Annotated in this window: 54 protein-coding genes and 9 pseudogenes (1 of these 63 only partly in view); 33 read left to right on the forward strand and 30 right to left on the reverse strand. The window is 56.7% G+C overall.

Annotated elements, in window-relative coordinates; all coding sequences use genetic code 11:
- The first annotated feature begins 16 nt into the window (after nucleotides 1–16).
- From AC1RT6_RS10140 to AC1RT6_RS10185, 10 genes are all read left to right on the forward strand, one after another.
- The gene (locus tag AC1RT6_RS10140; protein WP_079445838.1) at nucleotides 17–256 is read left to right on the forward strand and encodes a hypothetical protein; all 240 of its coding nucleotides are present in this window, start codon (nucleotides 17–19) and stop codon (nucleotides 254–256) included.
- A gap of 124 nt (nucleotides 257–380) precedes the next feature.
- Nucleotides 381–575: a hypothetical protein gene (locus AC1RT6_RS10145; protein WP_139372835.1), complete on the forward strand. Its 195-nt coding sequence runs from the start codon at nucleotides 381–383 to the stop codon at nucleotides 573–575.
- A gap of 224 nt (nucleotides 576–799) precedes the next feature.
- Nucleotides 800–1,321: an IS66 family insertion sequence element accessory protein TnpA gene (gene tnpA, locus AC1RT6_RS10150; protein WP_079448504.1), complete on the forward strand. Its 522-nt coding sequence runs from the start codon at nucleotides 800–802 to the stop codon at nucleotides 1,319–1,321.
- Nucleotides 1,318–1,677: an IS66 family insertion sequence element accessory protein TnpB gene (tnpB, locus tag AC1RT6_RS10155; protein ID WP_009800277.1), complete on the forward strand. Its 360-nt coding sequence runs from the start codon at nucleotides 1,318–1,320 to the stop codon at nucleotides 1,675–1,677. The genes tnpA and tnpB overlap by 4 nt, the downstream gene beginning before the upstream one ends.
- Before the next feature lie 71 nt (nucleotides 1,678–1,748).
- A complete protein-coding gene (tnpC, locus tag AC1RT6_RS10160; RefSeq protein ID WP_309775072.1) occupies nucleotides 1,749–3,290 on the forward strand; it encodes an IS66 family transposase in 1,542 nt (513 codons plus the stop codon).
- 242 nt (nucleotides 3,291–3,532) lie between these two features.
- Nucleotides 3,533–3,814 carry a hypothetical protein gene (locus tag AC1RT6_RS10165; RefSeq protein WP_472790357.1) on the forward strand — a complete coding sequence of 94 codons (282 nt, stop codon included), beginning with the start codon at nucleotides 3,533–3,535 and terminating at the stop codon, nucleotides 3,812–3,814.
- On the forward strand, nucleotides 3,757–5,358 hold the full coding sequence (locus AC1RT6_RS10170) for a site-specific DNA-methyltransferase (RefSeq protein WP_472790359.1): 1,602 nt from the start codon (nucleotides 3,757–3,759) through the stop codon (nucleotides 5,356–5,358). The genes AC1RT6_RS10165 and AC1RT6_RS10170 overlap by 58 nt, the downstream gene beginning before the upstream one ends.
- The gene (locus AC1RT6_RS10175; protein ID WP_309775070.1) at nucleotides 5,351–5,788 is read left to right on the forward strand and encodes a DUF5681 domain-containing protein; all 438 of its coding nucleotides are present in this window, start codon (nucleotides 5,351–5,353) and stop codon (nucleotides 5,786–5,788) included. Before AC1RT6_RS10170 ends, AC1RT6_RS10175 begins: the two co-directional genes overlap by 8 nt.
- A gap of 257 nt (nucleotides 5,789–6,045) precedes the next feature.
- Complete coding sequence (gene terL / locus AC1RT6_RS10180) at nucleotides 6,046–7,068, forward strand: phage terminase large subunit (protein ID WP_472790362.1); 1,023 nt, start codon at nucleotides 6,046–6,048, stop codon at nucleotides 7,066–7,068.
- A gap of 743 nt (nucleotides 7,069–7,811) precedes the next feature.
- Nucleotides 7,812–8,552: a TOPRIM nucleotidyl transferase/hydrolase domain-containing protein gene (locus AC1RT6_RS10185; RefSeq protein WP_493029499.1), complete on the forward strand. Its 741-nt coding sequence runs from the start codon at nucleotides 7,812–7,814 to the stop codon at nucleotides 8,550–8,552.
- Between the two features lie 333 nt (nucleotides 8,553–8,885).
- Here AC1RT6_RS10185 and AC1RT6_RS10190 read toward each other — a convergent pair whose 3' ends face one another.
- The 6 genes and pseudogenes from AC1RT6_RS10190 to AC1RT6_RS10215 all read right to left on the reverse strand — a co-directional run bounded on the left by AC1RT6_RS10190 (nucleotide 8,886) and on the right by AC1RT6_RS10215 (nucleotide 14,510).
- On the reverse strand, nucleotides 8,886–9,128 hold the full coding sequence (locus AC1RT6_RS10190) for a CsbD family protein (RefSeq protein ID WP_079445946.1): 243 nt from the start codon (nucleotides 9,126–9,128) through the stop codon (nucleotides 8,886–8,888).
- 733 nt (nucleotides 9,129–9,861) lie between these two features.
- Nucleotides 9,862–10,227: a hypothetical protein gene (locus AC1RT6_RS10195; protein WP_139372838.1), complete on the reverse strand. Its 366-nt coding sequence runs from the start codon at nucleotides 10,225–10,227 to the stop codon at nucleotides 9,862–9,864.
- A gap of 598 nt (nucleotides 10,228–10,825) precedes the next feature.
- Nucleotides 10,826–11,509, reverse strand: a complete 684-nt coding sequence (locus AC1RT6_RS10200) for an integrase core domain-containing protein (protein WP_244553427.1) — start codon at nucleotides 11,507–11,509, stop codon at nucleotides 10,826–10,828.
- 407 nt (nucleotides 11,510–11,916) lie between these two features.
- Nucleotides 11,917–12,362: pseudogene (locus tag AC1RT6_RS10205) on the reverse strand (TolC family protein); the annotation flags it as partial.
- 53 nt (nucleotides 12,363–12,415) lie between these two features.
- The gene (gene groL / locus AC1RT6_RS10210) at nucleotides 12,416–14,056 is read right to left on the reverse strand and encodes a chaperonin GroEL (RefSeq protein ID WP_079445950.1); all 1,641 of its coding nucleotides are present in this window, start codon (nucleotides 14,054–14,056) and stop codon (nucleotides 12,416–12,418) included.
- Between the two features lie 136 nt (nucleotides 14,057–14,192).
- Entirely contained in the window at nucleotides 14,193–14,510 is a 318-nt protein-coding gene (locus AC1RT6_RS10215; protein WP_011509709.1) for a co-chaperone GroES, read from the reverse strand.
- 210 nt (nucleotides 14,511–14,720) lie between these two features.
- Between AC1RT6_RS10215 and AC1RT6_RS10220 the strand changes: the two genes are divergently transcribed.
- A complete protein-coding gene (locus AC1RT6_RS10220; RefSeq protein WP_079445951.1) occupies nucleotides 14,721–15,008 on the forward strand; it encodes a hypothetical protein in 288 nt (95 codons plus the stop codon).
- A gap of 115 nt (nucleotides 15,009–15,123) precedes the next feature.
- The gene (locus AC1RT6_RS10225) at nucleotides 15,124–15,336 is read left to right on the forward strand and encodes a hypothetical protein (RefSeq protein WP_079445952.1); all 213 of its coding nucleotides are present in this window, start codon (nucleotides 15,124–15,126) and stop codon (nucleotides 15,334–15,336) included.
- Between the two features lie 673 nt (nucleotides 15,337–16,009).
- On the opposite strand, the gene AC1RT6_RS10230 is transcribed toward AC1RT6_RS10225, so the two are convergent.
- Complete coding sequence (locus AC1RT6_RS10230) at nucleotides 16,010–16,198, reverse strand: DUF2934 domain-containing protein (RefSeq protein WP_079445953.1); 189 nt, start codon at nucleotides 16,196–16,198, stop codon at nucleotides 16,010–16,012.
- Nucleotides 16,199–16,554: 356 nt separating this feature from the next.
- Nucleotides 16,555–16,806, reverse strand: coding sequence for a hypothetical protein (locus AC1RT6_RS10235; protein WP_079445954.1), 252 nt, complete (start codon nucleotides 16,804–16,806; stop codon nucleotides 16,555–16,557).
- A 931-nt stretch (nucleotides 16,807–17,737) separates the two neighbouring features.
- Between AC1RT6_RS10235 and AC1RT6_RS10240 the strand changes: the two genes are divergently transcribed.
- The 3 genes from AC1RT6_RS10240 to AC1RT6_RS10250 all read left to right on the forward strand — a co-directional run bounded on the left by AC1RT6_RS10240 (nucleotide 17,738) and on the right by AC1RT6_RS10250 (nucleotide 19,787).
- Nucleotides 17,738–18,022 (forward strand): hypothetical protein, encoded by a 285-nt coding sequence (locus AC1RT6_RS10240; protein WP_472790370.1) that lies wholly within the window; start codon nucleotides 17,738–17,740, stop codon nucleotides 18,020–18,022.
- 904 nt (nucleotides 18,023–18,926) lie between these two features.
- Nucleotides 18,927–19,052: a hypothetical protein gene (locus tag AC1RT6_RS10245; RefSeq protein WP_472790372.1), complete on the forward strand. Its 126-nt coding sequence runs from the start codon at nucleotides 18,927–18,929 to the stop codon at nucleotides 19,050–19,052.
- A 420-nt stretch (nucleotides 19,053–19,472) separates the two neighbouring features.
- The gene (locus tag AC1RT6_RS10250) at nucleotides 19,473–19,787 is read left to right on the forward strand and encodes a hypothetical protein (RefSeq protein WP_079445955.1); all 315 of its coding nucleotides are present in this window, start codon (nucleotides 19,473–19,475) and stop codon (nucleotides 19,785–19,787) included.
- 1,693 nt (nucleotides 19,788–21,480) lie between these two features.
- Here the strand turns inward: AC1RT6_RS10250 and AC1RT6_RS10255 are convergent.
- The 5 genes from AC1RT6_RS10255 to AC1RT6_RS10275 all read right to left on the reverse strand — a co-directional run bounded on the left by AC1RT6_RS10255 (nucleotide 21,481) and on the right by AC1RT6_RS10275 (nucleotide 24,025).
- Nucleotides 21,481–21,840 (reverse strand): PRC-barrel domain-containing protein, encoded by a 360-nt coding sequence (locus AC1RT6_RS10255; protein WP_079445959.1) that lies wholly within the window; start codon nucleotides 21,838–21,840, stop codon nucleotides 21,481–21,483.
- A gap of 388 nt (nucleotides 21,841–22,228) precedes the next feature.
- Complete coding sequence (locus AC1RT6_RS10260) at nucleotides 22,229–22,444, reverse strand: GNAT family N-acetyltransferase (protein WP_158081502.1); 216 nt, start codon at nucleotides 22,442–22,444, stop codon at nucleotides 22,229–22,231.
- Between the two features lie 157 nt (nucleotides 22,445–22,601).
- A complete protein-coding gene (locus tag AC1RT6_RS10265; RefSeq protein WP_079445961.1) occupies nucleotides 22,602–23,054 on the reverse strand; it encodes a hypothetical protein in 453 nt (150 codons plus the stop codon).
- A 270-nt stretch (nucleotides 23,055–23,324) separates the two neighbouring features.
- On the reverse strand, nucleotides 23,325–23,528 hold the full coding sequence (locus tag AC1RT6_RS10270) for a hypothetical protein (protein WP_079445962.1): 204 nt from the start codon (nucleotides 23,526–23,528) through the stop codon (nucleotides 23,325–23,327).
- Between the two features lie 203 nt (nucleotides 23,529–23,731).
- Complete coding sequence (locus AC1RT6_RS10275) at nucleotides 23,732–24,025, reverse strand: hypothetical protein (protein WP_079445963.1); 294 nt, start codon at nucleotides 24,023–24,025, stop codon at nucleotides 23,732–23,734.
- A gap of 77 nt (nucleotides 24,026–24,102) precedes the next feature.
- Here AC1RT6_RS10275 and AC1RT6_RS10280 point away from each other — a divergent pair, with 77 nt between their 5' ends.
- From AC1RT6_RS10280 to AC1RT6_RS10290, 3 genes are all read left to right on the forward strand, one after another.
- On the forward strand, nucleotides 24,103–24,561 hold the full coding sequence (locus tag AC1RT6_RS10280; protein ID WP_338013158.1) for a DUF2231 domain-containing protein: 459 nt from the start codon (nucleotides 24,103–24,105) through the stop codon (nucleotides 24,559–24,561).
- A gap of 220 nt (nucleotides 24,562–24,781) precedes the next feature.
- A complete protein-coding gene (locus AC1RT6_RS10285) occupies nucleotides 24,782–25,012 on the forward strand; it encodes a hypothetical protein (protein WP_139372839.1) in 231 nt (76 codons plus the stop codon).
- A gap of 185 nt (nucleotides 25,013–25,197) precedes the next feature.
- A complete protein-coding gene (locus tag AC1RT6_RS10290; RefSeq protein ID WP_244553428.1) occupies nucleotides 25,198–25,422 on the forward strand; it encodes a hypothetical protein in 225 nt (74 codons plus the stop codon).
- 574 nt (nucleotides 25,423–25,996) lie between these two features.
- On the opposite strand, the gene AC1RT6_RS10295 is transcribed toward AC1RT6_RS10290, so the two are convergent.
- The gene (locus tag AC1RT6_RS10295) at nucleotides 25,997–26,230 is read right to left on the reverse strand and encodes a hypothetical protein (protein WP_139372840.1); all 234 of its coding nucleotides are present in this window, start codon (nucleotides 26,228–26,230) and stop codon (nucleotides 25,997–25,999) included.
- Nucleotides 26,231–26,268: 38 nt separating this feature from the next.
- Here AC1RT6_RS10295 and AC1RT6_RS10300 point away from each other — a divergent pair, with 38 nt between their 5' ends.
- Nucleotides 26,269–26,919, forward strand: coding sequence for an isoprenylcysteine carboxylmethyltransferase family protein (locus AC1RT6_RS10300; RefSeq protein WP_493029484.1), 651 nt, complete (start codon nucleotides 26,269–26,271; stop codon nucleotides 26,917–26,919).
- 145 nt (nucleotides 26,920–27,064) lie between these two features.
- Nucleotides 27,065–27,865 carry a bifunctional 2-polyprenyl-6-hydroxyphenol methylase/3-demethylubiquinol 3-O-methyltransferase UbiG gene (gene ubiG / locus AC1RT6_RS10305; protein ID WP_079445970.1) on the forward strand — a complete coding sequence of 267 codons (801 nt, stop codon included), beginning with the start codon at nucleotides 27,065–27,067 and terminating at the stop codon, nucleotides 27,863–27,865.
- A 58-nt stretch (nucleotides 27,866–27,923) separates the two neighbouring features.
- On the opposite strand, the gene AC1RT6_RS10310 is transcribed toward ubiG, so the two are convergent.
- Nucleotides 27,924–28,403: a low affinity iron permease family protein gene (locus tag AC1RT6_RS10310; RefSeq protein WP_079445971.1), complete on the reverse strand. Its 480-nt coding sequence runs from the start codon at nucleotides 28,401–28,403 to the stop codon at nucleotides 27,924–27,926.
- A 103-nt stretch (nucleotides 28,404–28,506) separates the two neighbouring features.
- On the opposite strand from AC1RT6_RS10310, the gene AC1RT6_RS10315 reads away from it, so the two are divergent.
- Entirely contained in the window at nucleotides 28,507–28,740 is a 234-nt protein-coding gene (locus AC1RT6_RS10315; RefSeq protein WP_079445972.1) for a hypothetical protein, read from the forward strand.
- A gap of 174 nt (nucleotides 28,741–28,914) precedes the next feature.
- Here AC1RT6_RS10315 and AC1RT6_RS10320 read toward each other — a convergent pair whose 3' ends face one another.
- The 4 genes and pseudogenes from AC1RT6_RS10320 to AC1RT6_RS10335 form a co-directional block, all read right to left on the reverse strand.
- Nucleotides 28,915–29,103, reverse strand: coding sequence for a hypothetical protein (locus AC1RT6_RS10320; RefSeq protein WP_472790376.1), 189 nt, complete (start codon nucleotides 29,101–29,103; stop codon nucleotides 28,915–28,917).
- A 233-nt stretch (nucleotides 29,104–29,336) separates the two neighbouring features.
- Nucleotides 29,337–29,709, reverse strand: a pseudogene (locus tag AC1RT6_RS10325) (DUF3597 domain-containing protein).
- Between the two features lie 65 nt (nucleotides 29,710–29,774).
- Nucleotides 29,775–29,978, reverse strand: a pseudogene (locus AC1RT6_RS10330) (YciE/YciF ferroxidase family protein); the annotation flags it as partial.
- 815 nt (nucleotides 29,979–30,793) lie between these two features.
- Entirely contained in the window at nucleotides 30,794–31,168 is a 375-nt protein-coding gene (locus AC1RT6_RS10335) for a DUF2934 domain-containing protein (RefSeq protein WP_472790378.1), read from the reverse strand.
- A gap of 529 nt (nucleotides 31,169–31,697) precedes the next feature.
- On the opposite strand from AC1RT6_RS10335, the pseudogene AC1RT6_RS10340 reads away from it, so the two are divergent.
- From AC1RT6_RS10340 to AC1RT6_RS10375, 8 genes and pseudogenes are all read left to right on the forward strand, one after another.
- A pseudogene (locus AC1RT6_RS10340) lies at nucleotides 31,698–32,058 on the forward strand (Ku protein); the annotation flags it as partial.
- 236 nt (nucleotides 32,059–32,294) lie between these two features.
- Nucleotides 32,295–33,083 (forward strand): annotated as a pseudogene (locus AC1RT6_RS10345) (alpha/beta fold hydrolase).
- Between the two features lies 1 nt (nucleotide 33,084).
- Nucleotides 33,085–34,204: pseudogene (locus AC1RT6_RS10350) on the forward strand (PAS domain-containing sensor histidine kinase).
- 105 nt (nucleotides 34,205–34,309) lie between these two features.
- A pseudogene (locus tag AC1RT6_RS10355) lies at nucleotides 34,310–35,309 on the forward strand (IS110 family RNA-guided transposase).
- 589 nt (nucleotides 35,310–35,898) lie between these two features.
- Nucleotides 35,899–36,318 carry a CopG family transcriptional regulator gene (locus AC1RT6_RS10360; RefSeq protein ID WP_079448312.1) on the forward strand — a complete coding sequence of 140 codons (420 nt, stop codon included), beginning with the start codon at nucleotides 35,899–35,901 and terminating at the stop codon, nucleotides 36,316–36,318.
- Between the two features lie 5 nt (nucleotides 36,319–36,323).
- The gene (locus tag AC1RT6_RS10365; protein ID WP_079448315.1) at nucleotides 36,324–37,523 is read left to right on the forward strand and encodes an extracellular catalytic domain type 1 short-chain-length polyhydroxyalkanoate depolymerase; all 1,200 of its coding nucleotides are present in this window, start codon (nucleotides 36,324–36,326) and stop codon (nucleotides 37,521–37,523) included.
- Nucleotides 37,524–38,406: 883 nt separating this feature from the next.
- Nucleotides 38,407–41,970 (forward strand): chemotaxis protein CheB, encoded by a 3,564-nt coding sequence (locus AC1RT6_RS10370; protein WP_472790379.1) that lies wholly within the window; start codon nucleotides 38,407–38,409, stop codon nucleotides 41,968–41,970.
- Between the two features lie 7 nt (nucleotides 41,971–41,977).
- Nucleotides 41,978–42,367: a response regulator gene (locus tag AC1RT6_RS10375; RefSeq protein WP_244553581.1), complete on the forward strand. Its 390-nt coding sequence runs from the start codon at nucleotides 41,978–41,980 to the stop codon at nucleotides 42,365–42,367.
- 388 nt (nucleotides 42,368–42,755) lie between these two features.
- Here the strand turns inward: AC1RT6_RS10375 and AC1RT6_RS10380 are convergent, their stop codons facing one another.
- Together AC1RT6_RS10380 and AC1RT6_RS10385 are read right to left on the reverse strand one after the other, a co-directional pair.
- A complete protein-coding gene (locus AC1RT6_RS10380) occupies nucleotides 42,756–43,703 on the reverse strand; it encodes a PhnA-like protein (RefSeq protein ID WP_079448308.1) in 948 nt (315 codons plus the stop codon).
- A 203-nt stretch (nucleotides 43,704–43,906) separates the two neighbouring features.
- On the reverse strand, nucleotides 43,907–44,254 hold the full coding sequence (locus tag AC1RT6_RS10385) for a hypothetical protein (RefSeq protein ID WP_201789036.1): 348 nt from the start codon (nucleotides 44,252–44,254) through the stop codon (nucleotides 43,907–43,909).
- Nucleotides 44,255–44,367: 113 nt separating this feature from the next.
- Between AC1RT6_RS10385 and gntA the strand changes: the two genes are divergently transcribed.
- Nucleotides 44,368–45,036 (forward strand): guanitoxin biosynthesis heme-dependent pre-guanitoxin N-hydroxylase GntA, encoded by a 669-nt coding sequence (gene gntA, locus AC1RT6_RS10390; RefSeq protein ID WP_079448307.1) that lies wholly within the window; start codon nucleotides 44,368–44,370, stop codon nucleotides 45,034–45,036.
- Nucleotides 45,033–45,635 carry a DUF1989 domain-containing protein gene (locus AC1RT6_RS10395; RefSeq protein WP_079448306.1) on the forward strand — a complete coding sequence of 201 codons (603 nt, stop codon included), beginning with the start codon at nucleotides 45,033–45,035 and terminating at the stop codon, nucleotides 45,633–45,635. The genes gntA and AC1RT6_RS10395 overlap by 4 nt, the downstream gene beginning before the upstream one ends.
- 510 nt (nucleotides 45,636–46,145) lie before the next feature.
- Here AC1RT6_RS10395 and AC1RT6_RS10400 read toward each other — a convergent pair.
- The 8 genes and pseudogenes from AC1RT6_RS10400 to AC1RT6_RS10435 form a co-directional block, all read right to left on the reverse strand.
- The gene (locus AC1RT6_RS10400; protein ID WP_079448305.1) at nucleotides 46,146–46,406 is read right to left on the reverse strand and encodes a GlsB/YeaQ/YmgE family stress response membrane protein; all 261 of its coding nucleotides are present in this window, start codon (nucleotides 46,404–46,406) and stop codon (nucleotides 46,146–46,148) included.
- Between the two features lie 24 nt (nucleotides 46,407–46,430).
- Nucleotides 46,431–46,888: pseudogene (locus AC1RT6_RS10405) on the reverse strand (YidB family protein).
- Between the two features lie 80 nt (nucleotides 46,889–46,968).
- Nucleotides 46,969–47,667, reverse strand: a complete 699-nt coding sequence (locus tag AC1RT6_RS10410; RefSeq protein WP_309775050.1) for a hypothetical protein — start codon at nucleotides 47,665–47,667, stop codon at nucleotides 46,969–46,971.
- Nucleotides 47,664–48,059 (reverse strand): phage holin family protein, encoded by a 396-nt coding sequence (locus AC1RT6_RS10415; RefSeq protein ID WP_079448303.1) that lies wholly within the window; start codon nucleotides 48,057–48,059, stop codon nucleotides 47,664–47,666. Before AC1RT6_RS10415 ends, AC1RT6_RS10410 begins: the two co-directional genes overlap by 4 nt.
- Complete coding sequence (locus tag AC1RT6_RS10420) at nucleotides 48,059–48,592, reverse strand: hypothetical protein (RefSeq protein ID WP_079448302.1); 534 nt, start codon at nucleotides 48,590–48,592, stop codon at nucleotides 48,059–48,061. The genes AC1RT6_RS10415 and AC1RT6_RS10420 overlap by 1 nt, the downstream gene beginning before the upstream one ends.
- Before the next feature lie 5 nt (nucleotides 48,593–48,597).
- On the reverse strand, nucleotides 48,598–49,587 hold the full coding sequence (locus AC1RT6_RS10425) for a DUF3618 domain-containing protein (protein ID WP_472790384.1): 990 nt from the start codon (nucleotides 49,585–49,587) through the stop codon (nucleotides 48,598–48,600).
- A gap of 109 nt (nucleotides 49,588–49,696) precedes the next feature.
- Nucleotides 49,697–49,846, reverse strand: a complete 150-nt coding sequence (locus AC1RT6_RS10430; RefSeq protein ID WP_158081562.1) for a hypothetical protein — start codon at nucleotides 49,844–49,846, stop codon at nucleotides 49,697–49,699.
- Between the two features lie 1,206 nt (nucleotides 49,847–51,052).
- Nucleotides 51,053–52,333, reverse strand: coding sequence for a DUF892 family protein (locus AC1RT6_RS10435; RefSeq protein WP_079448298.1), 1,281 nt, complete (start codon nucleotides 52,331–52,333; stop codon nucleotides 51,053–51,055).
- A gap of 781 nt (nucleotides 52,334–53,114) precedes the next feature.
- Between AC1RT6_RS10435 and AC1RT6_RS10440 the strand changes: the two are divergent.
- Nucleotides 53,115–53,872, forward strand: a pseudogene (locus AC1RT6_RS10440) (alpha/beta fold hydrolase).
- 185 nt (nucleotides 53,873–54,057) lie between these two features.
- Here AC1RT6_RS10440 and AC1RT6_RS10445 read toward each other — a convergent pair.
- Nucleotides 54,058–54,969 (reverse strand): DUF72 domain-containing protein, encoded by a 912-nt coding sequence (locus AC1RT6_RS10445; RefSeq protein ID WP_244553580.1) that lies wholly within the window; start codon nucleotides 54,967–54,969, stop codon nucleotides 54,058–54,060.
- A 93-nt stretch (nucleotides 54,970–55,062) separates the two neighbouring features.
- On the opposite strand from AC1RT6_RS10445, the gene AC1RT6_RS10450 reads away from it, so the two are divergent.
- On the forward strand, nucleotides 55,063–55,417 hold the start of the coding sequence (locus AC1RT6_RS10450) for an NAD(P)/FAD-dependent oxidoreductase (protein ID WP_079448297.1). The gene runs 551 nt beyond the window's last position; the window shows 355 of its 906 coding nt (coding positions 1–355); it begins with the start codon at nucleotides 55,063–55,065; its stop codon lies off the right edge, out of view.

Raw genomic sequence — 55,417 nt, forward strand, 5'->3', positions numbered from 1 at the left:
GCACGACTACCGCGTCATGCAGAAGGACGAGGCGGACTACGAGTGGATATGGGACGCCTGGTTCTTCAGTCGCGGCCTCCAGCTCCTCAACGACAATAGGTTCGTGCACGGCACCGCCTTCGATGACGACGCGGTGCACCTCGAGAAGCACAAGGACGCCGCTCCGACGCCCGCCACGATTCTGGCATTTCCCCAAGGCACATTTCAAGAAGACGGGCAGACCACCACCGTCCAAACTCTTCATAGAGTAGCATGACGCCGGCTATGTCCCGTTGAACCGATCGGTTGCAGGGGCCGAATTGGCTGTCCACCCAGTCAGCGAACCGGTCTCTGCCGCTCGGCCAGGAACGGGAATTTTCGATGCAGAGACGGAGCGCCCTTTGGCGATATTTCTGGGGCCAGAGACGCACGCAGAGACCAGACGGATCGCCAAAACCCCGCAATTTACGGCACAAATCGATGGATGGGACACCGCGTTCGATCCCTACGAACTGGGTGGTGGCGGACCCAGTCGGATGCGAACCGGTCTCGGCAACGAAATTCCCTGCTATCAGGGAAAATTACAGGGAAAATAGTGATTTCCGCCGTTTGAACGCGATTTGCATTGCTAAAAGTGGCTCAGCTGCAGCCATTTTTTATGAAATTCCCTAAATCCCATAACAGGGAATATTTTTTGCGAAACAGGGAAATGATTTCTAGCATCAGCGATATCATGTAAGCGTCCATTTCTCGCACCCTTGTTCGATCGTTAGCGACCCCGATCTGTTCCTGTCTTCAATTTGAAGATGGAGAGAACAGCATGACGAGCGAACATCGAGGGTGGAGGCGTCAAGGCGAGGATTTTTGGCGGGCACATCACGAGGCATGGACGCGTAGCGACTTGAATCAACGTCAGTATTGTGAAGCGCACGGCATTCCGCTCAAGGCGTTTGGCAACTGGCGATCGTTGTTTAAAGTGGAGCCACAGCCGCCCAAGCGGAAGCTGTTGTATCGACGACGCCCCTTAAGTCCTCCCCTTAGTCCGCCGTTAAGTCCCCTCGTAAGTCCGGGGTCTTATCCCTCCTCGACGGCAGCGGAGCCCATTGTTCCAAGACCACGTGAAGGGCATCGGCGACGGTTCAGCGAAGCCGACAAGCGTTGGATTCTTGAAGAGATGATACGGTCCGGCGCGAGCGGCAGCGAGATCTCGCGCCGCTACGGCATCGCTCCGCGCGTTCTGCGCCGATGGAAGCAGGACGTTGCCGCAGCGAAAGAGCTGGGCTTCGTCACTGTGCAGATCGCCGACGGAGCGACACCTGCGGCCGAGAGGGCCATGCCATGACGGCCTTGCTTCCTCCAAACGTAAAGGTGCACCTGGCTCTGGGCTACATCGATATGCGCAAAGGCATCGACGGTCTCGCGATGCTGGCGCAAGGCGTCCTGCACCAGGATCCATTTACCGGACATCTGTTTGTCTTCCGAGGTCGCACCAGGGCCAACCTTATCAAGATCATCTACTGGGATGGCACCGGCTTCTGCCTGTTCACAAAACGGCTCGAGCATGGTGTCTTTCTGTGGCCGCCGAGCATTGCGCCTGGCGAAACGCTGTCGTTGACCTCAGCACAGCTGTCGCTGCTGATCGAAGGTGTCGATTGGCGCGCGCCTGAGCAACGCTGGCGTCCGGCAATTGCCGGATGATCTGCGACCGATTGACTCGATGATGCAAGAAATGCGGCGAGAACGGTGCGAGTCAGTTAGATTCTTCTCGTATGAACGTCGATCTCGCCGCACTGCCCGACGACGTGGAGACGCTGCAAAAGCTGGTGCGTTCGCTTGTAGCCGAGCGCATCAGCCTCAGCAAGGCGAAGGCCGAGATCGAACGGCTCAATCTCATCATCAAGAGGCTGCAGCGCAACCAGTACGGCCGCCGGGCTGAGCGGCTCGATGACGAGCAGTTGCAACTCGGCTTCGAAGACCTCAACGCCGATCTTGCGCGCGTCGAAACTAGCCTTCCGCCTCCGCCAGCCGAGAGCCGTCCCCCGAGGACCCAAAGCGAGCGCCCGAGCCTGCCGGTGCACTTGCCCCGCGAGGATGTCAGGCTCGATGTTGAGCATCAAACCTGCCCTTGTTGCGGCGGCATACTGCACTTGATCGGCGAAACGACGAGCGAGATGCTCGACCATGTGCCGGCGCGACTGCGGGTCATCCGCATCGGCCGGCCGCGCTATGGCTGTCGGGCCTGCGGGACTATCCATCAAGCGCCAGCACCAGAGCGGCCGATCGCCAAGGGGCTGGCCTCCCCGGCTCTGCTCGCCCATGTTCTGGTCTCCAAATACTGCGATCACCTCCCGCTCTACAGGCAGAGCCAGATCTTCGCCCGGCAGGGCGTCACGTTGGACCGCTCGACCTTGGCGAACTGGATCGGCGGCGCCTGCTGGTGGCTGGAGCCCCTTCAATCCAAGCTCGCTGAACACATCTTTGCATCGCAGAAACTGTTCGCCGACGACACGCCGATCCCGGTACTCGATCCCGGCCGCGGCCGCACCAAAACTGGCCGGTTGTGGGTGTACGCCCGCGATGACCGGCCTTGGAACGGACCGGATCCGCCAGCCGCGGTCTATCTCTACACTCCGGATCGCAAGGCTGAGCGTCCCGCTGCTCATCTGGCCAACTTCAGCGGCATCGTTCAGGTCGACGGTTATCCCGGGTTCGATCGGCTTCGCGACGGCGGTACCATCCAGCTCGCAGCTTGTTGGGCTCACGCCAGGCGGAAGTTCTACGAGGTGCAGCAGGCGACCGCCTCGCCTGTCGCGACCGAAGCGCTGCGACGCATCGCCGAGCTTTACGTGATCGAGGCCGCCATCCGCGGCCAGACCGCGGAAGCACGGCAAAGCATGCGTCGATCAAAGTCGTTGCCTCTGGTCACGGCGATGAAAGCATGGCTCGAAATGCAACTCGCCCAAATCCCGCCGCGCGGCGGGCTCGCCAATGCCACTCGCTATGCCCTGAGCCGCTGGGATGCTCTTTGCTGCTTCCTCAATGACGGCCGCATCGAGCTCGACACTAACACCGTCGAACGCGCCATTCGTCCGGTCACGCTCGGACGAAAGAACCACCTGTTCGCCGGATCAGATGGCGGGGCTCAGCGCTGGGCCACAGTCTGCTCCCTCATCACCACGGCAAAGCTAAATGACGTCGAGCCCTTCACCTATCTCAAGGACATCCTTGAACGCATGTCGGCCGGTCATCCCATGAGCCGGCTCGATCAGCTCTTGCCATGGAACTGGCGCCCGGCAACTATCCTCAACTAAGATAACGTGTCAGGAATAGACGCTTACGATATCATTTGGCCGTGAGCGCCCCTCTGGGTCCACAAAACAGGACCGGGTCCGTGCAACAATTAGTGGCGCCGGTCCGGATCGCGGTTGATCAAAAGCTTCGTTCCCGCGCTTCAATACCATTGTTGATCCCCTACCCAATGGGCTTGATTTCAGGTCGAACCATTGGCATATGGACGCTGCGTTCGTGACGGTTGTTGACCATCTGAGCGGAGATGAAAAAGCGCAGGAGTGCTTTTTCTTGGGCGGATTTCCGCCTTTCCGTTTTGATTGAGGTCGCAACAATGTCTGAAAACGTTTTCTTCCGTCTGAACCACGAACTCAACCTCATCACACGCACGTTCAATGTAACGTACGCGCGATTGGATCTGCGCGGGTTTCATAGACGTATCCGCATTACTGCGCGGAAGACGGTTTCGTCGAAGTACGAAATTGAAAAATGGGTGCGCGACGCAGTCGGCTGGGTTCAGCGCAACCGGGCTGGGGGACGAGATTGATGTCCCGGAACCCAAAGACCGTCAGAGCACGGAAAATTACAGACCTCTTAGAAACAGCCTCACCGTCCTATCTCAAGGATGCGACGACGCTTCAGACTCGTGAAGGAATTCCAGAGATCAAGCTGATTCCGATCGCGACCCTTCGTCCCAATCCGAGAAACGCACGGAAGCACTCGAAAAAGCAGATTAGGCTGATCAAGGCGAGCATCGATACGTTTGGCCAGATAAAGCCTGTCATCGTCGACGACAACGATATGATTCTCGCGGGGCACGGCTTTGTCGAAGCAGCACGACTCGCAGGGCTTACGCGAGTGTCCGTTTTACGGTTCAGTCATCTCACCGAGACACAGAAGCGAGCCTATCTCATCGCCGACAACAGGATTGCCGAACAGGCCGGCTGGGATCGGGAAATACTCGCGATCGAATTCGAAGAGTTGTTAGAACTGATGCCAGCTGAGGGCTTTGATGTTTCGCTGACCGGATTTGAAACGGCTGAAATCGATTTGCTGCTGGCCGACATGGCTCAAACAGAACAAGAGCCGGAGGATTCTGTTCCGCCATTCCCGCGCAATCCAGTAACCCAACGAGGAGACCTGTGGTTACTGGGCAAACACCGTCTGCTCTGCGGCGACGCGCGACTCTCTGGGAATTTCCAACGCTTAATGAACGGGATGTCCGCTTCGGCAGTATTTTGCGATCCACCCTATAACCAACGCGTCAGCGCCATTGGGGGCCGCGGTCGCATTCAGCATCCGGAATTCGCCTTCGCCTCTGGTGAAATGTCCCCAACTCTGTTTCGGCAATTTCTCTCAGAAACCCTTGGAAACGGCGTTAGCATCTCAGCAGGAGGCGCCGTGCACTTTGTCTGTATGGACTGGCGTCACATCGAGATCCTGATCGAGGTTGGTCGCAAGCTCTTTGGGACGATGTTGAATCTCGTGGTCTGGAACAAGTCCAACGCAGGCCAGGGTTCGTTCTACAGATCACAGCATGAACTGATCGGCGTGTTTCGGGTTGGCGGCCAGGCGCACCGCAACAATGTTGAATTGGGCCGTTTCGGGCGCAATCGATCCAACGTCTGGACTTATGCAGGAGCAAATGCATTCAGCCGAAACCGGATGAAGGATCTTGCCAGCCACCCTACTGTGAAGCCTGTTGCGCTGGTCGCCGACGCGCTGCTCGATTGTACGCAACGCGGTGATGTTGTCCTGGACCAGTTCGCCGGGTCCGGCACGATATTTCTGGCGGCTGAGAAAATCGGTCGAACAGCCTGTGGCATGGAGTACGAGCCGCGCTATGTCGATGTGGCGATCCAGCGCTGGCAATCTCTGACGAAGCTCGAAGCCACATTAGAAGGCGATGGGCGAACATTTGAGGAGATAGCTGCGCTTCGTCAAGACCAGGAAATCGGCGACTCTCCTCGTGCGGTGGCGGCAGTTCAAAAGACCTGCCCCAAACAGTCCGCAGATCGCAAGAGGGCGATCAATGGCCTGCGTGAGCCGAAGCAGCATCGCTCAAGAAACAAGGAGCGCGGCCATGCGTAGACCCACGCGCTCAAAACCATCGAGTTATTCCGTGGGCTATCGACGCCCACCCAAGGCGACACAATTCCCAAAAGGGACAAGTGGCAATCCCAGGGGACGACCCAAAGGCAGCCGCACGGTCGGTGCGCTGTTGCAGGAGATCCTTCAACAAAAGATCGCCGTCACCGAGAATGGGAGGACCCGCCGACTGCCGGCGTTGGAGGTTATTCTGCGCCGATTAGCCAACGATGCGATGCGGAGCGAACCGAGAGCATTAAAACTCCTGCTCGCTCTCTACGATCGGTACGGGGAGTCGCCAGAAACCGACGTTCGTCTCAATGAAATTCTTGCTGAGGATCGTGAGATCTTGTCGAATTTCCTCGACAAGACCGCAGATCCCAAGGAGGCCAAGAACAAATCCGGCAAGCGGAGAAGCGGCTATGAACACTGACGCTCGGCTCCTGCAGGCATTATTACGTGCTGATTTCAGAGCCTTTCTACAAAAAGTGTTTCAGACCCTGACACCTGGGCAGGCCTATGTCGCCAGCTGGCTTATCGAAGCGATCGCGTTCCAGCTCGAACGCGTCAGACGAGGCGAAATCAAGCGGCTAATCATCAACATGCCTCCGCGCTCTCTGAAGTCAATATCGGCCTCGGTCGCTTTTCCAGCTTTCGTCCTTGGTTTAGATCCTGGACGTCGGATCATATGTGCCAGTTATTCTGGTGATCTGGCCAAAAAGCACTCCAACGATTTTCGGGCCGTCTTGGAATCGTCCTGGTACAAATCAACTTTTCCAACGACAATGGTACAACACCACATTACTATCTCGCCTGGACGACAAGCGTACAGGTGCGATTGTCGTTGTGATGCAGCGCGTACATATGGATGACCTGACCGGATTTCTCACTGAAACCTCCGATGAATGGGAGTTACTCAGCCTACCGGCCATCGCGCTATTCGATGAATGCGTTCCTGTTTGGAATGGCCAGGTACATCAACGCAAAACCGGCGAAGCATTGTCACCTGAACGCGAACCCATTGAGGTTTTGAAGGCTCTACAGCTCCAGCTTGGCAGCGATGCATTCTCTGCCCAGTATCAACAGATGCCGACCCCTCCCGGCGGCGCCATGGTAAAGCGCCATTGGATCCAACGTTACAGTGAATTGCCGCCAACTTCGGAGCGCCTCGTGGTTCTTCAAAGTTGGGACACCGCAAGTAAGGGCGGTCCGGAAAGCGATTGGTCGGTTTGCACGACCTGGATTTTGGCATCCAAAAGGCGATATTTCCTTGTCGATGTTTGGAGAGGTAAGGTCGACTATCCCACGCTCAAAACCAAAATCCGCGAGCTTGCCGACGCCTGGAAGGCCCGCCGCGTTTTGGTTGAAGATGCCGGTGCCGGCATGATGCTCGTTCAGGAACTGACAGGAATGGTCTCCGGCATCGTCGCTGTGAGGCCCGAGGGCGATAAAGCCACGCGCATGGCCGCAGCCTCTGCAAAGTTCGAATCCGGCCAAGCACTCCTACCCGAGCGAGCCGCGTGGCTCCCAGACTTCGAGGCTGAACTTTTCGCGTTTCCCAGCGGTCGGCATGACGATCAGTGTGACTCAATTAGCCAGGCGCTTCTTGATGATAATTTCGGAGCTTTCGCTTGGCTTACGCCGGCGGATTGGCAGAATGTGTTAGCGCAAGCCAGTATTCCGACGAGGTGGGCCCGACGCCGCTGCAGATAAGCCCTCCATGGCGGCGCGGCCGTACCCGCACTTGATGAAGCAGGTGGTGCAGTGGGCGCTGGAGCGGCGGCACGCTGAGTAGGAGCGGAGACACAGATAGGAGGGCCCGTAAGAGCGGTCGTCGTTGTGGGCAGACTGAGGGCTGCGACGGCTGCTGTTGCAAGCGGCAGCGGGGGATCGCTCTGCAGAGTGAGGCGGTACGCTGGGAGCGCGAGGAGGAGTGGCGCTCAACGGTTAAGAAGGACGTTCCCTCCTTTGAGGAGCAATTCTTCCCAAAGGTTTTTTCATAAGTCGTAGATCGATTCCCGCTCGTGGACGAGCGAGCCGACACGCTCGGATCGAGACACTCGAGTCCTGGCAGTCGGTTGTCGAGTGCCTGGCAGTGCGCCCGGACGAATCGTAGTAGGTCGAATCATAGTAGGGCCGCGATTGAGCCAGCGCCTGAGACGCGACAAGAGTGAGGGCGAGAGCGAATAATGTTTGTTTCATTTCATTCCATTCCGTAGACCTGCGAAGGCGAAGGATAGGTCTGCGTGGAACTTCTCTTCCGCCGAATGCTGCCGACGGGTCTGGCGCCGAATGTCCTTCAGCACTTGTTCTGCCGACGCTTTGCCCGGCCCGGATTTCTGCTTCATCTTCGCTCCTTACGGCTACGATGAACCACAAATCCTCCTTTCGTGAAGATCCTCAGTTTGTCTCAGGGGCGCTGACGGGGAACACTCGGACAGGAAAAGACGACCGCGATCGCCAACGATCCCCTAACCCGCTACTCTCGTGTCCTTTCTGGCGTCTTCCATCAAGCTGTTTTCATAGCCGAGTCTGAAAGTGATTGCCTATTTTATCACACCATCCTTCACACGGAGTCTGTATGTGGTTCCAGCGCGCCGGACGTTCTGTTTATTCATGCAGGAGGAAAGAGCCGCATGCGAAAGCTTGCTGGTCTTCTGCGCTCCCTTGATGTTCCGCTATCCGTAATAGCCGATATTGATATACTCAACGATGAGACAACGTTTCGGCAACTGTTCGAAACACTAGGCGGGGACTGGAACGAAATTGAAGGCGACTGGAATTCGCTTAACAACACGGTTGTGAATACAAGGCCGCCGCTGACTGCAGACCAAGTGCGGCACCGGATCCAGACCGAAGTTCAAGACGTAAGCGGAAACAAACCTTTCCCAAAGCAGGTCGAGCGCAACATCAGATCGATATTTCAAAATCTATCGCCGTGGGATCAGATTAAGAAAGTTGGTCGCACTGGATTTGGACGTGGTGCGCCGATCATGATCTTTGACCGGTTGGTTGAATCATGCGGCACGCGAGGTCTCTGGATTGTACCAGTTGGCGAACTTGAAGGGTTTTGTAGGACGATTGAAGCGCGGCACGGGCCAGATTTCACTGAAAAGGTTTTGACACAACGAAACGTCGAAACTGATGCGGCATTGCAAGAGGCACGGGACTTCGTTCGTAAAATATGGCTCGGCTAGCCTGCTGTTATTCCAGCTTGCGGGAAGTCCGTCCGGCCTGACGGATTTGGACCCGCGCTCGCCGCACCCGTCCGGTCGGCCCGGCCATCCCTCGGCCGCCGTTTCCGCCAGTTCGACCTCCCTCGCTCCGCCCAGCAGTTTCAGCAGGACGGCAGGCACCCGCTCTTGGGGGGCCTTGACCGCCATACAGTCCCCCCCTCTGGGCGAGAGGCCCGCGCCTAATCTGAATATCGGATCGCCGCGGAGGAAACCGCGTGGGGTAATAGCAACTCGAATCAGGCCGCCGTCCATCACCAAACGTGTGACACTCGGCGGCCAGAACGTAGCCGGGCCTTAGTATCCCGCCCAGCGCGGCGGTTCTTTCGTGTCAGGCCAAGATTGCGCCTTCGCATACCAGCTGTCGACTTGCTTTTTGACCGTGTCTTCCGAGTACCTGTAGCGCTCCATCAGTTTCTTTTCGAGTCGATCACGATCGCCGGAGATCTCCAAGAGCTCATCGGAACTGAGCTTGCCCCACTGATCTCTGGCCTTATACTTGACCTGATCCCAGTTTTGCTCAATTTGGTTCCAGTCCATATTGTTACCTCCTTCGCGCTAAATTACCGCGAATAGGTCAGAACTAACGAACTCGGACTTCTGTTCCGCCGAGGCGAAGGGCAAATGGTCGCGCATGGACTGCGCAAACAACCGGGCCGACGGGCCTTTATAGAAAACATGTTCCAGACGGAATCTTCCTTTGGTAGTGATCACAATAAAGCCCCTGATGAGGTAACTCACCCGCATTTATCTCAGTTTTCGAGGGCGTTGGGACTTCGCCTCCGCCATCTCACAAGCGGCCACTGGGTCGGGGTTCCATGCGAGACCCCACATCGCAACATCCGCTGACGAAGCAATGCAGCGGCCGTGTAGCCGCGCTGGGGGTCCGGCTCGGCGAGTGCCGTTGCCATGTTGCTCGGCCCGATGTTGCAGGGTGGCGGTTGCCATGGCGGCAGATGCAGGTTCGCGACTTGGCAGTGAACCGCGGCGAACCATCATCGACAACGACGCGGAACGCCTCAAGAGCGCCCAGTGCCTAAGTGGCGATAAGCAGTCAGTAACAGAATATTCCGACTGACATTACATTTCTCGCACATCTCAGCAGCTGAGCAGCAACAAATTTGATTCTCTGCAATTTTGCCGACGCGTCGCCGGGCCTTTGGCGGGCTTTTCGAATCTGGAAGATCAGACGGAAGGCGCTGATGATATCTTTGAATTGCATGGGAGATAACATCAAGACGGCGCCGCTACCTATCAGAAGCGTCGCCCACGACTAGACCCAAATCGGGAAACACATAAAGAGTTCGACGGCTCGCTGATTGATAGTAACTGCCGGGACGCCCTTGGGCCACCACCTAGAAATCGCACCGCAATATAGATTTCCGGGCAAGCCATTGGAGAAGGCGATTGGCGGAACGGGAGTGGCTTTCCACACTCCACCAAAGTATTGATGTTTTGCCGCGTTATCAGGCTCATTGATGTTCTTAAAAAACGCTAACCCTTCTTGTTTTAAGGTGGTGAGGGTATCTTGCGCCAAGCTGAAAGCGAAGGCACCTTGATAACTCGTGAAGCGACTGCAGCTTCCCTCAGCATAAAACCAACCCGTCATTGAGCCGCGAGCAATGGAAATAATTTCCACCGTAATCGTTTCCCGCAATCATTTCCGCACGAAACTAATTTCATTGTTTTCGAGGATGTTTCAGGTCTTGAAAGACATGATGGATGGGCTACAGACAGTGTCTTCGACATTGAGATCGTTGAATAACTCTTGTAGCTGACTTCCCAAAGAAAATAGTCGTGGAAATTGTTATACTCATTTCGGAAGAGAGAGAAGTTGATTTTGAAGTGCTCCCCGAGCTGACCAGCGTGCGCTGGAATTTTTTGGTTTAGGGCTCATGTCTGCAGTGGCGCCGATGAGCCATTCAACAGAGATATCGGCGCCTTGTTACCGATCGCACTGCGTGTGCCGAACCCCGTTGTAATCTCTAAGCCAAGCGGCGATTCTCCAACCGATCCAACTACGGTCGAAGCGGAGACGCCGGCGTCTCATCGAAAACGGATAGCCCACTGCATCGTTTGGCCTGCAGGCCGGCACCGGCGAGTGCTCTTACAACGTCACGCAGATGGACGAGGAAGCCGGCGCCGCCTACGTTTTGCGCGTGAGCATGGCCGCCGGCTTCGACAGTTGGACGGTCATAATGGTTCAGTGACGTGCCCATACTTGTGCCTACTGCAAATTAAATCCGAACATAGTGATGGTGCAGTCCGCCCAGGATCGGATGGCAGATAATGCGTCCAGCTGTCTCGTCGGCGCGTGACATCGGCGCGTCCTTGTTCAATGACAAATGGGTGCGCGTGCTGTTGTAGTAGCTCATGTACGAAAGCAGCACGTGACGCAGATGGCGTTCGCCGAATGCCACGATATGATCAGTGCATTCCCTGCGGATCGATCCGATCAGCCGTTCGGCATATGCATTTTGCCACGGTGAGCGAGGAGACGTCGGGCGGTCGCGAATACCGATGGACCGAACCCGACGCATGAATATTTCGCCGTATGCGCCGTCTCGGTCCCGGATCAGGTAACGAGGGGCCTGCTCCCAGCCACACGCTTGAGTGAGCTGATTGGCGATCCACTCGGCCGTCGGATGCGCGGTGACTCCAAACCACAGGATCTGCCGCCGGCCGTGGCCCATGATCAGCAACCCATAGAGCAGTCGGAACGAGATTGTCGGAACCACGAAAAGGTCCATCGCCGCGATACCGTCAGCATGGTTGCGAAGAAACGTCTTCCAACCCTGCGACGGAGGCGCCCTCCTCCGCGCCATATACTTGGCCACACTGGTCTGGCCGATCTCGATGCCCAGCTTGAGAAGCTCGCCATGGATTCGTGGCGCTCCCCACAACGGGTTGGCGAGGCTCATCTGGAGGATCAACCGGCGAATTTCTAACGGCACAGCCGGTCGACCGCAGCGATGCCTCGATTTCCAGCGCCAATACAAGCTGAAACCGGCACGATGCCAAACGGATCACAGTATCCGGTCGGACGATCGCCAGTGCATCATACATCTTGGGAAACAGCCGGCAGACACCTCCCAATATCAGTCGGTCAATCGAGATGAAGGGAGGTCTGCTGGGACGAGTTCGCCGCAGCACATTGATTTGTTGCCTCAAGACCAGAATTTCTGCCTCAAGCGCAACTCGCGACCGCAGCAGGTCGATCACCGTTCCAAAGATCAGTCTGCACAAATCCAACATCGAGCAGCAGCATCGCGCGATTCCGATCAACCGCCAGCCGGATGGGGTTTGCGACAGGGACAGGTCCATTGTCTTGCATTTGCGAAAAGCGAGGTTGCATCTCTTCGGCGATGATCTTGCGCAGCGGCAACACCTCATGCTGATACTGCGCGGCGATGTCGTAGGTCGAGCGGTACGACCGATACGCATCGCGCGCCTCCGACCGCACGTTGACGGCCTTCTCCGTGAGGCGGTTGAACGCGGCGGCGTATATGGCGTCCGACTTACGCACGCGAGTCTCGCCGCCGTCCTAGACTGGAATGTGAAATTGCACATCGAAGCCGCGCTCGCGGAACAGCGCCCCTCCGGATCACGCGTCCGCCGGTCGATGCCAGCGACGTCGAGCAGCGTGACGAACCGCGTCGCCGTCGTGAGATCAAGCGACTTCGCGAGCACCGCGACTTCCATGCGCGCGATCTGCAGGTCAAGCCGATGAGCGACCGCGCCGACCTCGACGAAGGGCTGCGTCAGCGCAGCAGGCCCGGCGGCGATGCCGGGCCTTTGTCTTTCTTTTACGGTCTGAACGGCTGGACTTAGAAATCCATACCTCCCATGCCGCCGCCCGGGGATATCCCGCCGGCGCCTGCGTTCTTCTTCGGCACTTCGGCCACCATGGCTTCGGTGGTGATCAGTAGGGCCGCGACGGACGCTGCGTTCTGGATTGCCACACGAACCACCTTAGTAGGGTCGATAATGCCCTTGGAGATCAGGTTGCCGTATTCGCCAGTCTGCGAGTCGAAGCCATATGAATATTGCTCCTTCTCGAGGATCTTACCGACGATGATGCTGCCGTCTTCGCCCGCATTAATTGCGATCTGGCGGGCGGGCGCGGAAAGCGCCTTGCGCACAATCTCGACGCCCGTCTTCTGGTCGTCGTTCTGGGTCTTGATGCGCTTGAGCTGCTCGGAAGCACGGAGCAGGGCGACACCGCCGCCCGGCACGATGCCTTCCTCGACTGCCGCGCGGGTGGCGTGCATCGCGTCGTCCACGCGATCCTTGCGCTCCTTCACCTCGACCTCGGTCGCGCCGCCGACGCGGATCACCGCGACGCCGCCCGCGAGCTTAGCGAGACGCTCCTGCAGCTTATCGCGGTCGTAGTCCGAGGTGGTTTCCTCGATCTGCGCCTTGATCTGGTTCACGCGCGCCTCGATGTCGGCCTTCTTGCCGGCCCCGCTGACAATGGTGGTGTTCTCCTTGTCGATCATCACCTTCTTGGCGCGGCCGAGCATCTGCAGCGTGACGTTCTCGAGCTTGATGCCGAGGTCTTCGCTGATCGCCTGACCGCCGGTCAGAATGGCGATGTCCTGCAGCATGGCCTTGCGGCGATCACCGAAGCCCGGCGCCTTGACGGCGGCAACCTTGAGGCCGCCACGAAGCCGGTTGACCACGAGCGTGGCAAGCGCCTCGCCTTCGACGTCTTCGGCAATAATCACAAGCGGTTTGCCGCTCTGCACCACGGCTTCCAACAACGGAAGCAATTCGTTCAACTGAGATAACTTCTTTTCGTTGATGAGGACGTAGGCATCTTCCATTTCAACGCGCATCTTGTCGGCGTTGGTGACGAAGTAGGGCGAGATATAGCCGCGGTCGAACTGCATGCCCTCGACCACCTCGAGTTCGGTCTCGAGCGACTTGGCTTCTTCAACCGTGATGACGCCCTCGTTGCCGACCTTCTTCATGGCGTCGGCAAGGAACTTACCGATTTCCGTGTCGCCATTGGATGAAATGGTACCGACCTGGGCGATTTCGTCGTTCGAGGTGACCTTCTTGGAGTTCTTGACGAGGTCGGCGACCACGGCTTCCACCGCGAGGTCGATCCCGCGCTTCAGGTCCATCGGGTTCATGCCGGCGGCGACCGACTTGGCGCCTTCCTTCACAACCGCAGCCGCCAGAACCGTTGCGGTGGTGGTGCCGTCGCCGGCAGCATCCGCGGACTTGGAAGCGACTTCGCGCACCATCTGCGCGCCCATGTTCTCGAACTTGTCCTCAAGCTCGATTTCCTTGGCGACGGTGACGCCGTCCTTGGTGATGCGCGGCGCACCATAGGGCTTGTCGAGCACGACGTTGCGGCCCTTCGGACCAAGCGTGACCTTCACCGCATTGTTGAGAATCTCGACGCCGCGCAGCATGCGGTCGCGAGCATCGACGCCGAATTTGACTTCTTTGGCTGACATAATGATCTCCGTTTTCGTCAGATCCCAAAGACCGCGCGATTGGACGGTTTCTTGAGAAATGAGATTTGGATTGCGAGCCTTATCCTTCGAGACTCCGGCTGCGCCGACTCCTCAGGATTAGGAAAAATGGCTATGCTTACGCGGCCTTCTTCTTGGCGGCGGGCAGATCGGTGAGAACGCCCATGATGTCGCTTTCCTTCATGATCAGGAGATCCTGACCGTCGAGCTTTACCTCGGTGCCGGACCACTTGCCGAACAGCACGCGATCGCCGACCTTGAGATCGATCGGGATCAGGTTGCCTGCCTCGTCACGGCCACCAGGCCCGACGGCAGTGATTTCGCCCTGAGAGGGCTTTTCCTTGACCGTATCCGGAATGATGATGCCGCCAGCGGTTTTGTCTTCGGCGTCGATACGCTTGACCACGACGCGATCGTGAAGCGGACGGAAGTTCATGCGATCCTACTTTGCTGTTGGGATTCTGGAATTGGCAGTCGTAATGAACGAGTGCCAGCCGCTCCTGACATAAGCCCGGAACGCTAGCGCACAAGATCTGCGACCGCGATATTTCCGGCTTTCGGCGCCGACCGCATGCATGTGCCAGCGGGGACGGAGATCACATCGCCATTGCGAACCGGGCGCCATTGCACCTTATCGGCGATGGAGATGTCTTCGATCGAGGTACGCAACATCGCTGATGACGGCGGATTTCAAACCAACGGCAACCCGCGCGCCGGCTTCGAAAATATCAGGGCTGCCCTCTTACCGTTCGGCAGAAGGGCTGATGGGAGCATGAGGATAAGCGATGATGACGATGCCGAGAAGCAGATACAGGAGATACTCGCGCGCTTCAGCGACGGGCCCGAAAGCACCGACGTGAAGGTGCCGCAGGTCAAGGATACCCTGGAGGCATTCCTGGAAGCGCGTCCGGCAGGCGCGAGGAGCGGCAGCTGATCGTGCTCGACAAGCTCCCCTGATCGACGCTTCGTTCAAGGACTTTCGGAGCAGGCGGAGCTAGCTATGTGGGCGCGCGGTCACCATATCAGATAGGCCTCAGAGGACCATATAGATGGATGACATAGAAGTTCGGGTGACGGAAATCGTCGCGCAGTACGGCGACCTGACGCAGGGCTCGGAGTCGCGGGCAAACGAGTTCAAGAAGACTGTTCAGGACTTCATAGAACACGGCCCCGGCATGCCCGAACAGCGGCGCCAGGCATTGCTCAGGCATATGAAGGGCTGGGACCGCAAGTATAGAGACTTCCTGATTAGCCCGAACTGAACGTTAGGGTGGGAATAGCGAAGCTTGCGCGGCTCGAGGCGTGGTAGACGTCACATATGCCTTTGTTTGAAACAATGACGATTGCGCGTGTGCATTTTACCGATGTGGTAGAATTCATCTGCGCCATTGTTGGCGGAGACATACCGAATACGAGCCGTTCTGCGAATGCGGGGCAGCTTTAATTGTTTATGCGCCAATTCCGCCTTCCCAGGCCATCCGCTCCGTTCAACGGATGTAAACCACACAGCGCGTAAACTGATAGCGGCTCGTTGAAAACTGAATAGGGATAAGAACAATCAACATCAATGGAAGAAAACTACGGATCCGATCTCAGCGGTGCTCTCGAAGCGTTGCGTGACGGCCGCAAAATCCCTCGCAAGAGCTGGACCGCCTACCACTCACTCGGCCTTCAGACGCCGGACGAGCAATCAGCTAACACTATTCGCTACACAAGAAGATCTGCGCTCGCTGCAAGAGCGACAAGACATAAACCTGCATAATAAGCGGCACCCGAAGAACGGCCGCTATCTAAGCATGTCCGATAACGACTTTGCTCGCTTTGCCGACGGTGCCACCACCGCTACCATTGGCTCAATGGCGTGCACCAAAACATGCAGCGGCAATCGGTGAGATTTATCGAGGATAGGTATCAGAGATAACAGTGGGCTCGTGGTCAATCTGAAGATTCGTGCGCATCGGGATTGGATCGTTCTTGCTCGCGCAGCTCCTCTTCGGCCTGAGCATAGAACTCTTCGCCTTCAGGACTGCCGGCCTCTTCCCATAGTTGATTGGCGCGGAAGGTGATCTGGGCGTTGTGTGAGGCGTCTATGGGGCTTCCTGCTTTCTGCGACGGGCGGCGCACGGCCCCGCGGGACTCTTGGGGGCAAAAGGTGCGGGACCGTGCGGGATCCTAGGGGGATAGGGCCCTCGACTTGATATGTAGGTCCGTTCCTTTTTTGTTAGTGCCTTAGACCAAACATTGCACAGCAAGTCTCGCAGAATTGATCGCGCGGCGATACGGCAAGCGCATCAGCAGTTTCACTGTCCGCGGCGGCGGGTTCGAAGAGCACGCGATCGATTTTGAGGAAATTGCTCTGCATCACGCGGGTTACGGCTGACCGCTCGAATGGCGGACGTCACACCACGCGACCACAACGCACCTGCGAGCGCCAGCCGGATTGTATGGTCTCCAGTGGATGAGCGTGACTACTTACTGGATTAACGCATCGCATCGACTTTGGTGCGGACTTTAGTTTCGGCGTTGTATACTTCTACGCGAAGTATTGGAAATCTTACCAGTAGCTCAGCACCAGCCGCCTTAGCGACTTCCTCATCGGCAAAGTTAGCCTTCAGCTTTCCGTCCACGACCATTGCAAAACCTGCGGTCGGGATGATATCCGCGCGTTGAGTGTTCCGAGGCCGAAGTTCCTCAGGCTGAGTTTCTTCCTGCTTATCTTTTAAGGGTTTCACGGCTGCCTATTTTTGTTGGGTCAATTGTATGTGGTGATGACTCCCAGCAAAAACAACCGCGACCGACAGAGGATCAGCCCGTCGAACCTTCAACTTTCCTTACCGGACGCAATCCAATTCGGCGTTTCGTTCATTGGCTCATGTACCAAATGGCGATCCCGACAAAAATGGTGACGATCACGCCGACGCCGTAGCGCACCCACTTTGGTATCGAGTCCCACATCCAGCACCGCCGTTCATTTGCAGCGAATAACCGATATTAATCGATTTCCACCGAAACGCGCCAGTTGCAACACGTGTTGGCAAAGCTGACCGGCGACACCCCCCGTGCTCGCGCCGATTGATTGGGTGGCTCGGCGGCTGGAGCGGCAAGTAACCGGCCTGTCGCGGACAGCGGGAGCGTATGGTGGAGAAAGCGAGGGAGGGCGGCGCAATGGGAACATGGCGCCGCAGCAATTAGGCGAACTTGGCCGGCGTTTTAACCGAGCAAGTTCGCCCACAAACATCATAGTTGCGGCCCCGACGCCAGGCATCGAACGCGGGCGCGGCTATTGCCGTGCAGGACTTTCCTGTGATCGCGCCGCAAGCGGTTTGCAAGAACGAAATTTCCTATTATCGCGCAACTCCCATTGCGATCACGCGCTCATACCCCCACTTTCCTAAAGAGCGTCCAGAATTTTAGTCCTTACAGAAGTCAACCCCCACAGTTCACGACAATGTGGGTATGTGTGGGAGGTTGTTATGTCGCTTCAGACACCATCCCGCGTCCGGGACTGGCTTGTTCCGCCGATTGTTATTCCTCTGTTCCTTGGCCTCGTCATTCTGGGCTCTGTCATTTGGCGTTGGTAATTTTAGATCGAATGTTGTGATCGAGATCTCCGCGGTTATCTCCGTCGGAGCTTCGAGGGACAACGTGACCGGAGAGCGTTTTATGACCGTCAAATCCCGTAGAGACTCCGTCGTTTTCAAACATAGCTTCTGCATCGAAGGCATCGATCGGCCGTTTCCGCCGGGTACCTACGAGGTTGTAACCGACGAGGAGGAAATCCAAGGTTTGTCGTTCCTCGCGTTCCGCCGGATAGCGACGTCCTTCAGAGCGACCGATTCGCGCAGAGCGCGTTTAACGATCGAGTCGTTCGATATTGATCCAGATGATTTGAAAGAAGCGTTGCGAATAGACGCTGTAGTCGAGCTAGGCGATGGCTTGTCCGGCTAACCGGACGGTCTTAAACGGCTGAGAATTTACCGGAGTTGTTTGACCATGAATCGCGATAATGAAGTTAGCCCAGGCGGTGTACCCCCAGTCAGGAACGCACCAGACTGGCACACACCGGATCAGTACAGCTACCCGCCGGACGCGAGGATCGTCCTTCACGACGATAGTTGGCGCGCCGACCCGCATGTCGTCTTCCACGAACATGAGGGGCGAGGTTATTGGAGGGGCGACGAATGGGTGACTTGGTAACAAGTCTGCAACAGCCGTGAGAAATGGCCTTCGCTTGGTGAACGAGCTCCGAGTTGAAAGGGCTGATAGATCGCTAGCCTCGCCGAACGCTTTCAACACCACCGCGTCGGAGAATTCACCGACGGACGGATCTCAGGTGCGACTGCCAACGTCTTTCCAAATGGCCTCCGGGCGTAAGTACGCTCCGCTCCGCCTTATGATCTGAGATCCCACGCCACGTTCTGCGCGTCAGTTGCTTACGCTGATCAGCGCAGCATGGAAATCCGTGCCGGAGCGCCCTCGTGTAAGTCTGTGCTGGCAACATTATTGAACACTATTAGCCGCGCGATGAGGCCTTGCATCGGTAACTGCGTTTTTGAGGCAGCCCTGCCGTTGTTCCACTTTAAACTCTTGAACCGGAGGCAAGCTGGCTGCCCGAACCGTTGCAACGTCCTTGCCTTACCGGCGTAAAGCCTACCTGGATGCCGGTGCTTGGGGGCTGCCGGTCAGCTGTAAAACCTCGTATCAATGCCTTGTAATCGCGGGCCAACGGCAGCGTACGAGTGGAACAAATATTTCTTATTTCGCATGCACCCATTGCGATCAGAGTCACAGGCCCCACTTCCAGCGAGCACCTAGAAAATTAGTTTGAGGTTCGTTTCCGGAAGGAAATACCATGTCCGATACACCGATCGTTCCCACTGAATCCCCGAACACTGCACCTCCGGGCGAGGCCAAACCTACCGCTCAGGACAACACGCGCAATACCAGACCCTTGCCGGAAGCTCCGAAGCAGAAATAGCTGTCCTTGAATGGCGCGAGGGAGCCCGGCGCGTGCCGGGTTTTCTTTTTCGGGGAAAGTTATCATGTCAATTTAGACATCATTTCGCTTTCGAGACTGGCCCTTATCGAAATGGTTCGTTGGTGTCGTGATTGTGGGATCCGTCATTTAGCATTGATGACTGATCATCGCTTGTCCGCTCTCTACGGACATCGGTAAGCAACGCTCACGCTTCTGTTCTGGCGATCACAAAATCCCGCTTCATGAAGGCGATACAAACTTCACTCATCCTTAGCAGATAGTAACGCAATCATGATCCATGATTGCATCAAAGTGCCGCGTTCACGCCACCGCGAAAACAAACGGACGTAAGACACTTCCGGTCGCGCCGCCCCGAGCGCTGAGATTGATCCGTCCATCGACGACGAAAAGAGAGTTTCTATGAGTAAGACATCACTGCACGAACAAGTCGCCAACGCGCTCGTTCACAACGCCGTCAACGACGGCTTTCAAATCTCCATCAACAGTGGGGAGAAGACGATCGTCAACCGATCACGTAATAGCGCAGAGATCATCAAAGCGATGTTTCATGCCGATATGGACACGCTCACGCTTAACGTCGAAGAACAGCGCGTTGGCATCATCACTCTAATGTACGACAACGAAGAGAACGGACTCGATGTGATCGGCGATCACACCGATATCCCCCACATAAATCGTCTCGTCGAGTACACCATGAAGGAGTTCGAGCGGTAAACTTGAGGCTTCTACCAATGAATCTTGAACTGAGGATAGATGAAGTAGCGTCGCCGGCGATCAAGCGCGCCGCGCGGCGTTGTGCGTTATTAGAGAATGCTTCCCGCTTTCACGGGCCTCAAGGAGAGGGAGGCTTCTTCATATTGTAGGAAGCCTAATCGGAAGGTTGGTGATTAGGGCGATCCGGCACCAAAGACGACTGGAGATCATCTTCCGCGATTGTCTGCGCGGACCTACTCTCCATCACATCAAGTTCGCGCCTCTTCTCCCGCATCGTAGCCAATTCCAGAAAAATCTTCTGCTGTTGGGCGGTGATTTGGACAAGTGAACGAGAGAGAAGCGACTTTCTGGCCTGATCAATTGACATGAGAGAACCTCATAAACAGCCGCAAAACCCAAACGGTAATGGCGAACAGCCCCGCTTCGGCGGGATTTCCATCAGAGAGGCCGCCCACTGAGGCGGCCTCTCTGTATTTTGGCTCGTTGGTCATTTTGCTCTTGAATATCGAGAAGGCTTCGATCGTTTGACTTTTCCCAAAGCAGGTTCAGCGCTGCTGTAACTGCCCAATCAGATTTGGCCGTCAGACGTTCACGAAAACGACCTAGGCGTTTCGTGCTTGCCAAAACGTAGGCATGATATTTGCCCATTATCTCGGTGCCTGAAGGGCTGGGGACGACAGCCACTTGTCCATGTCGGACGCCATTTCAGCCTGTCGTGCCTCTCGGATCAGCCGCTCTCTTTCAACGCCTGGATGAGTACCCCTCGCCTCTTTACGCAGACGCTGAGCTTCGTCATTCAGGCGCTGATAGAGCGATTTTGGATTCGGTAGAAAGCGAGATCGAGTCTGCATGGCGTGAGTCCTTTTGTTTGCCGAAGGCGGGATCGCACCGCTATCAATCACCTATAAATGCGGAGGTCCGGGCGGCGAAGCGAGGTCGAGCGCTCAGAACGCCGCAAGCGTCACTCGTTATGCGATTTCGCGGCGAGATGGCCGAATCAGGGGGCGCGATGCGTTAGCCGGAGCTTCCGTCGTCCACCGGGTATCGCACTTAGTGCAGTGCCATTCGTTGGTGACGACATAGGGCGCATATTGCGAGCTCACGGGCGCTGTTACAACATTCCCACAAGCGCAGCTATCAGTCCCTTCGGGGCGCGATCTTCGGATGGGTATCTCACGAGCGATGCGATTTGCCCACCTGCGCTCCGACCTTTTCTGAAGATGAATTGGATAGACCATGGCGTACATAGCTGGCTCCCTTTGTGGGGCGGGAGCACAGAAGCGTCTCTCTGTTGCCAGAGCCGGTTGGAAGCGTACTGGCAATAATAACTATATGGGAAGCCTCACCCATCGTAACTAGAGCCGCACAACCGAAACCTAGAAAGAAAAGAAGCTCCCAGGTTGAGCTTGGCTGGCAGGGCCTACTGGAAAATCCTCGTTGCGAAGATGATTAGACCTTCAACCCGCTCCGGCAGCGTTTTCTATAAGAAAAAGCCGCCCATTGGGCGGCCTTTTACGTAGGGAAAGCGGCGGCGCGGCTCTATCAGGTGCCGCCGCTGTATCCACTGTCTCGCTGGTCGTCAGTAGGTTCCATCTCGTGACGCGCTTCTGGTTCATGAGCGTCGTTTTGTCATCCCGTTATCCGGGTCCGTGGGCCAGCGTTCTCGCGCAAGCCAAGGCCGCGTCTCGCGCCCTCAACCTGGACGGATCACTACCTCGTTATGGTAGCCATCGAGCTTTGCGTATCGGGCGTTCCAGTCAAAGACGGACTCCGTACCGTGCTTCGGGCCACCTTTCAGCCGACTCCCGCTGATGTCGGAACTGTATTCGCCAAGGTCGGAGTTATATCGCAGCGCCCTCCAGGGCACCGGGTAATGCTCTTTGCCCATCCCGAGGAAACCACCGAAACTGAGCACGGCGTAGGCTATTTCCCCACTAGTCTTGTCAATCATAATGCTTTCAACTGAACCAATTCTCTTGTTCCCTGCCCCATAGACAGCTTTGCCAGACTCTCTATCGCTGATCAGGTGATCGATCGTTTCTTTGGTTGTCATGTACTTCTCCTAAGGTTACTGAGAGAAGGGACTGGCGAGGGAAACGTTCCTAGGGCCCGCGATCTACTTTAGACAGTCAACTTGCACCGGTTTGGCTAACTGGCTGCGCTGTCATTTCGGTAGACGGCGTGGATGGCGATGTTAGAGGCGAATACAACGCCAGCGATCACGCGCCGACCTGGATCAAGCTTGGTCGGTAGAGCGCGTCCTAGCGTATGCCCCTGTTCGGAGCGCTTGACGTTTTGGGGGTGTCGCTGCGGCAAAGATGAGTGATATCGTCGCAAAGCTGAAAGCGAACACTGACTGAACCGAAATTCTTCGCGACGTGATCGCTGAGAATCAATGCTGAATAGATTCGCCTTGCGCGCCGTGCTGCATCCCTCGTTTGTTACACCGCGATCTCATGTGGAGCGGTAGGTGATAAGGACGGATTGAAGCCCAAAGCTTCATAGGACATCGCGCCGCCTTTCGTATCTGTGAAAAACCGAACGGAGCGAAAAGAACGGCGCGCATAGTTCAGCAGATAACGCATGAGGGTGGTTGCGACACCCTGACGACCTGCGCGCTTCAGAACGTAGACATGACGAATGCGGCCCGTACACACTTCGGTGATATAGGGATCTCATCCCCCCACGGCTATCAGGCATGATCCTTGAAAAATCCCAAGGAAGATTTCGCCTAGGCAGTCGAAGCGGTTACTTCCCTTCTCACAGCCGTTCCACAGCTTTTACAATTTCTGGTTTCCGCTGATCGGTTTGGTGTCAGGGATGTGCCCAAGGCAATTGAGTCAGGCGTTTGTCCCAATACTCCCATGAAAAGGTTGCATCTTCGAGGGCCGCGAAGAACACATTATCGGCGGGGCTAAAGCTCCTCTGGCATTCTTCAAGGTTATGTCTGCGGACAAAGCTCAGAAAGCGAAAGCTCCATCGGTCGCTAATAATGCCATCGGCTATTAGTTTCGCCCGAATTCGATCATGCCACTGATTCTCTCGTTGTTTCAATTTGCGGATTAGGTTTGATGGGTCAGCGGCCGTCGTTACCTCAACGATTATGACTTCAGGCACTCCAGGCTTCTCGAAACTGAGGGCGACGAAATCAGGACAAGACCACTCCGAATGTTCCTCGTCCCCAGGAACGGAATACTGAGGAGCGATGAACACCTTTCCACCGCGCGTCAGGTATGTCGCAATCAACTGTTCGGCTAGGGCTTCCATCCAGCAATTCTCCGTTCGTCATATCTGCCCATAATCGCCCTACACCTTTGATCGGTATGTTTGGTAGGACGCGGCGTGTAGTGGGCACCAAGACGCCGCCGTTCGATTGGGTCTAGGGCCTGTTCGAGGAGGGTGCCGAAGATAGAGGGGTCTACCTCGCGCCAATTGTGGGAAGCGGCCTACCTTGTCGACTCTCCTTCGTTTGCCTGCCGGGCGAATGCACGGGCAGAGGCAAAGTTCAAAAGGCCATTCGCGGCGCGTCGCCCGAGCTCATCTCTGCGGCTGAGAGTGCGGTGCGATAGGAGCCGGCGGACTCTCGGCGGACTTATCGCGCGTGTTGCGCCCGGGCACGATGAAAAGGATACCGAACAGCACTAGGACGACTGCGCCCGCGATAGCCCAGACGGTGGTGCGGCTGAAGCGCCGTGTATTGCTCATCTTCCTGAAAGGGTCGTTGTTATCCGGGAATGCCATGGCTGCGATCCCTGCATGTTTGGAAACAACAGCCGCCGGGCCGCGGCCGTTCCTATGCGGCCGCGCACGGACGCGTGATAACATCAGGAGGAGCCGGAGGATTCGCCATCCGTCCAACTTTGAGTGCGGGCAACGGATACACGACTTCGATCCCGTGCGCCGTGCAATTCGGCATGACTTGATAGCATGGTCGGCGTGGCGTTCTACTCGATCACCGCGCTCGCGGCGGCAATCACCTCATTCACCACCAAACTGTCCCGCACGCGGGCGATCGGAAGACGACAAATGAGCTTGAGACGCTTCTGGTCCTGCTCGCCATCAGTCTCGCTGCGGCCGGCCTGTACTGCGCGCTGGTCGCCGTCGGCTATTGGGAGACGGTCGCCAACGTGCTCCTCATCGCCGGCGCCTTCTACGCGTTCGTTATCCAGCGGTTTGAAAGCATGTCCTAGAAGCCCGCATTGGCCTCTAAATGGCTCTATAACGAAAGAACCCCCCACTTGCGGGGGTTTCTGCGTTTCATGAGGAACGGGCGCACGCGCGGACTGTTGGCTGCATTAGAAAAGGAGCTTTCCTAATGAGAAATCCACGTTCTACGGCGCAAGTAGCCGGGCACCCCATCCACCCGATGGTCATCGCGTTCCCCATCGCATGCTTCGTTCTGGCCTTCGCTTCCGATATCGCCTTCTACGCAACGTCGAACCAGTTCTGGGCAACGGCCTCGTTCTGGCTCCTCAGCGTCGGCCTCATCACGGCCGCGGTCGCCGCCGCGACGGGCCTTGTCGAGGTGTTCGGCGACAACCGGGTCCGCGACCTGTCGGACACGCGGGTGCACGCGGTGAGCAACGGCATTGCGCTGCTGATCGCGCTTTATAACTGGTACTCGAGATTCGAGCACGGCAGCTCCGCCGTAGTGCCGACCGGCATGGTCCTCTCGGGGATAGTCGTCCTCGTGCTGATGTTTGCCGGCTGGAAGGGCGGCGAAATGGTGTTCCGCCACCGCGTCGGCGTCGCCGATCACCGCGAACGCTATTGATACCCGGTTCATGAATGTTCTTCTGCGCCCCGTCCTCTCGAAGACGGGGCGCAAATTCTGAACCGAAGCCGCACCTGCTCTCACTATCCCGGCACCGCAGCACGAATTGAGTCGCTTATGCCGTGTCGATAGGCGCACAATGATTTTATCACCGCCCTGCCCCTGGCATTTATCGGTGACTGAGAGTGTTGCGCTCCCGCCTGATTCAAGGGAGCGGTACATGCCGGATTATCGACTTTATTTCCTGGGACTGGACGGCCACTTTCGGAAGGCCGAACCTATCCTCGCGGCTAACGATATCGACGCGATGAAGGCGGCCAGAGAGTTTACTGACGGCTCAGAGCTGGAACTTTGGGAAGGCAACCGGAGGATTGTGGCCTTCGGCTCGGATCGGCCTCAGATCGTCAGCTCGCTTTCTCCCTCTTCTTTAAAGCGACCTTCAAGCGAGTAAACCGCGTCGGTGGGTTCTCAATTCGCGATCCCGCACCGACAGTCCCCCTTGCAACCTTTGCTGATCCACTAGGAACCAATAGTGCCGGCCGCTGTTGGCACATACCACCGAGCAAATCGTGGCTTACATCGGTGATGAGAACGCTGACTGCGCTCCCGCCTTCCTCTCACGGAAAGGAGCGCGCCATGCACAAGCGGCGGCGTTTCAAGCAGACAACCTCCTTTGAAAAGCGCCTCTCGGAGTTCACCAGCGGCGAGCGCGCGAAGGCGGACAGCATGCCGGAAAGCATGGATAAATATGAACTCCTCAAGAAACTCAAGCAAGCCGAGACAGCCGCGAACATAGACGTATGGGCAAGCGCCGGATTGCCGCCAGGCCGTCCAAGAAGCGGGCGCGTCCATGAAAGATAGCTGTCCTATCTGCCGAGGCATCGGATGGGTTTGCGAGCGGCATCCCGACAGGCCGTACGACGATGAAGCAGGCTGCGCGTGCGGATACGGGGCGCCCTGCCGATGCAACGACTGCGTGCCGCCGGATACGAGCCGGCTGAGCGCTCTTCTGGAAGCATCACTGCTTTGTTCAGCGAGCACGGGCACCTGTTGACTTGCCGCGTTTCAGCCATGCTACATTTAAGGGGTATATGCTGAGCGAGAAGGTACACAATCGTACTGGCGCGAAGACGCTTGAAATCCTCGAGCTTTTCCGCGCCTTCTCGGCGATCAAATACACACTAGAGCCCGCGTACAGGTAATGCTGTTGCGTGCTGGTCGTCTTATGAGAAGCTCGGCCGCGAGCGGGACGAGGACTTGGTCGTCCTATGCTGGAACTACCATGACGAGATGCATCTTAGCTTTGGAAGCCGACGCTCGGAAGAAGTCCTACGGGTTCATCGACGATAAGCGTCAGTTGCTTGAAATGGCCTCTATCCTGGAAGCCATTAATTAGGGCTCATCAGGAAGTTCCGGTACTGGCGGTCCCTGCCCTTCACATGCCTGAGCAAGGCCTGGCGCCGCTATGAAGGCCTGCAACGTCGAGGCCGTTGTCGGTCGAGACCCCCGTATAGATACCGCATGGCGGCAAGGGCAACAAGTTCGGGTCGATTTGGCAACCGGCACTAGCCCCGTTCCGCACGCGCGCTTCCTTGCCGCCGATGGTGTGCGGTCCCTTGGCGCCTAGCACATCCACGGCAGTAACATATTCGGGTATCAGACTCGTCATGATTGCCGCAGTGTTTCTCTCAAACATCAATGGTTCCGATGCGATTGATCCGTACTGACGCGACAAACTTAGGTCCGGTCCGGGCCCCCTTTGGTATTGCGATAGCCTATGGCGTCGTATGCCACGCGTCGTTCATCGTTGGCGTTGGCGCCATGATTGTCATGATGTTCTTCGGCATGAGCCGGTCACTGGGCCGTCTAGACACGCCTTGGAGCGTCGCCGCAAACCTTGCCCTGCTTCTTCAGTTTCCACTTGCGCACTCTGCTCTGCTGGGACGACGGGGCGCTAAGCTGCTGGCGCGCGCAGCACCCAGGCCGATTGGCCAAGACCTTGCAACGACCACTTACGCCACCATTGCTTCCATGCAGGTAGCTTTGCTCTTTCTGGGCTGGTCTCCTAGCGGAATCATTTGGTGGCAAGCTCAGGGCTTTGCACTGACTCCTCTCTGCACTCTTTATCTCGTGAGTTGGCTCTTTCTTCTCAATGCAATTCGTGACGCGGGCTTCGCTCAGCAAATAGGCCTTCTGGGCTGGTGGGCCGTCTATCGGAAGGTTCCGCCATGTTACGCGCCCATGCCCCAGCGTGGTCTTTTCCGTTTCTGCCGGCAACCGATCTACGTCGCCTTTGCGATGACACTCTGGACGGTCCCAACATGGACCCCAGACAGCTTGAAGTGGCGGTCGTCCTGACACTTTATTGCGTGACCGGGCCACTGTTGAAGGAGCGTCGTTTCTCCCGTCGCTTTGGCGAACAGTTTAGGGCCTATCAGAGGCGGGTGCCCTATTGGTTTCCCTTGCATCGAACACGGACGCCCCCTGCCAAGCCCGGCGACGTATGAAGAACGATCTCTCCATCTACGAGAGGTACGCTGACACATGGTGGAGCGGTGAGACGCGATGGCTGCGCACGCTGCACAAAATGGCGCCTGCGCGCATGATGATGATTGACCCGCTGGTCGGCGATTGGGTCAACAAACGCGTGTTGGACCTGGGCTGTGGCGGCGGCTTCCTCGCGGAAGAATTATCACGGCGAGGAGCCAAAGTTGTCGGCGTCGACCCATCGCATGGTGCAATTGCCGCCGGCGTGAACCATGCCCGTCTGTCCGGGCTCGAGATCGACTACGTTGTGGGCGTCGGCGAGAGCATTCCATTGCCCGATGCGTCCTGTGACGTGGTCGTCTGTGTGGACGTTCTGGAGCATGTTGCGGATCTCCCCAGGGTGATTGCCGAGGTCCGGCGCGTGCTGCGACATGGAGGGCTGTTCGTATTCGATACCATCAATCGCACTTGGCTCGCCAAATTCGTGATCATCACTCTGGGCGAGCGCGTTTTTGGATTGCTGCCGCAGGGCACGCACGACAGTGACTTCTTCATCAAGCCAACCGAGCTGAGTGAAGTCTTACTGCAGGTAGGTTTTCAAGTCGGACCCACGCGTGGCTTCGGCCCGCGTAGAATTGATTGGCACCTCGACTTTAGGTTCGGGCCCCATCCATTCAACAGCATTATGTATCTTGGTCACGCACGAGCCTTAGGCTTCCGACCTCGAACGCCGGCTCCAAGGCGTGGCCAACTGCACGACAAATCCGACCAAACACGCCGTTCGACCACCAACTGCGGGCCGGACATAAGAATTTAGCAACTAGAGTTCAAAAAGTAGGTGCTCAACAGTCTACGTATGGAGGGTCGCCATCGGTTCAATCGGTAACCCGGTCGGCAGCCTGCCCGGCCTTTTGGCTGGTCAGTTGAACGGCCCTTTCGCTAATCTTTTGAGCGTTAGCGAGATGCTCGCACCGCGCTCGGATATCGTCGAGCTCCTCATCGGTCAGATGCTCTATCCCGACGAACGAATTGCGAGCTGTACTTACGCGGATCAACTCGTCCAATTTGGCCTGAATGGCAGCGCCGGCCCGGTTCTGAGAGTTTTGGATCAGAAACACCATCAGAAAGGTCACGATGGTGGTGCCGGTATTGATCACGAGTTGCCAGGTGTCGGAGAAGCCGAACAGCGGGCCGGTGACCGCCCAAATGAGAACCACGGCAACGGCGGCGACGAAGGTCGGAGCGCGGCCCGTGGTCCGCGACGTGACGTTTGCGATCTCGCCAAACAGCTGTGAGCTTTTGCTGCGTTTCTTCTCTTCGACCCGATCGTCTGCCTTCTCTACGCGCGCCGTGATAGTGATGGGACACCGATCGTTCCATCATTGCTGCGGACAGAATGACGCACCACCGGAACTTAGGTTCCTGGTCTTCCGACCCTCTATCGAAACAGGTTACGAAATGGCTCGCCTTCAGAAATTCATTGAGCAAGGTGCGGACGGCGTTGAGCCCGGACGCACAGCATACGCCTTCATCCAGGATAAATTGCCGCCACCTGACGAGAACCTCGAATGGAAGGCTGTGCCCTCGTTCAATGCCGCTGATGAGGTGATGCGGGACCCTGGCCTCAAGGAACTCTTCATGAAGGCTATCGAAGATGGTTACGCGATCGTGGCGCCGCCGTCGGCGGATTGATTACCGCAGCCATCGGAACGATTGTGCTGCGGACGGCTTATTGCTCCCCCAATAGGAGCGATTATCATGATGGATCGTAACGCCAGCACAGAAGCTGAGGGCGCAATTCAAAACGCGGCAGGTCAGGTTAAGGACGCCGCACGCAGTGTGGCTGACAACGTGGCCACTGCGAGCTCAGCCGCTTATGACGAGGGCTCCGAGCTTGTCGCCAAAGCCCCCGGAAGCGCCCTTCTCCTCGCGGGGATTGTAGGCTTCGCGCTGGGCGTGATCTTGACCAGAGGGTCTCAGCCACCGCGCAACACCCTCCAAAAATATTACGATCGATACACCCGGTAGCTTCAGGCCGAGGGTCGGAACCATCATTGCTCGCGATCAGGAGATCGATCTCATCAGTGTTTGACGGTCACAAGCAAATTTGTACAGCCTTTCCCGACGGAATTGGAGGTCTGGCAAAATGCTGTGAAAGAAGGCTTAGTAAAAGACATCCCCGTTGCTGACAAAGCGAGCTATCAGGTCATCGGGTTGAGAAGAACGTTGCCCGCCGGCCCGTGACCGGTGGGCAGACGCCACTCTGGTTCGCCAGGCACCGTGTCGTTTCATCCGTGCTTGAGATCGGGCGGCAGCTTGCCACCATTGGCTGCGAGTTGAGCCATGCAGCCAGACATTCATCGCCGCGGAGTCGCTTGTGTCGCCCGAGTATTTCAGCTCCTCGGCCAGCTCTTTGCGAGCAGTCTGGCTGGAGTCGACATCGAGCGCCTTCATCAAGTCAACGATCGAGGTCCGCCATGTCAGCTTTTCCTTCTTGCGGGCGACGGCCTTGTCGAGAATGGCCGCGACGTCGACATTGCTAACCGCCGCAGCGCTCGATGAGGAGGTGGCACCGCCGTCTGCCTCAGGCGTCGATGCCGGTGTTGCTGCTTCGGCGTGGTTGCCGAAGATAGCGTTCATGATTCTTCCAAGTATGCTCATAGTTAAGCTACCGGTACAGCTGATGAGGCCGAATGGAATCTTGCCGTCTGCACCGGCGCCTGGCGTCACCCAGCTTCAGCATTCACCGCCGTGTCGGCGATCTCGGTCAGGGCTTCATCGGTCTTCTTCTCTTCCGTGAGCGTCTGATCGAGCGGCTTGGCCGCGTCTTCCATCCCCAGCTTGGTTGCCTAGCTCTTCAGCGTACCGTATCGCGAAATTTCGTAATGCTCGACTGCTTGTGCCGCAGCGAGAAGGCCAGCATCAAGAACGGCAAAGGGCTGTCTCTCAGACCAGAAAATCGAAGCCCGAGGGACTAGTTCGCTCTCACGATCCACTAATGGCCGCCTATAGATAACTCCCTGCGGCGTCGTCCATTGTGCTTGACCTTGCGTGGCTTCGGCGGCGAATCAAAGATCGGCACCCGACGTTCGTACAGTATCGCCGCCGTTGCTTGTCGTTTCGGAACGGCTTTGCGGTTGGACTTGGTCGAGGTCAATCAAATCTATATTGTCGAACGCTTCGATCCAGGCCAGTCCGTGATCGGGCCAGCTGGAATGCGTCAGAACAAGACCACAATTCAGCCGCCGTCAGCGCGCGTTCATTGCCTCATGATTTCACGATGGTGCGTAGCGTGATGATGACATGTCCCTCATCGTAAACGAGGAGCATCCGGCGTGCATCTGACCGGCCTTGCTCCGCAACGGCCGGACGGCTCGTAGCATTAGGCGATCGTTATTCCGAGATCGGCGCATATGCTCTCAATTCTGCTCATACTGCCAGCCTTTCGCCATTGAGCGCAATCGGGTATAAGTGCGCGATCTTCGAATTGCAATGCAATGCGCTTAGTGAACCGTCTCATCTTCGATAATGGTCACGTGGTTTGTATGAGGATCGCTGTCGTTGCATCCGCAGGGCGCTGCGTAGCCGCGCACGCAGCGCGTTTCACAGTCGCACGGCCTGTCGGGATAGCGCGCACCATCCAATGCCGCGGCAGATAGGGCAGCTATCTTTCGTAGGAGTCAAAGCGCGGTTCGCATCCGCGCGTCGAATTCAGCGCTTCCTTGCCGTTCAATTCTCTCTCGGCCTAAAAATAGAACTCCTTGTCGCGGCCCGCAGGGCAGCCGGCCTGCTCCCACAGTTGGTAGGCGCGGACACTGATGTCCTTTTCTGTGGGTGCAGCCGATGCGGGAGCGGACGGGGTAACGAGGTCTGAGCGCGACACCTCGGCCAGGGTGTTGCTGCGAGCTCCGTCCCTAAATCCCGCCCGATTACGGCGGCCGATAGCCCGACCGCTGCGGTATCCTTCACGACTTCTTCGATCTCTTTTCGCATGGCAGTGGCCCGATGTTCGATGGCCCGGCGCTGCCGGGCCGGTCGGGATAAAATACCGAGCGAGAGGGCTTAGTTCCCTAAAGAGTACGCGCCGGGCCGAAGCAGCGATAAGCGGTTTTGGTTTCATGGCACGGTATCACGCCGACCCAGCCCACCGGCCAATCGGAGACGCCATCTCCGGTGAATAATAAAGGCGTGCCCCCAGTCTCAGGCCTCCTATGAACCGCTGCTCGAACGACCAGCTCGCCAGCCGTATAGTGCAGGGCACGCAATGATTCGAGGCGAACTATAAGCATCGCACGGCCGCGCAACGTCACACACCCACCCGGCGTTTCCCATCCTGCTCGCCAAGCCTTTCGCACTCTGCATGGCTGGGCTCTCGGTGCGCTGGTTTGATCAAGGGGCGGTGGTCGAATGTGAGGATCATGGGCACCGGCTTGACCGGGCTGATCCCGACACCTGGAACCGCGCCCGGGGGGAGGCTTGGGAAACCCTTTCCCGGGCGCCACTCCCGATGCTTGCATCGCTGAGATGGATGTCATCAGTAACGGGCTCGGCGACACTTGCCCGGACTGCTGATCTGTTATTCTAACTCCCCTTCTCCCTGCTGGGCTCTATATTGAGGCTCACAGTTGGAGTTTTGAGTTCGTGGCACTAATTGGAAGGGTTCTGAGGCTGTCCCTCGTGACTTGTCCGATTGCGTTGTTTCTGGCGACGTCGGAGTCAGAGAAGGTCGTCTTCAATCCGATCAACAAGAGAACCGGCTGCCGAAAATGGCGAGGAAGTTGCGAACAAAGTCATCGTCAAGGGCAATAAGGTTGATACTGACAGCTATCTCGAAATCACAAGGACGAGCTAGCGAACATTGCCCTTGATTCCACCCGGACCATCGACATCGATCAATTTGTGCCACGCATTGAGATCGATGGTCTTTACATCGTTAGGCCGTATTATCTGGTGCCAGATAGTAAGGCCGGCCACGATGCTTACGCCGTGATCCGCGATACCATCAAGGCGACCGCCAGGCGCGCTTCGCCGAAGCCTGAAACCGACCGCTCGACCGAAGGCACGAAGAGGCGTTCCAAGAAGAATTCGGCCAAAAAGCGACGCAAGGCAAGCTGACCTCTCTATTTTACCGGCTCAATTAGCCCGCCCTGCCCGCCACTGATATTCCGAACAACCTATCGTCTGTTCCTCATTGGGAGGCCCGCCGCACGGGCGTAATATAACTGTACCATCTCAGAGGATGTGTCGTGAGCGTGATGAAACGGAATAATGTGAGCATTCGCGGATCAGCCGATCGAACTATGATCTTTGCCCATGGATTTGGCTGTGACCAAAATATGTGGAGGTTTGTCGAACTCGCCTTTGCAAGGGAATTCAAAACCGTGCTTTTTGACCATGTCGGGGCCGGAGCATCTGACCTAACAGCGTACGACAAAGCCAAATATTCGACCTTGGCTGGCTATGCCGACGATGTCGTCGAAATAGGACGCGAGCTTGGTCTGAAAGATGCGGTTTTCGTGGGCCATTCGGTCAGCAGCATGATCGGCGCTCTCGCGGCACAAAAGGCGCCTGGAATGTTCGGCAAGTTAGTGATGGTTGGTCCTTCGGCGCGCTACATCGACGATGGCGACTATGTCGGCGGCTTTAGCCAAAAGCAGATCGAGGAGCTCCTTGAGTTTTTGGAAACTAACCATATGGGATGGTCGATATAGATGGCTCCCGCGATCATGGGTAATCCCGACCGGCCCGAACTTGGCGAGGAATTGATCAACAGCTTTTGTCGGACGGACCCGGAAATTGCCAAGTCATTCGCTCGCGTAACGTTCATGGCTGACAACCGAGCAGACCTCGCGAAGATTGCGGTTCCGACGCTGATACTTCAATGCAGTGAAGACGTCATCGCTTCGAGAGAAGTAGGCGAATACGTCCATCGCGAAATTCCTCGGAGCAAGATTGTATTCTTGGATGCGACGGGACATTGCCCTAATCTCAGCGCGCCCGATGAAGTCATCGCGGCAATAAGACTGTTTGTCTGAGCTGGCCGTGGGTACTCCCTGGACCGACGATTTCGAAGACGCGTTCGAGAATGCACCGTGCGGCTACATCATTCTCCTGCCGAACGGTCGCGTTGCACGGGTCAATAAGACTCTTCTCGAATGGACGGGCCATTCTGCTGATGAGATGCTCAATAAAAGGTTCAGCGACTTTCTGAACATGGCAGGCCGGATCTATTTTGAAACCCACATCGCACCGCTGCTCCGGCTGCAGGGCTTCTTCAACGAGTTTGCAATTGACATGGTCACGGCTGACGGGAAGCCGTTGCAAATGATTGCCAATGCCAACGAAAGCCGAAATGAGGCGGGCAAAGCATTTTTTATGCGACTTGCGCTGATCAAGGCGACTGATCGACGCCGTTATGAGCGTAATCTCTTAGAGGCTCGCGAGGTCGCAAAGACGGACTTGGCAAGCGAACGGGAAAGTTCTGCGTTGCGGGAGCAGTTTATCGCAGTGCTTGGCCACGATCTGCGCAACCCGTTGGCGTCAATCAGTGCCGGAGCACGGCTGCTGGGGCGCGGAGCAAAAACAGATAAAGAGCATCAGATCATAGCGATGCTCGAAACCACCGTGCTTCGTATGGCGGGATTGATCGACAACGTCCTGGATTTCGCGCGGGGACAACTGGGCGGCGGTATCACGCTGGATCGAGATAGTGCCGGCCCGCTTGAGCCAGTCCTGCATCAAGTGGTTGATGAACTTCGGCTGTCGTCGCCAGGCCGTCGAATAGAGGCAGAATTTGCGATTGACGTTCCAGTGGACTGCGACAGATCTCGAATAGGACAGCTTGTTTCCAATCTCATCGGAAACGCACTTTGTCATGGAGCCTCTGATAAGCCGGTATGCATTCGCGCGACAACAGAAGATGGTTTCTTTAAATTATCTGTCGCAAACGGCGGCGAACCCATCCCCGAAGCTGCGCTCGACAAATTATTTGAACCCATTCTTCCGTGGAAAGACGAGGCCCAGCCGGCAGGGCCTTGGCTTAGGCCTTCATATTGCCTCGCAAATCGCAAAGGCTCATGAAGGGACACTTACGGCCACCTCAACAAGTGAGGAAACCCGCTTTACCTTCCTTATGCCGCTGCAATCACACTCGTAGCCCCCTATGTGCTGGTGTGGACGGCCTCTCATCCCCACGGTTTTATGGCGCTCTCGGCGTCAGAAATGAGAGGAAAGTCTAGTGAATATTCCCGTTCGTATCGGCATGGATACTTCGAAGTCGGTGTTCCAGCTTCCCGGTGTTGATGAGAATGAGGTAGTGGTCGTCCGTCGCCAGTTTCGGCGAGCCGAGATGATCCGCTACTTCGAGCGGCTTCCGCCAGTTCTCGTCGCCATAGAGTCTTGCGGCAGCTCGCACCATTGGGGTCGCCTGCTGCAGTTGTTTGGACACGAGGTAAAGCTAATCCCGCCTCAATATGTGAAAGCCTACGTGAAGCGTGGCAAGAACGACGCGGCCGACGCCGAGGCGCTGTGCGAGGCGGTCACTCGACCGAGCATGCGGTTCGTACCGGTGAAATCGAAGGAACGGCAGGCGGCCTGCATGTTGATGACCGTGCGGGAACGCCTGGTCAGCGTGAAGTCGCAGCTCTCCAATGCTTTCAGGAGCTATGCCGCTGAGTTTGGTATCGTCGGCCCCGCCGGCCGGCAGAACGTCGCGGCACTCATCAAACGCGTGCTCGAAGACGATAGCCTTCCGGAAATGGCGCGGGATCTATTCCGCCTTCAGGCAGACGAGTATGCCGCGGTTCAAGCTCGCCTGGCGAAGATCGAAGCCATGCTAATGAAGTGGCATCGCGAGGATGACACCAGCAGGCGTATTGCGACAATTCCCGGCATCGGTCCGATTGGGTCGTCGATGCTCAGCATGAAGGCTCCGCCGCCTGAGACGTTCAGAGCGGGACGCGACTTTGCGGCATGGCTCGGACTGACGCCCAAGGATCATTCAAGCGGCGGTCGGCAAAGACTCGGCGGCATCACCAAGGAGATTCTGCACTGCGATCGACGTTGATCGTCGGTGCGACCGCGCTGCTGAGGCATGTCCGAAAGGGTCGCCATAAGCCCATACCGTGGCTCGCTTCGCTGCTGGAGCGAAAGCCACCGAAGTTGGTCGCGGTGGCCTTGGCCAACAAGTTTGCCGCATCGCTTGGCGCTTGATGATATCGGGCGGCGTGTACAACCGGCCGGTAGTCGCCATACCCACTTGATCTGAAATCGGCCCGCGAGCAAGGTTGCTCGGCGGATTGCCCACGAACTTGCAGGACGCAGTAGATGGAAGGACCGATCGGTCGATACGCGCGAGCTTCCGAAGATTACACTGGCACCACGAGTGTCGCCCATGTGCTTGGAGCGTGCGTAGCGAACACCATCTCGGCCAGCGGACTTTGTCCGCGCAAACAGGCCGGACATTTGATAGCAAGCGATCTGGCCAGAAGTCTGCTACAATTCTGACAAGTGGGGGGCCGTCCACATCTGCAATCTCTATTCGATGACGAAGTACGTGGATGCGATCCGACGGCTGTTCGGGGCGATGAATAGCCAGGTTGGTGCGCGCTTTTCCAATTCTTCACCGCACGCGTTTCCCAACCTACAATGACGAACTGGACGTGAAGGACGTCACATGACCCGGCGGATCGTCACACCTCCATCGCGGTGCCCCTACCTTGTAAACCCGGTGAACCGCAAGCCGCTCTCCATTTCTGACGAGGCAAGTGGCGCTTTAAACGAAGGCTCTTGAAAGCTTGGCTTTGACATCCATATACCATCCATACAGATGGCATATGGCAGATCAAATTTATGACCGGCATTGTTCGAGAACTGCGACCCAAGCCGCCCGATACAGAAAAGATCACTATCAATCTCGGCTATGTCGACCTGGGCCACGTCGATTTAATGGTTGCGGAGGGGTTCTACTCGAACCGCTCCGATTTCATCCGGACTGCGATCCGGAACCAGCTCGAACGTCATGCCGAGGTCGTAAAGCAATCAACGGCCCGAAAGAGCTTGGACCTCGGTCTGCGCAATTACAGCCGCCAGGACCTGGAGGCGGTGCAGCGAAGTGGCGAGATGCTCCACATCAACGTTTTGGGCCTTGCCAGCATTTCGCAAGACGTCACACCTGAGCTTGCTCGCGCGACCATATCCTCCGTTTGCGTGCTGGGCGCATTGCATGCCAGCCCGGCGGTCAGAGCCGCTCTTTCCGACAGAACAAGGTGAAAGAGATGCTGAACCTGGACGTCATTCGGCAGGCGACTCGCCTCACGCGCGCGGGTCAATTGGTTGAGGCGACCGTGCTCCTTCAGAGCATGCTTCGCGGTGATAGTGTGCCCGACGCACCATCACGTCGCGAGGAGCGCCTCGCTCTTGATGGCCGCGAACCGCTCACCATTGATGCGAATGCTAATGCTATTCAGAGGACGGATAGTCCTCAGCAATCGAACCCGGCCACCGCACATCCGCGCATGCTCCGCGCGTCACTAGATCGCAAAATTGGGCACGCTGGGATCGGATTGCGAGGCGTGATGAAGCGCGCACCGTTGTCCAAACCGGACATCGTGCCGGATGGCGCCCGGTTCATCGAAGGTACGTACAGCAACCCGGCGGGGAGCCGCGCCTACAAGCTCTTCATCCCGAGCCGCTATCAGGAGCGACCGCTTCCATTAGTCGTCATGCTTCACGGCTGTACCCAGTCGCCGGATGATTTCGCTGCAGGCACGAGGATGAACTTTATCGCCGAGGAACAAAACTGCTTCGTAGTCTATCCTGCCCAGCCCAGCCGAGCCAATCCTGCGAAATGCTGGAACTGGTTTCGCACTGCCGATCAGCAGCGAGGCAGTGGTGAACCCGCGCTTATCGCGGGCATCACTCGGCAAATCATGGAGAGCTATTTGGTCGATCGAAAGCGCGTCTACGTTGCCGGGCTGTCAGCCGGGGCGGCCGCTGCTGCCATCATGGGAGCAACATACAGCGATCTGTACGCGGCAATCGGTATACATTCTGGCCTCGCGTGCGGAGTGGCCACTGACCTGCCTACAGCGCTCGCTGCTATGAAACAAGGTGGCCCGCCCGATCACAAGACAACCTTGGGTGACCGACAACCGGTCCCCACTATTGTCTTTCACGGTGATCGCGACATGACCGTGCACCCAAACAACGGCGGTCAGATTCTTGAGCAGTCGGTGAGCACGATGGCCACACAAAAGAAAGTTCATCGCGGGCACGTGCCCGGCGGACATACCTATACCCGGACGGTCCTGAGCGACGCGAGCGGCCGCAAAATGTTGGAACACTGGAGTATCCACGGTGCCGGACATGCCTGGTCCGGAGGCAGCCCTGCAGGCTCCTACACCGATCCTGCAGGGCCGGACGCTACACGGGAAATGCTTCGTTTTTTCTTCGAGCATTCGCTCAAAGCGGAATAAGTCGCATTAATTGCGTCCGCCTCGTGCTGGTTTTCACGGCAAGTAGAGCCACGGCCGGAAGGCGCTTTCAGCGAGCACTCTCCATCGGTTTGCGATCCTCTGATAAACGCTACTCGCGATGGCATGTTTAGTGCGTCCGATTGGCGAGCAAAAACGCCAGCGCAGCAGACGCACTTCGCACCTGGGATCTAACGGGCACCGAACATGTAAGGCCGAAGCCGACATTGGGGCACCGACGCGGGCGGTTGCACCGCAGAAAACAAACATCGCCGCCCGCGGTATGAACTCTCCGCCGTGATCGCCGCAGAGGAAGCCGCCAGGCCACATTCAAGGACGAAGCTAGCGCAGGCATGTCGGCGACTGCCGGAACGGGATTGATGGCGAGCAAAGAAGCGAGCTCGAAGTTTTCAAGCTGCCCATGCCAACAGCGAAATTCCCCAGCACAGTGCACTCAATGAGACGCGCTCATTCGCCGGGCTGGTTCGTGCGAGATGGAAGGAGACCCTGCCGGCGTGAACCCCAAACGTGACCGTGAAACGACCTAATGGTGCAGATAGCGGAAGTCGGACATTGCCCCATGTCCGAAAAATTGGCGCTCCTAACCACGCGATCGGGCTTTTACTGCGCCGCCCGTCTTCTCAATCTTCTGCCTTCGATCATTGCGCTTCCGAAAGCCTTGACCTCCTGCACGCCAGTGGAACTTTCGTGCACCAAACTAGTCATCACACGTCAAACGCTAAAGCTTTCCCTTTCGAGGCGCGCAGATATTATCAGTGCTAGGCATTTTCTCTCTTCTTGAAATTGGCATGCCTAACGTTCTTCTGGAGTTTTATGTGCAAATCGTGCCGTTGCCATCGACTGCCTGTCTGCCCGAGGTCTAAGGATGGCCCGCGAAGGTGACAAAGGCGCAAGAGGTTCAGAGAAACGCAAGGTATCGAGTTCTCGCATTGCAGCATCGGATTCCGCTATTGGCACCAGACTGATTATCGGTATCGGCGCTTCGGCTGGAGGGTTGGGGGCATTCACGTCGTTTCTGAGTAACATGCCGAGTGACAGTGGCATGGCATTTATTCTGGTTCAGCACCTTTCTCCCGACCATAAGAGTATCCTGACCGATTTGCTAGCGAAGACCACCTCAATGCCCGTGATGGAGGCCGAGGATGGTATGCAGATTGAAGCGAACCGGGTGTTCGTCATCCCTCCCGATTCCACGCTGACAATTAAAGACCGGCGCATTTCAATATCGCGGCCGGCGCCACCGCGCGAGCGACGGCGTCCGATCGATTCATTTTTTTTATCGTTGGCCGAAGATCAAGGCGAGGATGCAGTGTGCATCGTCTTATCGGGGACCGGAACGGACGGCTCGCTGGGCCTAAAGACTGTCAAGGAAAGTGGAGGTTTAACTATCGCACAGGCCGAGTCTGATCACACGGCCATGAGCGGGATGCCTCGTAGCGCCGTTTTGACCGGCCTGGTCGACTACATTTTGCCTGTCGAGGAAATGCCGGCCAGGCTTCTTGCTTATAGGGATCACTTACGAAACGTCGCGGGCCACAAAGACGGCGACGGCGTGCGCGAGGATGCCTGGGAGCATCTGACGGCAATCACCGCCATGTTGCGCATCAAAACAGATCATGACTTCAGCAGGTATAAGGAAGCTACCGTTGCGCGCCGCGTCCAGCGCCGTATGCAGGTACTCCAAATTGTTCAGGTACCGGTTTATCTCGAGCGTTTGCGCGACGATGCGCAGGAAGCGGAAGCGCTATTCCGCGAACTCTTGATCGGCGTAACGCGGTTTTTTCGAGACCCAGATGCTTTTGAGTCCCTGCGGACCACGGCCCTCGCCAAGATTGTGGAAGCAAAGAGCCCGGACGACACCATTCGTATCTGGGTTCCTGCCTGTTCAACCGGTGAAGAGGTGTACTCAATCGCCATCCTCATAAAGGAGGAGATGGAGCGTCAAAACCGCTCTTCGAAAATTCAAATATTCGGAACCGACCTCGATGAGACCGCCGTGACATTTGGACGGACGGGTCGCTATCGCAAAACGAGCGGTTTATCATCGGAACGTCTGCGGCGCTGGTTCGTGGACGACGGGGACGAGACCTTTCCCAATCGGTCGATCCGAGAATCCTGCATCTTCTCGGTCCATAGCGCTATCAAGGACCCCCCATTTTCGAAGCTCGATCTGATTTCATGCAGGAACTTACTGATCTATTTTAATCACGAACTGCAAGACGGGTTGCTGGAGACCTTCCGTTATGCGTTGAAACCCGGAGGATATCTCTTTCTCGGGCCCTCCGAAGGTGTCGGGCGGCAACCGGAATCATATGTCTCGTTGGACAAGAAACACCGCATCTTCCAACGAGCCGATGCGCCTCGGGGCCTTCCTGGGTCGGTGCCGACCGTCTCTGCCCAGCAGTCCAAGCGCTTCGCCGCTCCAGCCCAACTCGACGATCCGATCGAACGCAGCGCCCGGCGGGCACTGGAAAAGTATTCGCCAGTTTATGTAATTATCGACCGGGCCCATCACATTCTGCGCTTTTCGGGGGGCGAGTTCGGTCGTTACCTGGAGCCTTCGGCAGGCGCCGCAAGCCTTGACCTCCTCAACAATTTGCGCAGGTCATTGCGTCCGACCGTCCGAGCAGCGCTCCTAAGCGCTATCAGCACGCAGGCAGCCGTAAACGATGACGCGGTGTTTGAAGCGGACGGAAAAACACACGCCGTAACGATTGCTATTGAACCTCTCGCAGAGCGTGGCGCTGAGGCATCTGCCTTCCTAGTCACCTTCATTGAAGGTCGAATGAAGCCAGCGGACAGCGGCGAGCAAGGTTTGGGTCCAGGCGAGCAGATTGATTCCCTGGGTGCACTGCGAGAATTGTCAGCAACAAAGGCGCAGCTTCAGGCCACGGTGGAAGACCTTGAGACGGCAAACGAGGAAATGCGCTCCATCTCGGAAGAGTATCAGTCGGTCAACGAGGAATTGCAGTCGACAAATGAGGAATTGGAAACCTCGAAGGAAGAGATGCAATCAATCAATGAAGAACTTCAGACCATCAACGCCGAGATGTTTGTCAAGAATGAAGCGCTGACCGTACTCAATAGCGATTTCAAGAACCTGCTCGATAGCACGCAGATCGCCACAATTTTTCTCGATGACGAGTTCTGCATCAAGAGCTTCACGCCGGGCATGACCGAGATCTTTCGGTTGCGTGAGAGCGATCGTGGTCGACCGATCTCCGACATCGCCAACTTGATTGACTACCCTGATTTGCACCGCGATTTCTTAAAGGTCTTGCGCGATCTATCGGCAATTGAGCGTGAAATTTCCTTAAAGTCCTTAGAAGTGACCTTCCTCATGCGGATTCGTCCGTACCGCACGGTTGAGAATGTCATAAACGGCGTGGTTATAACTTTCGTCGACGTCAGCGCACGCAAGAAAGTCGACCTGGCGCTTCAGGCCAGCGAAGAGCGATTTTCCGCCATTGTCAATCAAGCGACAGTTGGAGTGGCCGAGACCGATCTCGAGGGCCGCTTTGTCCTGACAAACGCCAGGTATGGGGATATTGTTCATCGATCCGAGGATGAACTTAAGCGGCTGCGCCAACATGATTTAATTCATGAAAACGATTCGCAGCGTGCGGAGCAGTCGTTCCAGCGATTGATCGAAGATGGCATCCCGTTCCAAATCGAGTTGCGGTATCTTCACCCTGACGGCACGCCGATTTGGGTTCATAACAGCGTTTCGCTTCTCGTCCAGAGGGGTGGAGACGCGCCTCGCATCCTCACCGTCACCCAGGAGATCGGCGAGCGGAAGCGCGCAGAAGAACGTAACACGCTCTTACTAGGTGAACTTGATCATCGGGTTAAGAATATTCTCGCCGTCATTTCTTCAGTCGTTACCCAAACCTTGAAAACCAGCGACTCCCCCGGCGCGTTCGCCGTTGATATCGAAGGTCGCATTGCTGCTATCGCGCGGGCACACGGACGCTTAACGGACAACGGGCGCGGGGCGGTTTCACTAGGGGAACTGGTTTCGACCGAATTGGCGCCCTACAATCGCACAAACACCAACATCAAGATTGAGGGCCCGCCAGTTGAGTTCACCCCAAAGGCCGGACTGGCATTAGCGATGGCAATTCATGAGTTAGCGAGTAACGCGGCAAAATACGGCGCGCTATCAAAGCCGGCTGGCGTACTGTCGGCATCATGGCAAATTGAAAAGGGAAGTTCTGGTCTGCTTAATTTCAGCTGGATTGAAACAGGCGGTCCTTCCATTACGGAGCAGCCATCGCGGCGGGGGTTCGGTTCCACGCTAATCGAGCGCACTTTGGCTCTCGAGTTTGATGCCACAGTTAAGCGAGAGTTTTTATTGTCCGGATTGAAGTGTTCCATCGCAATGCCTCTTACGCCGGAAGTTATCTACGTCTCAACCTCGCGAAGTTAGGTACATTATGCAGAGCGACGTGACAGGATGCCGCGTTCTTGTCGTTGAGGACGAGACACTCATCGCAATCCTCGTTGAGGAAATTCTTGCCGAGATGGGGTGTCAGATTGTAGGCCCGATTGCCAAATTAGAGACCGCGCTGCAAACAGCCAGGGATGGCGGCTTTGATATCGCGATTCTCGATGTCACCATTCGAGGTGGCAAAGTTTACCCCGTCGCCGAAGAGCTCATTGCGCGAGGAGTGCCATTTATCCTTGCAAGTGGCTATGGAGATTGGGCGCTGCCCCCGGCGCTTCGCGAGAAGCGGCGGCTCACCAAGCCGTTTACGCCGACTGAGTTAGAAGAACAGGTTCGTCTGTTGGTCAGTGAAGTCGGTCGATCGCAAGCTGGTTCCTGAGCTGCGAGACAGGTTACACGCGATTATAGATTGTGATTCTAGCCGCGCTGCCGCGTCTGCGCTCGTCGAAACGAGACCGGCTGATCGCATCGACATTGTTCCGGCCGCAGTTACCAGAGTAAGCGGCGGTCATTGCTGGGACATCCAAGCATGATGTCAGATAGACCACGTTCCACGCGGCGGTGACCTGTAAGACCCGCACACTCAACAGGTCCGCTCGAGCTTAAATTGCCCGGCGACGGCCTGTTCTTCGCAGCCTGAGGCGGTCAGACGGCTTAAGGCTTGCGCGGCCATGCGTCCATCCCGCAGGGCCGCCCGCGGACAGCGAGAGCACGGGGACTCACGCTGTCTCTCTTGAGTTGTTGCCGGCCACAACCACAGTAGATTTTCAACCGAAGTGTCGCCCTCCAGTTACGGTCGGATTAACCGCACTCGCCTTGCCGGCCACAAATGCCGCGAGTGCTCCGAGCATCAGGGCGAGTGCACCAAAAAGTGCCCCGCGCGATACCGTTTTGGCTGTTGCATCGGCGGCTTGCTTCGCCTGCAACTTCGCCTTCGCCACAGTTTCCTTGTACTGCTGCTGATACTGAGCAACCTGCGAACGTGCCTGGTCGACCGGAATATTCTGGGCTTTTGCCAGAGCTTCAGCGGCCTTGTCGGCGGCGGCGGCTTGCTCAGCGGGATCGCCTGAAAGTGCGGCACGTATTGAGGAGGCTGCCGCATCACGGAGTGCAGCAGGGTCTTGACCACCTGATGCGCTTCGAATCTGACTTTCGATTCTCGTCATTGGATCGTTCACATTGTTCAAAGACGGAGCAGCCGTCTGCGCGGCGGTCTGGACTGCACTGCCGATTGCATTTCCGGCTCCGCTCATCGCATTAGATACAGTGCTAAGCGAGCCACCAACCAAGCTACTTCCTGCTGACGAGACCAGGTAAACCAGGACCAGCGTTGAGAGGGCCCAGGAAGCCAGGCCGTGGTATGCCGTAGTGGACGATGACGGCTTTCCGGATAGTCGGCCAGCTAGGTAACCACCGATACCGGCCGCGACGATTCCAGAAATGACCCACCAAAGGCCTGCGCCAAGCGATAAGGAACTGGCGCTAGGACTGTCGCCAGCGACTGCATCGACAGTGGATAGCCCGATGCCGAGGCCGACCATGTTGAGAATCACTTGAGCCACTAGCCCCACAATGGAGCCGACTATTACCGCTCCCCACGACACTTGGTTCAATACAACCGTTCGGACATCATCCGTTGCCGACGTTGGACTCATCTGTGGTGGATCGCGATCAGATACGACAGTCTCAAAATTGGGTGAGCGGATGGGTGACATGATAATCTCTCTCTCAATACCCTGCTGCCGCCGTCATGGCAGCAATGAGGGGCTTCGATGCTGGAGTCGATGTGAGCGTGAGGCCGGACGCCGCAGCGCTTGACTGTTGAAGAGCCAAACGGTCCGTTCGTTCCTAAGTTTGTGAGAGGTTCACTTTTTCCTGCATGCCTTGTCGCCGAGAGTTATGATCGCTTATATCTGCCTCACCGTTCCCCGTTCCCGCTACTGTTCTCGGAGGCGATATGGGAAGAACCGAACAAGTCGGCCTTTCGTGAAAATCGCGGGCTGTCCGCGGGGATGAGTTGTTCGCGGAGGGCCCGACCTGCCGCGCCGGGCATCGTCGAGAAGTCTATGAGGACGGATGTGCTATGGTCGTTGCCGTTGCCTTTTTTGGTGTCAGCCCCAATCGCGTAGCGATGCGCGGGGTTGTATTCCTGCCAGAGACGAAGGCCCGCTTTCTCTCCCGCCGGCTGAATGCACTGCGCGATAAGCCGCTCGATCGTCGCGCGATCGAATAACGGGGAACCGGCCGCGACTGGATCGAGGAGCATTTCTCAGTGACCATGGCTCGACAACGCTCCATTAGTTCCCGTGAAGAAAACAATTCACAGCCTGGCACGTAATCGAACGTACTTCGTTAGTGCGCACTTAATACGGAGCACCGATGATGTCGCCCAGTCTAGCCGATAGTTTCCGCAATCTGGTCCAACAAGCTGAGTTCCCTTGCGTCGGCGCAAAATCCGCCCTGGCTAAAGGAAAGCTCGAGCTGCTGGTCGCCCGTGATATAAGATCCAATTGGGACGATAGGCGCATTTACGACGGCATCACTCGAATTGTGCAGTCCTATCGAAGAAATCGAGCTCTTTTTTACAGTTTTGCCGTCATCTTCGAAGGTCCCATTGATCTCGACGAAGAGATGTTTGAGAAATTCCTCTGGGCACGTGCAGAAAGTCTCACCAATAAGGATACGTGGCTCGGTGAGCTGCATGATGCACGTGTTAGCAGCGATCCGGCGAACCCCCATTTTTCGTTGAGTTTCGGGGAGGAAGCTTTCTTTATAGTTGGACTAAATCCTCGCGCCAGCCGGCCTGCACGCCGTTTTAAACGCCCGGTGCTGGTGTTCAATCTTCATGACCAGTTCGAGCAATTGCGGCAACAGGGACGGTACGAACGAATGCGCGCAATGATAATTGAGCGGGACATTGCGCTGGCGGGATCGCCGAATCCTATGCTTGCAAGGCACGGCACGACTTCCGAAGCGCGCCAATACAGTGGCCGCAATGTTCCTGAATCGGGATGGGTCTGTCCTTTCAAACCGGTTGGACGCGTATGAAACAACCCATAACCATTCCGCCGCGCTCCGGAACAGCTTTTCGGTTGGAGAAGGGCGACTCCCTTACAGTCATTGATCCCAGAGGAGAGCAGGTTTCGGATCTTGTCGCCTTCAGCGCCGCTGATGTGCGCGAGGCAATTTCGTCCGGTAGAAGTCTCGACTATGCGAGTAAACTCTACCTCACCACTGGTGACGCCATCTACTCAAACCGCAGTAACATCATGCTACGGATTGTCGAGGACAAGGTCGGCCGACATGATTTCCTTCTGACACCCTGCTCCCGAGAGACGTTTAAGATCATCTATCGGGACGAAAATCCGCATCAAGGCTGCTTCGGAAATCTTGAGGTCGCGTTAGCTCCTTTCGGCGTAGGTCCCGATCAAATTCCGATCGCGTTCAACTGTTTCATGAACGTCGTGATCCACCCGGCGACCGGCGTTTTCACCGTTGAAGCTCCCCTCAGTCGCCCCGCTGACTTTATTAAATTCCGCGCGGAGATGGATCTCGTAGTTGGATTGACAGCTTGCTCGGCGCTGCAATCAAACAATCACGCTTTCAAGCCGATCGCATATCTCGTGGAGCGATGGGCCAAGACCTAATGTTAAGGGCAAACTAACTCCCGACTTCGGCAAGCAGACCGGTGCCGCGCGACCTCGCGCCCCGGCCTCGCCTCGATCCGCATCAACCCCTCCTTGATGCCATCGGACGATAGATCGTTCGAGCACATGCATTCGCTGTCCGCCGCCTCCATCAGCTCGGAGACGGGCCCCCTGCCAGTCCATCCTTGGGCGATCCCCACAATCGCGGCCGCATCGCATCATCTCATCGTTTCTCGTTAAAAAATGCTAATCGAGTTGATAATAATCGATATGGGCGCCGGCGTGCTGGCCCATCCGAACGAGAGCTGCAGCGATGCAGACGTGATCATTTGCAACTTTTCCGCCTGCCTCCCGATGAGGGAATCGCCTCGCGCTGATGACACTGTCTCTCCGAGTTTAAGAACCCGTGCGACTAGCTGGGGTGAGCTACGGCTATGCTTTGCTTGGCAGCTTACGCTCATTGACAGTCCGAGATGATTGAGTCGGCCCGACGTTGTTCGGAAGCGCCCTTCAAACGGCTCTACGCCTGCCAGCGACGAACCCGTAAATGAGCAAGACAATAACTGCGCCGACGATCGCGCCGAAAAGGCCGGCACCCTCGCCAACGCGGTACCATCCGAGCGACTGCCCGAGATACGTCGCAACGAAGGCCCCCACGATACCTAAGATGGTGGTGAGGATGAATCCCGAGGGTTCGTTGTCGCCAGGCATGACGAACTTAGCAATAACCCCAGCTACAAAGCCAATAACGATCGTCCATAACACACTCATCTTGGCATCTCCCGTATAAAAGGTTTAGGCATTCCTATCGGGCAAACGGCCGCCCGGCGTGTATTTGTCCACGGCGGTCGGAAGCTCTCGTGAAAGCCGCGCAACCAGTTCGTCCTGCGAAAGGCCGGTCTGCTGCTCCAACGCAGCCACGATATCCGGCCCGATTGCCTGCTTCAGCTGCGGCGGCGAGATGTCCTCATTGGGACCCTCATCGACCCAGGATTGCGCGGCCTCCCCTTGGCCGTTTTGCTTGAAGCGTTCGACGAGCTCTCCGAGCCCGCCGTTCAGAAGACCGCCCAGGCCGACGCCGCTGATCATGTTGGATAGGTTGCCGATAAGCCGCCCAACCCGGCTTGAGGCTTCTGCCCGCCAGTATGGTTGCCGGCTCCGCTGAGCATCTCCGCCAGCTTGTCCTTGTTCTGATAGCCGCCGATCGCGAGCAGTCCGAGCAGCGCAGTCAGTGATGTCGTTCCACGGCTCATGGCTTCCTCGGTTAAAATACGGACTTCCTTTTCCGGCCACCTGTGCGAAGACGCGCCTTCGCAGTTCGAGGTGGTGGGAGTTATGCGCTCGCCTTCTGACGAGCTGCATCCATTACGTTGCGGCCGGTCTCCTGCAGCCGTTCTGCGGCTTCCGATCCGATGTCGCGAAATGTGGCCTTTAGCGTGTCGGAGGCCTCCCGGACGCTGTAGGAGACGGATCCAGCACGTGCTTCCATGTCCTCTTTGACGCGGTCACTAACTTCTCCGATCCATTCATTTTCAAGATCCGACGCGGTGAACGCACTCGCGACGGCAACGCCGACCGCCAGACCTACGGCCCCCAGCACCAGCGGCTGTCTCTCGATCAGACTGGAAATGGAGGATTGGACCTTCGCGATGGTCTCCTTTGGGGGAAGCACTTCGGCTGCCTTGCTGAAACTCTCTCGCGCGTAAGTCGCCCCTTCTCCGAGCCGATCTTTAATCGCGTTCGCGGCGCCCGATGCGGCGCTCGTTATCTCACTCAACGTATGGCCATCATGCAGCGATCGATGTTCCATTTCCGGAGCGGTCTGCGGACTGTTAGCGAAATCGGGCGCGCTCGACCGCAGATTGGTCCTGATATCGGCTAGAGGCCGTGCGGTGGCCGCACTGACCGAAGCTGCCGCGCTTTTCAGCGTCTCGTTACCAAACAACAGCCAAAGTGCGCCACCGCCGATCAGCGCGGCAGAAAGCGGGTTTTCGCCAACGGCTTCCTTCAGATTGTCCAAAAAATTACTCATCGCACCATGTCCTTTACGGTGACTTTGTCTTTCTCGAGCTGACTTATCGTTTCTCGAGGTGCCAAGTTGCGCGCATCCAGCCGGTTCATGCCAACGGCAAACAGCGCGCTGGCAACCGCTGCGGCACCGACTGCGCAGACGAGGTAGGAAATCGCCGGCGACCAGCCGGCCGCCATTAAGGCAGCCGACAGCGCAAACAGGGCCATGACAAGCGCGGGAATGACGAGCACCGCTCCGCCCGCCAAAAAACCGACTGCCCAACCGACACGCTGGACCTTCTCGGCGAGCTCGGCCTTAGCGAGATCGACCTCGTTCTGAAAAAGCTTCGCGAATTGCGAAAGTGCATCGCTGAGCAGGGTTGAGATTGTCCCAAAATCGGATCGTGTACTCATCACACGTCCTCCTGTTGGGATGACGCGGTATGTTTTTCCGACGCTCTAAAGAAACGCACGGCTGCGAAGCCCGCAAGCACCGACAGTCCGAGGAAGGCAGCCGGTTGCCGCTTTGCGAAATCGGAGGCCCCGTCAACGAGATCTCGGAAGGTGCCATTGCGAATCTTCTCGGCAGCATCTTCCACGTAGTCGGCGCTGGAATTGATGCCGCGCGCGGCAAACGGCGCGTCGTTTTCGAATGCATGGGCTGCTTGCCGAATGTTCCCAGCAAGCCGGTCGATGATGTCGGCTCCGGATCGCTGTTGCTCCTGGGTTTTATCCCGGAAGTGATCCGAGGCTCCCTCCGCAACTTCCGCGGCAGCGCCGGAGGCCTCCTTAAACTTGTCACGCGCCACGTCCTTCGACGCGCGCAGCGCATCGCGGGCGCGTTGACTGATCTCGGCGCTTGCATCAGCGATCTCGCCCTTCAGACTTTGAGAGGACGTCGAGTCTTGCTTTTGAGGAACAGCTTGTCGGATATCAAATTCGCTCATGAGGTTTACCTTGGGTTTGCAGGATTGAACGCCGCGGATACGATATCGTCGGCTGCTTCCTTCAATTTGTCAGACATTTCCCGAGTCATGTGGCTAGCGGTTTTACCGAGATCCGCCTGGGACAGGTTCTTGGCGGCGCCATCGGCTGCCGACAGCACCGCATCCTTGGCCTCCTCTAATCCGGATTGGACGGCCTGGCCCGCCGTGCGCTCCACCCCGACACTTGCCTTACCTAAGACAGTGGCTTCAGCCTGAGTGGCGGGAAGGGAAGCGGCAATGATCGCGCCGAACGCAACTCCCAGACCGGCAATCAGGGCGGCGTTGTCACCGATCATCTGCTGGGCGGTTTCCGGGGCCGCATTAGCCTTGTCGCGTACAGTGGAGCGAACCTGTTCGAACTTCGCTTTCGCGGTTTCCGAGGCAATATCCAGGCTAGCTTTCACTCTGTCGGTAGACCGCGCCGCCAGGTCGGTCAGGTCCTCGGCCATTCCGGCCGCCCTAGCTTGAGCCTCGCTTAGCTTGTCGGTGACATCGCGACCTGTCCGGGACGCCGCGTCAATCGCATCCTCACCGAACGATCGCACGCGCGAGGCAGTCTCACCTGCCATTTCCTTGACCTTTTCTGCTGCCGGAGCGGCGGCGTCCGTTGCCCGGGCGCGCATGGACTTCGAACTCAGGACCAAGCCTGCACCCATAATCAAGAGAGGAAGTGGAAATCCCCGTGCCAGCCGCAGGGCGGGCACCGCAACCGCAGTCCCAGCAGCGATTGCCTGCATCGGATTTTCCATCGCCCGCTGCTTGAGCTCATCAATCCAACTATGAGTTTTGCGGCTGACGAAATCGGAAACCTCCGATTTGATCCCTTGCGGCGACACCTTGTAGCGCAGTTCCTCCGCCGTGTCGGTGAGCTGCTCCCTCAGCCGATCCACCGTCGCCGCGAGCTCGGCCCGGTTACGCTCGGACTCCCGTCTCAATTCCTCAACGGATCGTGTCATGGTAATCCACCACGTTATGATTGTTGGAAGCGAACTCCCCCTCAGGCGAATCGTTCCTACGGTCGGGCACGCTGGTCCCGCTCGGCGCGCGCGCGTATCGGGTCTGGACTTAGGAATCCGAGAACAGCAGCCTGAAGTTGATCAGCAGAAACTCGATGGCATTGAGAACGGTTATCAGCAGGTTCAATCCGGCATCGCGAGTTCGCGATCCGCCGAGAGAGTTTGCCGGCTTCTTAAACGCAAGCTTCGGCAATCTCACTCGCCACTCCAGCGAAGCCACTCCATACATTTGAATGGATTGGCAACTGTATGGCGGAGATGCTGAGTTTGGGTCATCTCGCCGTCAACCCGGGACGCCTTTGTCGGCTAGTCTTGGTAGTAGCGCTTGCGGGTCGGAATCGCGAGGACGCCACGATGGCAGATTGTTAATCGTCGTCGCGATCTTTTATAACGCTAGCTGTGAATGACCTCTCAAACGAGACCGCCGGAGTATCAGAAAATAGCTGTTGGACACGGGCAATTTGAACGATGCCACCCCAACCACGAGATCGGGCTTTTACTGCGAAACTAGGCTTCTCAATCTTCCAGCGTCAGATCGTTACGCGAAAGCGTTGGCCTGCTGCAACTGATGACCAGGCGTTGCCGTTTTGCGCCCGCTGCTCTTTCTAATGTGGAACTTTCGGTCCGCAAAAAGTTGTCCTACTTCGAAGCGTTCAGCAGGATAGGCAACAACGGTTTGATCTGCTCGAAACTTGAAGACAACGGACGGACCGGTCGCTACCGCAACAGCGGGCTTATCAACAGAGCGTCCGCGGCGCTGGTTCGAGGACGACGGGGACGAGGCCTTTCCAAATCGTTCGATAACGGAAGCATGCATTTATTGCGAGAGTCATTAATCGCCTTCGTATAGTGATCGACTGTTTTTTCAGCCTCATCGGTGGGTTCATAAAATCGCTCAATATCGGTGTTGGCGAGGGTCTGATGGTGGGCCAGCCATTGCTTAACGAATCTTGCTCGGAGCGCTCTGTATCCCGACACCATCTCATTCAGTAAGACGAAGAGCAGCGTGCATCTGCCGCGCTTTAAAAATACCGGCTGTATTGGACGCCCTTGCCCCTTGTTAAACTGTCGCTTCAACTCTTCAATCCCGAGCTATGATAGGATTGCGCGGGCGAACCATATGAGCTGGGACATCCCAGCGAATGGAGACGCTGGATGGCATGAATCAAGGAAGCAGATTAGGAGCTACTGCTTCCTTGATTCAGTTTTACAATACTGCCACTCGCGCAGTCCCAAATGTTCTCACATACCGTCTTCCTATCTTGTGAGCGGTAGTATTCCGTATTAAAGCGGCAAATCTAAATTTTTCGCTATTTATATTGTTTCCTTCAGACCAGTTCAGTCCGGGCGTCTCCAGCACCCGCTACAGCTTGGTCGGAAGCTCGTGCAGAGGGATGCACTCAACTCATTTTTCCTCCATGGCCGTCCGCTCAAGTGCCGCTGGCATTCTTGCCACCGACATCAAAGATCGAGCGACTTGATTAAGCAACTGGTCTGCATTCTCTTCTTCCGCCAGTGACGCCGAGAGAAGTGCGCTGATGGCGCTGTGGCGAAGTTGAGAGGCGAGATTACGAGCGCTGGTGTAGCCCGATATTTCGTAATGCTCGACTCGCTGAGCGGCGCCAATGAGCGCAAGATCAGCCGCAGCGTCCGGCTTTTTCTCCCCTTTATCCATCACTTCTTGACCTTCCTCGACCAACCCCATCATGCCTTTGCAGGGCTTAGCGCGAGCTGTCTCTCCGAGGAGAGAAAAACACTCATTGATGCGTTCAATCTGATTTTCCGTTTCGATTAGGTGCTGCTCAAAAAGCTCGCGGAGCTGAGTAAATCTGGCTGCTTCCGCCATTTGTGGAAGCGCTTTGGTGAGTTGTTTTTCCGCATGAAGGATGTCGCGAAGTTCGTCAACAAGAAGCTCCTGTACTCCCTCGGCGGCTTCCGGGGGAGAGCTTTCCATGGAAGCCTTAGTGTCGGCATCGGCATCGGTTTGAATTGCCGGTGACTTCATGAACTCCCAATCGCCGCCTTCATTCCAGGGACCACGGGTGTCGATCTCACCGTGATCTCCCGATCCCGTCGAATCGTTGAAGAATTGATTCACCAGTCCCGGTGTAGGCGCGATCCGGCCTATCGAAAACGCGGGTTTGGACATGCTCTCAAGGGCTGCCGCGAAAGCCTTCATATGCGTAATTTCGCGCGTCATCAGAAATTGCAATGCGTCCTTGGTACCTGCGTCATCGCAGAAATTGATCAGCCGCTCATAAACGATTTTCGCGCGTGCTTCGGCCGCAATATTACTTCGTAGATCGACATCCAACTCTCCGGTGATTTTCAAATAATCTGCCGTCCAAGGATTTCCTTGCGAGTTAAAGAGGTTAACGCCGCCACCCCCGGCGATTGCGATTAGAGGATCGGCCTCTGCTGCTTCACGATCAAACTTCGTGGGCGCAAGGTGCAGACGGGCCAATGTGCCTACGATTTCAAGATGACTGAGTTCTTCCGTTCCGATATCCATCAGGAGGTCTTTGCGCTCAGGGTCTTCACAGTTCAAACCCTGAATGGAATACTGCATCGCAGCCGCCAGTTCGCCGTTTGCGCCTCCAAATTGTTCCAAAAGCATATTCCCGAAATGCGGATCGGGTTCATCAACCCGCACAGTAAACATGAGCTTTTTCACATGGTGATACATCTGCAAGACTCCGGACAATAAAGGATGATTTCCTCCGATTAACAGTCCGTAATCTGCAACGTTCCTATGCTAAAGCATATATGAGCCGATTGGAGCTCGGTTTTCATCTTCACGCGGAAGCGTTGAATCGATCCCCCCGGAAGCGGCTTTCGGCGAATGGCCACGGCTCATGCCGATTGTTGGAGTTAGCTTACTAAGGCTGATCCTGGTTTTTTCAATTGTCACCCAATTGTTAGGCCGATGCGGAGCGGCATGTCAGCCTTTTTCGAATGCTGTCAAAAGACGCACACACGTCGATCATCCCCGTGTTCCCCGAGGGGATATACCGTGCATTTTTGGCTCATTATGGCGCGCCGGCAGCGCTCTTCGCTGGTTCCCCCAAAATTGGACGATCGTTGCGTATCTCGACAATTGAAGTGGGCGGTACGGAACGATCCTCGGAGCCGCTGGTTCGCTCTGCGCTGCAACATTTCCCAGAATTGTCCGAGATCTCGTGCATGCGCCGACTGAGTATGCTCCCGTGACCCCCGTTCCATCCTTGAAGAGACTTCGTCAAGCAGTTCCAAGTCAAAGTAGTCGCAAGGCACCTTCGCTCTTTGTTGCCTCCGCAATAGCGCTTACAACTCTGGCTCTCGCCGCCGCCGTCAATAGACATCTCGCAAACAAAGCGGAGCGTGATAATCCGCCTGCGGGCAGCTTCCTCGACGTAAACGGGGTCCGGCTTCACTACGTCGAACGGGGGACCGGCGACGCGGTCGTATTCCTTCATGGCAACGGAAGCATGATCCAGGACTTCGAATCCAGCGGTCTGATCGACCTCGCCGCCGTGGATCACCGGGTCATCGTTTTCGATCGCCCCGGCTTCGGCCACAGCGAGCGTCCGCGCAACGTCGTGTGGACGCCCGATACCCAGGCGGAATTGATCGACGCGGCGCTCGCGCAACTTGGCGTTGCTAACGCAGTGGTGCTTGGCCATTCTTGGGCGCTTCGGTTGCGGTCGCAATAGCCCTAAAGTATCCAAGCTTAGTCCGGGGCTTAGTTCTCGCATCCGGATATTACTATCCCACTGCACGGCCCGACGTCGTAGCGATGGGCGCACCTGCTTTGCCGATCGTGGGTGATATTTTAAGTCAAACCATATCCCCCCTCTTGAGCCGGGTCATATGGCCGCTCATGCTGAAAAAAATATTTGGCCCGAGATCGGTACCTAAGAAACTTGGTGCCTTTCCCAAGGAATTGGCGCTGCGGCCAGCTCAGATAAGGGCATCAGCCGCTGAGTCGGCGTTAATGATTCCGGACGCTATGCTGCGCCGTCAGTATGAGGATTTGAACATGCCGATAGTCATCATCGCCGGAGAGGAAGACAAGTTGATCGATATCGAGAGTCAGTCAGCCCGGCTACACGCCGATATTCCTCAGAGCAGATTCTATAGGCTTGCTGGGAACGGCCACATGATACAACAAACAGCCACGGATCAAGTGATGTCGGCCATAAAGGAAGTAGTCAACGCATCAACGCAACTGGCAGCGGCCGAATAATAAAACAGCAAGCTCATGCGGCGGATCAACTGCGGCCTTATCGAATGCGCTGCGAGGGCAACGTCCTAGAATCATGTGAAGCCGGATAGGTTTTAGTTTGCTGTCGGCATACTCATCGGCGCGGAGCGCGCTTGCCGTTCCTTGTCGTCTCCCGTGTTTTAAGAGGCGAATCAACCGGAAGCACCTTATTTCGGGAGAGTGGAACCAACGTGCTTCAACATGCGCCGGAGAACAGCGGCGTTCTTCGGAGCATGGGCGTCGTAATCGTTATTGAAGTAAATCCAGGCGCGCTTCGTCCTACTCGCTTTAATCCGGCGCGCCCACTCCGTCAGTTCGTTATTTGAATAGTCATGCCGATACCAGCGCTTCGGACCATGCAGGCGGATATACACTTCGTTCGCCGTCCTGACGAGCACATCCGGCAATCTTGGTCCGCTGCAGGAGCAGAATATTATTCCTGCCTTGCGAAAGGCGCTGTAGACCTCTTCGTTCCACCAGCTGGCGTGCCTGAATTCGACAACATTGCGGCGTGCCGGGTCGAGCTGGCTGACAATTTCCTTGAGACGGGCGTTGGTGTATCGATAGCTCGGCGGAAGCTGGAACAGGAAGCAGCCCATCTGGTCACCGAGAATGTCGGCGATCACTCCAAAATCCCGAACGAGCGTCTTTGTGCCTTTAAACTTCTTCACATGAGTGATGAGCTCGCAAACCTTGACGGTGTACACAAACTTCTTTTTGCCGGGCGCGCGGCGCCAAGCCTGAACGCCGGCTACTGTCGGCCATGAGTAGAAGGACGCGTTAATCTCAACGGTATCGAAGCGTTTCAAATAGTATGCGAACCATTCCTGCTGAGGCACGTCGGCATAGAATGAATCTCGCCATTTCCAGTAACGCCAGCCCGAGCACCCGACGTGAACTGATCGCGTGATGTCGGACGGCGCTTTCGAGCTATCAGCTTTCTTAAGCCGGGCAGTATGCATCTTCGCCGCCCGTTTGACATTGTCCTCGCGCTGCTTTTCACGGCGCAGCCGCCTGCGCTCCCGGCGCTCTTCGGGCGTCAGTTCTGTCGACTCTGGTGCTGTAAGGGCGCCCGGCATGATATCCTCCGACCTCCTAACGCTTGATCGGCTGGTTTGGGTTCCGGGCTGCGCGTGTGGCCCTATACAGGTACGCAACGAAAATAGCTTTTGATGAAATACGATGTTCTCATCGTCGGTGGCGGACCGGCCGGACTAAGCGCTGCGCTTCTCCTGGGAAGATGCCGCCGCACGGCCTTGCTCTGTGACGAAGGACAACAACGCAATCTGAGGTCCCCGGCAATACATGGTCTGCTCGGTCGGGAAGGCCGATCTCCCGCTGCATTCCTGGGCGAGGCCCGTCAAGAACTCACACGCTATAATTCTGTCTCGGTGCGCGGGACAAGAGTAACCGACATTGTTTCTGTCGGCAGCTCGTTTGAATTTAGCTGCTCGGACGGCACCACAGGCAACGCATCGAAGATCTTGCTCGCGACGGGTCTCGTTGACGAACTTCCTGAACTTGCCG

The organism is Nitrobacter sp. MLSD-S21 (assembly GCF_058809865.1).

Excerpts from the sequence above, each read along its gene's own strand:
- AC1RT6_RS10140 (WP_079445838.1), top strand. The coding sequence starts at position 17 with ATGCAGAAGGACGAGGCGGACTACGAGTGGATATGGGACGCCTGGTTC.
- tnpA (WP_079448504.1), top strand. The coding sequence starts at position 800 with ATGACGAGCGAACATCGAGGGTGGAGGCGTCAAGGCGAGGATTTTTGG.
- tnpB (WP_009800277.1), top strand. The coding sequence starts at position 1,318 with ATGACGGCCTTGCTTCCTCCAAACGTAAAGGTGCACCTGGCTCTGGGC.
- tnpC (WP_309775072.1), top strand. The coding sequence starts at position 1,749 with ATGAACGTCGATCTCGCCGCACTGCCCGACGACGTGGAGACGCTGCAA.
- AC1RT6_RS10165 (WP_472790357.1), top strand. The coding sequence starts at position 3,533 with ATGAAAAAGCGCAGGAGTGCTTTTTCTTGGGCGGATTTCCGCCTTTCC.
- AC1RT6_RS10170 (WP_472790359.1), top strand. The coding sequence starts at position 3,757 with ATGGGTGCGCGACGCAGTCGGCTGGGTTCAGCGCAACCGGGCTGGGGG.
- AC1RT6_RS10175 (WP_309775070.1), top strand. The coding sequence starts at position 5,351 with ATGCGTAGACCCACGCGCTCAAAACCATCGAGTTATTCCGTGGGCTAT.
- AC1RT6_RS10190 (WP_079445946.1), bottom strand. The coding sequence starts at position 9,128 with ATGGACTGGAACCAAATTGAGCAAAACTGGGATCAGGTCAAGTATAAG.
- AC1RT6_RS10200 (WP_244553427.1), bottom strand. The coding sequence starts at position 11,509 with ATGAGCCTCGCCAACCCGTTGTGGGGAGCGCCACGAATCCATGGCGAG.
- groL (WP_079445950.1), bottom strand. The coding sequence starts at position 14,056 with ATGTCAGCCAAAGAAGTCAAATTCGGCGTCGATGCTCGCGACCGCATG.
- AC1RT6_RS10215 (WP_011509709.1), bottom strand. The coding sequence starts at position 14,510 with ATGAACTTCCGTCCGCTTCACGATCGCGTCGTGGTCAAGCGTATCGAC.
- AC1RT6_RS10220 (WP_079445951.1), top strand. The coding sequence starts at position 14,721 with ATGTCTTCGATCGAGGTACGCAACATCGCTGATGACGGCGGATTTCAA.
- AC1RT6_RS10225 (WP_079445952.1), top strand. The coding sequence starts at position 15,124 with ATGGATGACATAGAAGTTCGGGTGACGGAAATCGTCGCGCAGTACGGC.
- AC1RT6_RS10240 (WP_472790370.1), top strand. The coding sequence starts at position 17,738 with ATGACCGTCAAATCCCGTAGAGACTCCGTCGTTTTCAAACATAGCTTC.
- AC1RT6_RS10245 (WP_472790372.1), top strand. The coding sequence starts at position 18,927 with ATGTCCGATACACCGATCGTTCCCACTGAATCCCCGAACACTGCACCT.
- AC1RT6_RS10250 (WP_079445955.1), top strand. The coding sequence starts at position 19,473 with ATGAGTAAGACATCACTGCACGAACAAGTCGCCAACGCGCTCGTTCAC.
- AC1RT6_RS10255 (WP_079445959.1), bottom strand. The coding sequence starts at position 21,840 with ATGACAACCAAAGAAACGATCGATCACCTGATCAGCGATAGAGAGTCT.
- AC1RT6_RS10265 (WP_079445961.1), bottom strand. The coding sequence starts at position 23,054 with ATGGAAGCCCTAGCCGAACAGTTGATTGCGACATACCTGACGCGCGGT.
- AC1RT6_RS10270 (WP_079445962.1), bottom strand. The coding sequence starts at position 23,528 with ATGGCATTCCCGGATAACAACGACCCTTTCAGGAAGATGAGCAATACA.
- AC1RT6_RS10280 (WP_338013158.1), top strand. The coding sequence starts at position 24,103 with ATGAGAAATCCACGTTCTACGGCGCAAGTAGCCGGGCACCCCATCCAC.
- AC1RT6_RS10285 (WP_139372839.1), top strand. The coding sequence starts at position 24,782 with ATGCCGGATTATCGACTTTATTTCCTGGGACTGGACGGCCACTTTCGG.
- AC1RT6_RS10290 (WP_244553428.1), top strand. The coding sequence starts at position 25,198 with ATGCACAAGCGGCGGCGTTTCAAGCAGACAACCTCCTTTGAAAAGCGC.
- AC1RT6_RS10295 (WP_139372840.1), bottom strand. The coding sequence starts at position 26,230 with ATGACGAGTCTGATACCCGAATATGTTACTGCCGTGGATGTGCTAGGC.
- AC1RT6_RS10300 (WP_493029484.1), top strand. The coding sequence starts at position 26,269 with ATGCGATTGATCCGTACTGACGCGACAAACTTAGGTCCGGTCCGGGCC.
- ubiG (WP_079445970.1), top strand. The coding sequence starts at position 27,065 with ATGAAGAACGATCTCTCCATCTACGAGAGGTACGCTGACACATGGTGG.
- AC1RT6_RS10315 (WP_079445972.1), top strand. The coding sequence starts at position 28,507 with ATGGCTCGCCTTCAGAAATTCATTGAGCAAGGTGCGGACGGCGTTGAG.
- AC1RT6_RS10320 (WP_472790376.1), bottom strand. The coding sequence starts at position 29,103 with ATGATGGTTCCGACCCTCGGCCTGAAGCTACCGGGTGTATCGATCGTA.
- AC1RT6_RS10335 (WP_472790378.1), bottom strand. The coding sequence starts at position 31,168 with ATGAAACCAAAACCGCTTATCGCTGCTTCGGCCCGGCGCGTACTCTTT.
- AC1RT6_RS10360 (WP_079448312.1), top strand. The coding sequence starts at position 35,899 with ATGACCGGCATTGTTCGAGAACTGCGACCCAAGCCGCCCGATACAGAA.
- AC1RT6_RS10365 (WP_079448315.1), top strand. The coding sequence starts at position 36,324 with ATGCTGAACCTGGACGTCATTCGGCAGGCGACTCGCCTCACGCGCGCG.
- AC1RT6_RS10370 (WP_472790379.1), top strand. The coding sequence starts at position 38,407 with ATGGCCCGCGAAGGTGACAAAGGCGCAAGAGGTTCAGAGAAACGCAAG.
- AC1RT6_RS10375 (WP_244553581.1), top strand. The coding sequence starts at position 41,978 with ATGCAGAGCGACGTGACAGGATGCCGCGTTCTTGTCGTTGAGGACGAG.
- AC1RT6_RS10380 (WP_079448308.1), bottom strand. The coding sequence starts at position 43,703 with ATGTCACCCATCCGCTCACCCAATTTTGAGACTGTCGTATCTGATCGC.
- AC1RT6_RS10385 (WP_201789036.1), bottom strand. The coding sequence starts at position 44,254 with ATGCTCCTCGATCCAGTCGCGGCCGGTTCCCCGTTATTCGATCGCGCG.
- gntA (WP_079448307.1), top strand. The coding sequence starts at position 44,368 with ATGATGTCGCCCAGTCTAGCCGATAGTTTCCGCAATCTGGTCCAACAA.
- AC1RT6_RS10395 (WP_079448306.1), top strand. The coding sequence starts at position 45,033 with ATGAAACAACCCATAACCATTCCGCCGCGCTCCGGAACAGCTTTTCGG.
- AC1RT6_RS10400 (WP_079448305.1), bottom strand. The coding sequence starts at position 46,406 with ATGAGTGTGTTATGGACGATCGTTATTGGCTTTGTAGCTGGGGTTATT.
- AC1RT6_RS10410 (WP_309775050.1), bottom strand. The coding sequence starts at position 47,667 with ATGAGTAATTTTTTGGACAATCTGAAGGAAGCCGTTGGCGAAAACCCG.
- AC1RT6_RS10415 (WP_079448303.1), bottom strand. The coding sequence starts at position 48,059 with ATGAGTACACGATCCGATTTTGGGACAATCTCAACCCTGCTCAGCGAT.
- AC1RT6_RS10420 (WP_079448302.1), bottom strand. The coding sequence starts at position 48,592 with ATGAGCGAATTTGATATCCGACAAGCTGTTCCTCAAAAGCAAGACTCG.
- AC1RT6_RS10425 (WP_472790384.1), bottom strand. The coding sequence starts at position 49,587 with ATGACACGATCCGTTGAGGAATTGAGACGGGAGTCCGAGCGTAACCGG.
- AC1RT6_RS10435 (WP_079448298.1), bottom strand. The coding sequence starts at position 52,333 with ATGTATCACCATGTGAAAAAGCTCATGTTTACTGTGCGGGTTGATGAA.
- AC1RT6_RS10445 (WP_244553580.1), bottom strand. The coding sequence starts at position 54,969 with ATGCCGGGCGCCCTTACAGCACCAGAGTCGACAGAACTGACGCCCGAA.